53 protein-coding genes, 1 other RNA gene and 1 riboswitch (2 of these 55 running past the window's edge) are annotated in these 57245 nt (G+C 63.1%); of the genes, 19 read left to right on the forward strand and 35 right to left on the reverse strand.

Annotation, left to right across the window (positions count from 1 at the left end; all coding sequences use genetic code 11):
- The 5 genes from tpiA to rlmE all read right to left on the reverse strand — a co-directional run.
- Positions 1 to 208, reverse strand: partial view of a triose-phosphate isomerase gene (gene tpiA, locus SD196_RS23340; RefSeq protein WP_207882725.1) — the beginning only. 548 nt of this gene lie to the left of the window's left edge; the window shows 208 of its 756 coding nt (coding positions 1-208); it begins with the start codon at positions 206 to 208; the stop codon falls past the left edge of the window.
- A gap of 65 nt (positions 209 to 273) precedes the next feature.
- A complete protein-coding gene (gene glmM / locus SD196_RS23345; protein WP_275608714.1) occupies positions 274 to 1614 on the reverse strand; it encodes a phosphoglucosamine mutase in 1341 nt (446 codons plus the stop codon).
- Complete coding sequence (folP, locus tag SD196_RS23350; RefSeq protein ID WP_416310726.1) at positions 1611 to 2480, reverse strand: dihydropteroate synthase; 870 nt, start codon at positions 2478 to 2480, stop codon at positions 1611 to 1613. The genes glmM and folP overlap by 4 nt, the downstream gene beginning before the upstream one ends.
- 9 nt (positions 2481 to 2489) lie before the next feature.
- On the reverse strand, positions 2490 to 4406 hold the full coding sequence (ftsH, locus tag SD196_RS23355; protein WP_275608716.1) for an ATP-dependent zinc metalloprotease FtsH: 1917 nt from the start codon (positions 4404 to 4406) through the stop codon (positions 2490 to 2492).
- A 200-nt stretch (positions 4407 to 4606) separates the two neighbouring features.
- The gene (rlmE, locus tag SD196_RS23360) at positions 4607 to 5230 is read right to left on the reverse strand and encodes a 23S rRNA (uridine(2552)-2'-O)-methyltransferase RlmE (protein WP_275608717.1); all 624 of its coding nucleotides are present in this window, start codon (positions 5228 to 5230) and stop codon (positions 4607 to 4609) included.
- A 79-nt stretch (positions 5231 to 5309) separates the two neighbouring features.
- Here rlmE and SD196_RS23365 point away from each other — a divergent pair, with 79 nt between their 5' ends.
- Positions 5310 to 5624, forward strand: coding sequence for a YhbY family RNA-binding protein (locus SD196_RS23365; RefSeq protein WP_207882711.1), 315 nt, complete (start codon positions 5310 to 5312; stop codon positions 5622 to 5624).
- Positions 5625 to 5666: 42 nt separating this feature from the next.
- Here SD196_RS23365 and SD196_RS23370 read toward each other — a convergent pair whose 3' ends face one another.
- The 9 genes from SD196_RS23370 to grpE all read right to left on the reverse strand — a co-directional run bounded on the left by SD196_RS23370 (position 5667) and on the right by grpE (position 16649).
- Positions 5667 to 6101, reverse strand: a complete 435-nt coding sequence (locus SD196_RS23370) for a DUF4149 domain-containing protein (protein WP_370600073.1) — start codon at positions 6099 to 6101, stop codon at positions 5667 to 5669.
- Positions 6082 to 6558 (reverse strand): transcription elongation factor GreA, encoded by a 477-nt coding sequence (greA, locus tag SD196_RS23375; RefSeq protein ID WP_275608719.1) that lies wholly within the window; start codon positions 6556 to 6558, stop codon positions 6082 to 6084. Before greA ends, SD196_RS23370 begins: the two co-directional genes overlap by 20 nt.
- On the reverse strand, positions 6555 to 9776 hold the full coding sequence (gene carB / locus SD196_RS23380) for a carbamoyl-phosphate synthase large subunit (RefSeq protein WP_275608720.1): 3222 nt from the start codon (positions 9774 to 9776) through the stop codon (positions 6555 to 6557). Before carB ends, greA begins: the two co-directional genes overlap by 4 nt.
- 19 nt (positions 9777 to 9795) lie before the next feature.
- Positions 9796 to 10449 (reverse strand): leucine efflux protein LeuE, encoded by a 654-nt coding sequence (gene leuE / locus SD196_RS23385; RefSeq protein WP_026079047.1) that lies wholly within the window; start codon positions 10447 to 10449, stop codon positions 9796 to 9798.
- 43 nt (positions 10450 to 10492) lie between these two features.
- A complete protein-coding gene (carA, locus tag SD196_RS23390; protein WP_343577129.1) occupies positions 10493 to 11629 on the reverse strand; it encodes a glutamine-hydrolyzing carbamoyl-phosphate synthase small subunit in 1137 nt (378 codons plus the stop codon).
- A 331-nt stretch (positions 11630 to 11960) separates the two neighbouring features.
- Entirely contained in the window at positions 11961 to 12767 is an 807-nt protein-coding gene (gene dapB / locus SD196_RS23395; protein WP_275608722.1) for a 4-hydroxy-tetrahydrodipicolinate reductase, read from the reverse strand.
- Between the two features lie 58 nt (positions 12768 to 12825).
- Positions 12826 to 13956: a molecular chaperone DnaJ gene (dnaJ, locus tag SD196_RS23400; RefSeq protein WP_275608723.1), complete on the reverse strand. Its 1131-nt coding sequence runs from the start codon at positions 13954 to 13956 to the stop codon at positions 12826 to 12828.
- A 122-nt stretch (positions 13957 to 14078) separates the two neighbouring features.
- Entirely contained in the window at positions 14079 to 15995 is a 1917-nt protein-coding gene (dnaK, locus tag SD196_RS23405) for a molecular chaperone DnaK (protein ID WP_275608724.1), read from the reverse strand.
- A 90-nt stretch (positions 15996 to 16085) separates the two neighbouring features.
- Entirely contained in the window at positions 16086 to 16649 is a 564-nt protein-coding gene (gene grpE / locus SD196_RS23410) for a nucleotide exchange factor GrpE (RefSeq protein ID WP_275608725.1), read from the reverse strand.
- A 197-nt stretch (positions 16650 to 16846) separates the two neighbouring features.
- On the opposite strand from grpE, the gene recN reads away from it, so the two are divergent.
- Entirely contained in the window at positions 16847 to 18523 is a 1677-nt protein-coding gene (gene recN / locus SD196_RS23415; RefSeq protein ID WP_343577123.1) for a DNA repair protein RecN, read from the forward strand.
- A 221-nt stretch (positions 18524 to 18744) separates the two neighbouring features.
- Here the strand turns inward: recN and fur are convergent, their stop codons facing one another.
- Positions 18745 to 19149 carry a ferric iron uptake transcriptional regulator gene (fur, locus tag SD196_RS23420; protein ID WP_015478949.1) on the reverse strand — a complete coding sequence of 135 codons (405 nt, stop codon included), beginning with the start codon at positions 19147 to 19149 and terminating at the stop codon, positions 18745 to 18747.
- A 96-nt stretch (positions 19150 to 19245) separates the two neighbouring features.
- Here fur and SD196_RS23425 point away from each other — a divergent pair, with 96 nt between their 5' ends.
- Positions 19246 to 19782: an outer membrane protein assembly factor BamE gene (locus SD196_RS23425; protein WP_275608727.1), complete on the forward strand. Its 537-nt coding sequence runs from the start codon at positions 19246 to 19248 to the stop codon at positions 19780 to 19782.
- Between the two features lie 70 nt (positions 19783 to 19852).
- Here the strand turns inward: SD196_RS23425 and SD196_RS23430 are convergent, their stop codons facing one another.
- Both SD196_RS23430 and SD196_RS23435 read right to left on the reverse strand, forming a co-directional pair.
- Positions 19853 to 20161: an RnfH family protein gene (locus tag SD196_RS23430; protein WP_275608728.1), complete on the reverse strand. Its 309-nt coding sequence runs from the start codon at positions 20159 to 20161 to the stop codon at positions 19853 to 19855.
- Positions 20154 to 20588 (reverse strand): type II toxin-antitoxin system RatA family toxin, encoded by a 435-nt coding sequence (locus tag SD196_RS23435; RefSeq protein WP_275608729.1) that lies wholly within the window; start codon positions 20586 to 20588, stop codon positions 20154 to 20156. The genes SD196_RS23430 and SD196_RS23435 overlap by 8 nt, the downstream gene beginning before the upstream one ends.
- A 153-nt stretch (positions 20589 to 20741) precedes the next feature.
- Here SD196_RS23435 and smpB point away from each other — a divergent pair, with 153 nt between their 5' ends.
- Positions 20742 to 21221 carry an SsrA-binding protein SmpB gene (gene smpB, locus SD196_RS23440; RefSeq protein WP_275608730.1) on the forward strand — a complete coding sequence of 160 codons (480 nt, stop codon included), beginning with the start codon at positions 20742 to 20744 and terminating at the stop codon, positions 21219 to 21221.
- Between the two features lie 39 nt (positions 21222 to 21260).
- On the opposite strand, the gene SD196_RS23445 is transcribed toward smpB, so the two are convergent.
- A complete protein-coding gene (locus tag SD196_RS23445) occupies positions 21261 to 22037 on the reverse strand; it encodes an FCD domain-containing protein (protein ID WP_275608731.1) in 777 nt (258 codons plus the stop codon).
- Between the two features lie 330 nt (positions 22038 to 22367).
- Here SD196_RS23445 and SD196_RS23450 point away from each other — a divergent pair, with 330 nt between their 5' ends.
- From SD196_RS23450 to SD196_RS23500, 11 genes are all read left to right on the forward strand, one after another.
- Positions 22368 to 24044, forward strand: coding sequence for a lactate permease LctP family transporter (locus SD196_RS23450; RefSeq protein WP_331317449.1), 1677 nt, complete (start codon positions 22368 to 22370; stop codon positions 24042 to 24044).
- A gap of 123 nt (positions 24045 to 24167) precedes the next feature.
- Complete coding sequence (lldD, locus tag SD196_RS23455; protein WP_343577115.1) at positions 24168 to 25313, forward strand: FMN-dependent L-lactate dehydrogenase LldD; 1146 nt, start codon at positions 24168 to 24170, stop codon at positions 25311 to 25313.
- 109 nt (positions 25314 to 25422) lie between these two features.
- A complete protein-coding gene (locus SD196_RS23460) occupies positions 25423 to 28230 on the forward strand; it encodes an FAD-binding and (Fe-S)-binding domain-containing protein (protein WP_343577113.1) in 2808 nt (935 codons plus the stop codon).
- A 207-nt stretch (positions 28231 to 28437) separates the two neighbouring features.
- Positions 28438 to 29115 (forward strand): response regulator, encoded by a 678-nt coding sequence (locus SD196_RS23465; protein ID WP_275608735.1) that lies wholly within the window; start codon positions 28438 to 28440, stop codon positions 29113 to 29115.
- Positions 29112 to 30518, forward strand: a complete 1407-nt coding sequence (locus SD196_RS23470) for a sensor histidine kinase (protein WP_343577109.1) — start codon at positions 29112 to 29114, stop codon at positions 30516 to 30518. Before SD196_RS23465 ends, SD196_RS23470 begins: the two co-directional genes overlap by 4 nt.
- Positions 30519 to 30603: 85 nt before the next feature.
- Positions 30604 to 30855 carry a hypothetical protein gene (locus SD196_RS23475; RefSeq protein ID WP_275608737.1) on the forward strand — a complete coding sequence of 84 codons (252 nt, stop codon included), beginning with the start codon at positions 30604 to 30606 and terminating at the stop codon, positions 30853 to 30855.
- Positions 30856 to 31039: 184 nt separating this feature from the next.
- Positions 31040 to 34330, forward strand: a complete 3291-nt coding sequence (locus SD196_RS23480) for a carboxyl transferase domain-containing protein (RefSeq protein WP_416311769.1) — start codon at positions 31040 to 31042, stop codon at positions 34328 to 34330.
- Positions 34331 to 34367: 37 nt separating this feature from the next.
- Positions 34368 to 34586, forward strand: a riboswitch (yybP-ykoY riboswitch).
- Positions 34587 to 34651: 65 nt separating this feature from the next.
- Entirely contained in the window at positions 34652 to 35662 is a 1011-nt protein-coding gene (locus tag SD196_RS23485; protein WP_275608739.1) for a sodium:calcium antiporter, read from the forward strand.
- 88 nt (positions 35663 to 35750) lie between these two features.
- Entirely contained in the window at positions 35751 to 36428 is a 678-nt protein-coding gene (locus tag SD196_RS23490; RefSeq protein WP_275608740.1) for a type 1 glutamine amidotransferase domain-containing protein, read from the forward strand.
- A 74-nt stretch (positions 36429 to 36502) separates the two neighbouring features.
- Positions 36503 to 36860: a transfer-messenger RNA gene (ssrA, locus tag SD196_RS23495) on the forward strand.
- A gap of 129 nt (positions 36861 to 36989) precedes the next feature.
- Complete coding sequence (locus tag SD196_RS23500) at positions 36990 to 37415, forward strand: hypothetical protein (RefSeq protein ID WP_416310727.1); 426 nt, start codon at positions 36990 to 36992, stop codon at positions 37413 to 37415.
- On the opposite strand, the gene SD196_RS23505 is transcribed toward SD196_RS23500, so the two are convergent.
- From SD196_RS23505 to SD196_RS23525, 5 genes are all read right to left on the reverse strand, one after another.
- Positions 37379 to 38401, reverse strand: coding sequence for a tyrosine-type recombinase/integrase (locus SD196_RS23505; RefSeq protein ID WP_416310728.1), 1023 nt, complete (start codon positions 38399 to 38401; stop codon positions 37379 to 37381). The two genes, SD196_RS23500 and SD196_RS23505, sit on opposite strands and share 37 nt — an antisense overlap.
- Positions 38401 to 39693: a hypothetical protein gene (locus tag SD196_RS23510; RefSeq protein WP_416310729.1), complete on the reverse strand. Its 1293-nt coding sequence runs from the start codon at positions 39691 to 39693 to the stop codon at positions 38401 to 38403. The genes SD196_RS23505 and SD196_RS23510 overlap by 1 nt, the downstream gene beginning before the upstream one ends.
- Positions 39694 to 40327: 634 nt before the next feature.
- Positions 40328 to 40717, reverse strand: coding sequence for a hypothetical protein (locus SD196_RS23515; RefSeq protein WP_416310730.1), 390 nt, complete (start codon positions 40715 to 40717; stop codon positions 40328 to 40330).
- Positions 40710 to 40925, reverse strand: a complete 216-nt coding sequence (locus tag SD196_RS23520; protein WP_416310731.1) for a hypothetical protein — start codon at positions 40923 to 40925, stop codon at positions 40710 to 40712. Before SD196_RS23520 ends, SD196_RS23515 begins: the two co-directional genes overlap by 8 nt.
- Complete coding sequence (locus tag SD196_RS23525) at positions 40922 to 41146, reverse strand: DNA-binding protein (protein WP_171049567.1); 225 nt, start codon at positions 41144 to 41146, stop codon at positions 40922 to 40924. The genes SD196_RS23520 and SD196_RS23525 overlap by 4 nt, the downstream gene beginning before the upstream one ends.
- Positions 41147 to 41630: 484 nt before the next feature.
- Between SD196_RS23525 and SD196_RS23530 the strand changes: the two genes are divergently transcribed.
- Both SD196_RS23530 and SD196_RS23535 read left to right on the forward strand, forming a co-directional pair.
- Positions 41631 to 42872 (forward strand): AAA family ATPase, encoded by a 1242-nt coding sequence (locus tag SD196_RS23530; protein ID WP_243804587.1) that lies wholly within the window; start codon positions 41631 to 41633, stop codon positions 42870 to 42872.
- Positions 42865 to 43467 (forward strand): DUF4276 family protein, encoded by a 603-nt coding sequence (locus SD196_RS23535; protein WP_416310732.1) that lies wholly within the window; start codon positions 42865 to 42867, stop codon positions 43465 to 43467. Before SD196_RS23530 ends, SD196_RS23535 begins: the two co-directional genes overlap by 8 nt.
- A 653-nt stretch (positions 43468 to 44120) precedes the next feature.
- Here the strand turns inward: SD196_RS23535 and trbK are convergent.
- From trbK to SD196_RS23560, 5 genes are all read right to left on the reverse strand, one after another.
- Positions 44121 to 44333 (reverse strand): entry exclusion lipoprotein TrbK, encoded by a 213-nt coding sequence (gene trbK, locus SD196_RS23540; protein WP_331317460.1) that lies wholly within the window; start codon positions 44331 to 44333, stop codon positions 44121 to 44123.
- A 157-nt stretch (positions 44334 to 44490) separates the two neighbouring features.
- Positions 44491 to 44793 carry a hypothetical protein gene (locus tag SD196_RS23545; protein WP_343577102.1) on the reverse strand — a complete coding sequence of 101 codons (303 nt, stop codon included), beginning with the start codon at positions 44791 to 44793 and terminating at the stop codon, positions 44491 to 44493.
- A 113-nt stretch (positions 44794 to 44906) separates the two neighbouring features.
- Entirely contained in the window at positions 44907 to 45578 is a 672-nt protein-coding gene (locus SD196_RS23550; protein WP_343577100.1) for a YceH family protein, read from the reverse strand.
- Between the two features lie 61 nt (positions 45579 to 45639).
- On the reverse strand, positions 45640 to 46395 hold the full coding sequence (locus tag SD196_RS23555; RefSeq protein ID WP_275608743.1) for a cache domain-containing protein: 756 nt from the start codon (positions 46393 to 46395) through the stop codon (positions 45640 to 45642).
- 130 nt (positions 46396 to 46525) lie between these two features.
- Complete coding sequence (locus SD196_RS23560; protein ID WP_416310733.1) at positions 46526 to 47272, reverse strand: FadR/GntR family transcriptional regulator; 747 nt, start codon at positions 47270 to 47272, stop codon at positions 46526 to 46528.
- A gap of 295 nt (positions 47273 to 47567) precedes the next feature.
- On the opposite strand from SD196_RS23560, the gene SD196_RS23565 reads away from it, so the two are divergent.
- Together SD196_RS23565 and SD196_RS23570 are read left to right on the forward strand one after the other, a co-directional pair.
- Positions 47568 to 49061, forward strand: coding sequence for an aldehyde dehydrogenase (locus SD196_RS23565; protein WP_416310734.1), 1494 nt, complete (start codon positions 47568 to 47570; stop codon positions 49059 to 49061).
- Positions 49062 to 49178: 117 nt separating this feature from the next.
- Complete coding sequence (locus tag SD196_RS23570) at positions 49179 to 50663, forward strand: APC family permease (protein WP_275608746.1); 1485 nt, start codon at positions 49179 to 49181, stop codon at positions 50661 to 50663.
- A 65-nt stretch (positions 50664 to 50728) separates the two neighbouring features.
- Here the strand turns inward: SD196_RS23570 and cysC are convergent, their stop codons facing one another.
- The 7 genes from cysC to SD196_RS23605 form a co-directional block, all read right to left on the reverse strand.
- Positions 50729 to 51262 (reverse strand): adenylyl-sulfate kinase, encoded by a 534-nt coding sequence (gene cysC, locus SD196_RS23575; RefSeq protein WP_416311770.1) that lies wholly within the window; start codon positions 51260 to 51262, stop codon positions 50729 to 50731.
- A gap of 252 nt (positions 51263 to 51514) precedes the next feature.
- Positions 51515 to 52186 carry a flavin reductase family protein gene (locus tag SD196_RS23580; RefSeq protein ID WP_275608747.1) on the reverse strand — a complete coding sequence of 224 codons (672 nt, stop codon included), beginning with the start codon at positions 52184 to 52186 and terminating at the stop codon, positions 51515 to 51517.
- Between the two features lie 11 nt (positions 52187 to 52197).
- Complete coding sequence (locus SD196_RS23585) at positions 52198 to 53697, reverse strand: amidohydrolase family protein (protein ID WP_416310735.1); 1500 nt, start codon at positions 53695 to 53697, stop codon at positions 52198 to 52200.
- Complete coding sequence (locus SD196_RS23590) at positions 53694 to 54893, reverse strand: amidohydrolase family protein (RefSeq protein WP_275608749.1); 1200 nt, start codon at positions 54891 to 54893, stop codon at positions 53694 to 53696. Before SD196_RS23590 ends, SD196_RS23585 begins: the two co-directional genes overlap by 4 nt.
- Before the next feature lie 216 nt (positions 54894 to 55109).
- Entirely contained in the window at positions 55110 to 56162 is a 1053-nt protein-coding gene (locus tag SD196_RS23595; protein WP_275608750.1) for an extracellular solute-binding protein, read from the reverse strand.
- Positions 56163 to 56200: 38 nt separating this feature from the next.
- The gene (locus SD196_RS23600; protein WP_275608751.1) at positions 56201 to 56992 is read right to left on the reverse strand and encodes an ABC transporter permease; all 792 of its coding nucleotides are present in this window, start codon (positions 56990 to 56992) and stop codon (positions 56201 to 56203) included.
- Positions 56989 to 57245: the 3' portion of an ABC transporter permease gene (locus SD196_RS23605; RefSeq protein WP_370600093.1), read on the reverse strand. It continues 655 nt past the right edge of the window; the window shows 257 of its 912 coding nt (coding positions 656-912); its start codon lies off the right edge, out of view — the gene reads right to left on this strand; its stop codon occupies positions 56989 to 56991. Before SD196_RS23605 ends, SD196_RS23600 begins: the two co-directional genes overlap by 4 nt.

Consider the following 57245-nt stretch of genomic DNA (forward strand, 5'->3'; position numbering starts at 1 on the left):
TGGGTTCAACCGCGCAATTCTGCGCACCGACGGCAATCGCCTTACCTTCCAGACCATGCTTGACCTGGTTGATGTACAGACAGGGCGGAAACACCGCCACGTCGACACCCGTAGGAAGAGCCAGTTGCCGCAGGCCTTTGATCAGCTCCGTTACGCTGGAGCGGGTACCGTGCATTTTCCAATTACCGGCCACCAGGGGTCGACGCATGCTGTACCTCGCTGAGCAAAGTGGGCGCAGATATTACTCGACAGATTTAGAACTGACAAGAGAAATCAAGCACATACCTCGGTCACGACTTTCGCTAGCTGCTCGGCATAAGCTCGCACCCGAGTCTCTTCGTCACCCTCGACCATCACCCGAACCAACGGCTCGGTACCGGACTTGCGCAAAAGAACTCGGCCACGGCCCGCCATTTCATCGGTGACCTTGGCACAGGCCTCCTTGACTGCAGGGTGTTCCAGCGGGTCCACGTCACCGCCGGCAAAGCGCACGTTGATCAGCACCTGCGGACACTTGCGGATGCCCATGCGCGCCTCGGCCAGATTCTGCCCACGCGTTTTCAGCGCCATCAGCACCTGTAATGCCGCAATGATTGCATCACCGGTGGTCGTATGCTGGCAGCATACGACATGACCGGAGTTCTCGCCGCCCAACTGCCAGTTACGCGCCTGCAATTCGGACATCACATAACGGTCGCCGACCTTGGCGCGCACAAACGGGATGCTCAGGTCCTGCAATGCCAGCTCCAGACCCAGGTTGCTCATCAACGTCCCCACCACGCCGCCATGCAGCTTGCCGCGATCGAGCAGGTCGCGGGCGATGAGGAAGATAATCTCGTCACCATCGACCACCGCACCGGTGTGATCCACCATCATCACTCGGTCGCCATCGCCATCGAAGGCGATCCCTATGTCGGCTTGCTCGGCCAGCACGGCAGCCTGCAGCGCCTCCATATGGGTCGAGCCGCAGTTTTCATTGATGTTCAAGCCGTTCGGTTGCACGCCGATCACCGACACCTCGGCACCCAGCTCACGGAACACGCTCGGGGCGATCTTGTAGGTCGCCCCATGGGCACAATCGACCACGATACGCAGCCCGGCGAAGTCAGTGTTCGACGGCACACTGCTCTTGCAGAACTCGATGTAGCGGCCCGCCGCGTCGTTGATGCGCGACACTTTCCCCAAGCGGGCCGACTCAACCACGGTCATTGGGGTATCGAGCAGTTCCTCGATAACCAGTTCGACCTCATCGGGCAGCTTGGTGCCGTGACCGGAGAAGAACTTGATGCCGTTATCGTCATGCGGATTGTGCGAGGCACTGATGACGATACCGGCTTCGGCATGGAAGGTGCGAGTCAGATAAGCGATGCCCGGGGTTGGCATCGGGCCAAGCAACATCACATCGGCGCCAGCCGCGGACAGCCCCGCTTCCAGGGCGGATTCGAACATGTAACCGGAAATCCGGGTGTCCTTGCCCACCAGCACACGGCACTTGCCCTGCTGACGGAACGCCATGCCGACGGCCCAACCCAGCTTGAGCACGAAGTCCGGCGTGATCGGCGGCGTGCCTACACGGCCGCGAATACCATCGGTGCCGAAATACTTCCTGCTCATGCGGGCATCCCCTCTTCTCTAGCACTTTCTACTGCGTGAATCATCCGAACCACGTCCACGGTCTCGGCGACATCATGGACACGGATAATGCTGGCACCCCTGGCCACCGCCAGAGCTGCCAGCGCCAGGCTTCCATAGAGACGCCCATCGACCTCTCGACCCAGCGCGCGACCGACCATGCTCTTGCGGGATACCCCGACCAGCATTGGGCAGCCCAACTCCATCACTCGCTCCATCTGCCGGAACAGGCTGAGGTTGTGATTCTGAGTCTTGGCGAAACCGAAGCCGGGATCGACGATGATCCGTTCCCGGGCAATGCCCACCGCTTCGCACGCCGCGATACGCTCCTCGAGGAAGCCCAAAACCTCCTGAAGGATGTCCGGGTAGCGCGGATCGTCCTGCATATTCCCCGGCTCGCCGCGCATGTGCATCAGGCAGACCGGTAGACCGCTATCGACCGCGGCATCCAGCGCGCCATCGCGCTGCAGCGAACGCACGTCATTGATCAACCCAGCCCCCAGCCGCGCGGTTTCGCGCATCACCGCCGGGGTCGAAGTGTCCACTGAAATCACCACATCCAGCTCGCGAGCGATGGCCTCGACCACCGGCGCCACGCGCTCCAGCTCTTCGGTTGGCGAAACGACGCGCGCACCCGGCCGGGTCGATTCACCGCCGACATCGATCAGCGTGGCACCGGCCTCGACCATCTCAGCCGCATGGCGCAGCGCCACATCCAGCCGATTGAAACGGCCGCCGTCGGAGAAGGAATCAGGGGTGACGTTGAGGATGCCCATGACGTGCGGGCGACTTAAATCAAGAACCCGGTTGCCGCAAGGCAACCGGGTCGGGTGGTACAACGAACTCATTCAGTGCTCTCAGTGTTCGCCAGCGGGCCCGCCAATCGGGTTTTCCTGGCGTCCTTCGTCGCGCGGCGAAGCAGCATTGCCGGAGGAGCCGGAGTTGCCGCCCTGCCAATCGCGCGGCTCGCGCGGAGTGCGGCCGGCCATGATGTCGTCGATCTGATCGGCGTCGATGGTTTCATATTTCATCAGCGCGTCAGCCATCATGTCGAGCTTGTCGCGGTTCTCCTCCAGCAGACGCTTGGCGGTGCCGTAGCAGTCGTCGATGATGCGGCGCACTTCCTGGTCGATCATCTTGGCGGTCTCGCCGGAGACGTTGGCGTGCTGGCTACCGGCGCTGCGACCGAGGAAGACCTCACCCTCTTCTTCCGCGTACATCAGCGGACCGAGTTTTTCCGACAGGCCCCACTTGGTCACCATGTTCCGCGCCAGCTGGGTGGCCCGCATGATGTCGTTGGAGGCACCCGTGGTGACGCCTTCGAAGCCCAGGGTCATCTCTTCGGCGATACGGCCACCGAACAGCGAGCAGATCTGGCTTTCCAGGGCACGCTTGGACAGGCTGTAGCGATCCTCTTCCGGCAGGAACATGGTCACGCCCAGGGCCCGGCCGCGCGGGATGATGGAAACCTTGTAGACCGGATCGTGTTCCGGAACCAGGCGGCCGACGATAGCGTGGCCGGCTTCGTGGAACGCGGTGTTCTTCTTCTCCTTCTCGGACATGACCATGGTCTTGCGCTCAGCGCCCATCATGATCTTATCCTTGGCCAGCTCGAACTCGCGCATGTCGACGATGCGCTTGTTGGCGCGAGCGGCGAACAGCGAAGCCTCGTTGACCAGGTTGGCCAGGTCGGCACCGGAGAAGCCCGGGGTACCGCGCGCAATCACGGCCGGATCGACGTTGTCGCCCAGCGGGACCTTGCGCATGTGCACTTTCAGAATCTGCTCGCGACCACGGATGTCCGGCAGACCGACCACCACCTGGCGGTCGAAGCGGCCCGGACGCAGCAGCGCAGGGTCGAGTACGTCCGGACGGTTGGTCGCGGCGATGACGATGATGCCGTCATTCATCTCGAAGCCGTCCATCTCCACCAGCAACTGGTTGAGGGTCTGTTCGCGCTCGTCATGACCGCCGCCCAGGCCGGCGCCACGATGACGGCCGACGGCGTCGATCTCGTCGATGAAGATGATGCAGGGCGCGTGCTTCTTGGCCTGGTCGAACATGTCGCGAACGCGCGAGGCGCCCACGCCGACGAACATTTCCACGAAGTCCGAACCGGAAATGGTGAAGAACGGCACCTTGGCCTCGCCAGCGATCGCCTTGGCGAGCAGAGTCTTACCGGTGCCGGGCGGGCCGACCATCAGCACACCGCGCGGGATGCGGCCACCCAGGCGCTGGAACTTGCCCGGATCGCGAAGGAATTCCACCAGCTCGCTGACCTCTTCCTTGGCCTCGTCGCAACCGGCAACGTCAGCAAAGGTGGTCTTCACCTGGTCTTCCGACAGCAGGCGCGCCTTGCTCTTGCCGAAGCTCATCGGGCCGCCGCGGCCACCACCGCCGCCCTGCATCTGCCGCATGAAGAACATGAAGACGGCGATGATCACCAGGATCGGGAAGCTGGCGACCAGCAACTGGGTCCAGATGCTCTGCTGCTCGGGCTGCTTACCCTCGACAACCACGTTGTTGTTGACCAGGTCGCCGATCAGGCCGTTGTCCTGGATCGCCGGGCGGATGGTCTTGAAGGTGTCACCATCCTGGCGCTTGCCAGTGATGACGTAACCGTCGACGGTTACGCGCTCGACCTTGCCGTCCTTCACCTGTTGGATGAAGTCCGAGTAATTGAGCGTCTGCGGCTCGCTCGGGCTGGAGAAGTTGTTCATCACGGTGACGAGTACCGCCGCGATGATCAGCCACAGGATCAGGTTCTTTGCCATGTCGTTCAATTGACTACCCTCTGAAGCCGGCTCCGCCCTGGAAACCGCTTCGCACGACGGCCAGACTCCTTCCGGCCAAAATTACTACACAACTCCCACCCCAGGCAGGCGTCGTCTGTAACCCTTTATGAACCCCGGCTTACGCCGGCACAAGCAAAAGCTGCGGGCTATAGACCAATAGCCGGCACAATCATTCCAGTCTAGGCGCCGCGAAAGCCTCGTGCGAGCAGATACTGCTCCCGCGAACGATCGCGGGACGACAGTGGTTTACGCATCTGCACCTTCTCGAAGTTCTCGCGAACCTGCTTGTGGTAAGCGTCGAAACCCTCACCCTGGAAAATCTTGATCAGGAAATCGCCCCCCGGACGCAGCACACGAGTGCAGAGATCCAGGGCCAGCTCGCAGAGGAACATGGCGCGCGGCATGTCCACGGCGGGCAGTCCACTCATATTGGGGGCCATATCCGAAATCACAAGGTCTACCGGATTTTCCCCGATAGCCTGGAGCAAATTGGCAAAAACCTCGTCCTCGGTGAAGTCACCCTGGATGAAGGTGACATCCGGGATGCTGTCCATCGGCAGGATGTCCGAGGCGATCAGGATGCCCTTGTCGCCGATCACCCGGCTGGTGACCTGGGACCAGCCGCCTGGTGCCGCGCCGAGGTCGACCACGGTCATGCCTGGACGCAGGATGCGATCCTTCTCCTGGATTTCCAGCAGCTTGTAGCTGGCGCGCGAGCGATAACCGTCGCGCTGTGCCATCTTCACGTACGGATCGTCGAAATGTTCTTTCAGCCAGCGATGGCTAGTCTTGGAACGGGCCACGTATTACCTCGTCTGAGCGGCATCCCGGTATAACCGAAACTCGGGTAGAATATCCGCCTTTTTTCCCAGGGGTCAGATTATGGCGCTCTCTCAGGAGCAGAAAAAGCAGTTCAAATCTATCGGGCATCACCTGAAACCCGTATTGACCGTTGCTGAAAACGGTCTGTCGGAAGGCGTGATGGCCGAGCTTGAGCGTGCGCTCAACGATCATGAATTGATCAAGGTGCAGTTCCGCATCGCCGAACGCGACGACCGTCGCGCGCTGATCGACGAACTCTGCCAGAACGGCAGCTGCGAACTGATCCAGGTCATCGGCAAGATGGCGCTGATCTATCGCCGCAATCCCAAGCCGAACAAGAACCTGTCAAACATCAGCCGCTACAGCGGTCTCTGACAGTCAAGCCCGGCAGCGCGGAGCCGGCAAGGCTCCGCAGCGTCAACTCCGCTCGTCCCGCCCCGGCGCCGGCTGCAGCACCAGCAGCAACCCGCAGAGCGCCACCACCAGGTAGTTGAACAGCAGCCAGCGCTCAGCGTCAGGCGCAACCTGGCGCACTCCGAAATACACCACCGTCATCACCAGCACGCTGAGCAGCAACTGCCCACGCATCTCGCGCGTGAAGGCGGCGAATCCGCGCGCCTGCCAGAGCACCAGGGCCTGGAGCAGCGCGCAGAAACCGGCGAAACCCAGCAGCAACGGCTTCAGGGCCTGCGCCACCGCATCCACCAGCAGCGGCGCCAAGCCGATCTTGCCCAGCGCCGGCAGCATCACGAACTGAAGCAGCCAAAGGCCGCCGACCCAGAATGTCTGGGCCAGCAGCCAACTGATGGTGCCTGCGCTTGGACTTTGCCGATCAGGCGTGGCGGACTTCAACGATCTCGTACTCGACGTCGCCACCCGGAGTCTTCACCAGTACGGCGTCGCCTTCGGTCTTGCCGATCAGCGCACGGGCGATCGGCGAGTTGACCGAGATTTTGCTGTTCTTGATGTCAGCCTCGTCGTCGCCGACGATCTGGTAGGTCACCGTCTCATCGGTCTCGACGTTGGCGATATCCACGGTGGTACCGAAGATCACCTTGCCAGTGTGCGGAATGGTGGTCACGTCGATGATCTGCGCGTTGGATAGCTTGGCCTCGATGTCGCGGATGCGAGCCTCGGACATGCCCTGCTGTTCACGGGCGGCGTGGTACTCGGCGTTTTCCTTCAGGTCGCCCAGCTCACGCGCTTCGGCGATGGCCTGGGTGATCTGCGGGCGCAGAACGGTCTTCAGGTGTTTCAGTTCTTCTTCCAGGGCGCGAGCGCCCTGGACGGTCATTGGAAATTTGCTCATGCGTTGATTCCTGCATGGAGATCCTGCAGTCGGCGAACGGTCTTCTCGGGACCGAACTTGAGCGCCTCACAGATCGCCTGACCCGCCGCGATGGTGGTGGTGCAGTAGATCTTGTGCTGCAGGGCGTTACGACGGATGGAGTACGAGTCAGCGATGGACTGGCGACCTTCGGTGGTGTTGATGATCAGAGTGACTTCGTCATTCTTGATCATGTCGACCACGTGCGGACGGCCTTCGGTCACCTTGTTCACGCGGCGCACCGGCAGACCGGCGGCTTCGATGCCCTTGGCGGTACCGGCAGTCGCGACAACCTCGAAGCCCAGGGCAATCAGATCGCGAGCGACCTGGACGGCCTGCTGCTTGTCGTCATCGCGGACGCTGATGAAGGCACAACCGGCATTCGGCAGGATTTCGCTGGCACCCAGCTGGGCCTTGGCGAATGCCTCACCGAAGCTGTCGCCGACACCCATCACCTCGCCAGTGGATTTCATCTCTGGGCCGAGGATCGGGTCGACGCCGGGGAACTTGGCGAACGGGAACACCGCTTCCTTGACGCTATAGTACGGCGGGATCACCTCTTCGGTGAAGCCGACTTCGGCCAGGGACTTGCCAGCCATGACGCGGGCCGCGACCTTGGCCAGGGATTCGCCGATGCACTTGGAGACGAACGGCACGGTACGGGACGCGCGCGGGTTCACCTCGATCACGTAGATATCCTCGCCCTGTACGGCCATCTGCACGTTCATCAGACCGACCACGCCGAGTTCCAGGGCCATCTTCTTGACCTGCTCGCGGATCTCGTTCTGGATGTGCTCGGGCAGCGAGTACGGCGGCAGCGAGCAGGCGGAGTCACCGGAGTGCACGCCAGCCTGTTCGATATGCTGCATGATCGCGCCGATCACCACGGTCTCGCCGTCGCACACCGCATCGATGTCGACTTCGATGGCGCAGTTCAGGAAGCGATCCAGCAGCACCGGGCTGTCGTTGGAAACCTTCACGGCTTCGCGCATGTAGCGCTTGAGCTCTTCTTCCTGGTAGACGATTTCCATCGCGCGGCCGCCCAGCACGTAGGACGGGCGCACCACCATCGGGTAGCCGATGTTCTTCGACAGTTCCAGGGCCTGGTCTTCGCTGCGCGCGGTGGCGTTAGCCGGCTGGCGCAGGTTCAGGCGCTGGACCATCTGCTGGAAGCGCTCGCGGTCTTCAGCGCGGTCGATGGCGTCCGGGCTGGTGCCGATGATCGGCACACCGGCCTCTTCCAGGGCGCGGCAGAGTTTCAGCGGAGTCTGGCCGCCGTACTGCACGATGACACCCTTGGGCTGCTCGACGCGGACGATTTCCAGCACGTCTTCCAGGGTTACCGGCTCGAAGTACAGACGGTCGGACGTGTCGTAGTCGGTGGAGACGGTTTCCGGGTTGCAGTTGACCATGATGGTCTCGTAACCGTCTTCACGCATGGCCAGCGCGGCGTGTACGCAGCAGTAGTCGAACTCGATACCCTGGCCGATGCGGTTCGGACCGCCGCCCAGGATCATGATCTTGTCGCGAGTCGACGGATTGGCTTCGCACTCTTCCTCGTAGGTCGAGTACATGTAGGCGGTGTCGGTGGCAAATTCGGCGGCGCAGGTATCCACGCGTTTGTACACCGGCAGCACCTTGAGCTTCTGGCGATGGCTGCGCAGGTTCTTCTCGGTCACGCCGAGCAGCTTGGCCAGACGGGCGTCGGAGAAGCCCTTGCGCTTGAGCTTGTACATCAGGTCGCGGTCGATGGCGGACAGACCCAGGGTCTTCACGCGCTCTTCGTCCTTGACCAGGTCTTCGATCTGCACCAGGAACCACTCGTCGATGCGGGTCAGGTCGAAGACTTCGGCGATGCTCTTGCCGGCGCGGAAGGCGTCGGCGACGTACCAGATGCGGTCGGCGTTGGGCACGGTCAGCTCGCGCTTGAGGATGCTCTCAGCTTCCGGATCGTGCAGGTCCAGCTTCGGATCGAAGCCGGTGGCGCCGACTTCCAGGCCGCGCAGGGCTTTCTGCACGGATTCCTGGAAGGTGCGGCCGATGGCCATGACTTCACCCACGGACTTCATCTGGGTGGTCAGGCGGGCGTCGGCTTTCGGGAATTTCTCGAAGGCGAAACGCGGGATCTTGGTGACGACGTAGTCGATCGCCGGCTCGAAGGACGCCGGGGTGCGGCCGCCGGTGATGTCGTTCTGCAGCTCGTCAAGGGTGTAGCCGACGGCCAGCTTGGCGGCGATCTTGGCGATCGGGAAGCCAGTGGCCTTGGAAGCCAGCGCCGAGGAACGGGATACACGCGGGTTCATCTCGATCACGACCATGCGGCCGGTGTTCGGGCAGATGCCGAACTGCACGTTCGAGCCGCCGGTTTCCACGCCGATCTCACGCAGCACCGCCAGGGAGGCGTTGCGCATGATCTGGTATTCCTTGTCGGTCAGGGTCTGGGCCGGCGCCACGGTGATGGAGTCACCGGTGTGCACGCCCATCGGGTCGAAGTTCTCGATGGAGCAGACGATGATGCAGTTGTCCTTCTTGTCGCGGACAACCTCCATCTCGTATTCCTTCCAGCCGATCAGCGATTCGTCGATCAGCAGCTCATTGGTCGGCGACAGGTCCAGACCACGGGCGCAGATTTCTTCGAACTCTTCGCGGTTGTAGGCGATGCCGCCACCGGTGCCGCCCATGGTGAAGGACGGACGGATGATGCAGGGGAAGCCGACCTTCTCCAGCACGCCATAGGCTTCTTCCATGCTATGGGCGATGCCCGAGCGCGGGCAGGCCAGGCCGATGTCACGCATGGCCTTGTCGAAGCGCGAGCGGTCTTCGGCCTTGTCGATGGTGTCGGCGTTGGCGCCGATCATTTCCACGCCGAACTGCTCGAGCACGCCATGGCGCTCCAGGTCCAGGGCGCAGTTCAGAGCGGTCTGGCCGCCCATGGTCGGCAGCAGCGCGTCAGGGCGCTCCTTCTCGATGATCTTGGCGACGGTCTGCCACTTGATCGGCTCGATGTAGGTGGCGTCGGCCATGGCCGGATCGGTCATGATGGTGGCCGGGTTGGAGTTCACCAGGATGACACGGAAGCCTTCTTCCTTCAGGGCCTTGCAGGCCTGTGCGCCGGAGTAGTCGAACTCGCAGGCCTGGCCGATGACGATCGGGCCGGCGCCGAGGATCAGGATGCTCTTGATGTCTGTACGCTTGGGCATGGGACTCTCGTTGCAATATTCAGGAAAGGGTTGCGCTGGCCAGCTTCACGCCAAAGCCGACGAACAGGGCGCCGACGCCACTCGAGGCGCCGGCAGCCAACCGTTGCCGCCGACGGAACCAGGCCGCCAGACGCACACCGGAGAAAATCAGGAAACTCAGGTACAGGGCGCTGATGATCTCGAGGATCGTGCCCAGCACCAGGAACGACAGGCCGGGGTAGGCGTAACCCGGGTCGACGAACTGGATGAAGAAGGAGATGAAGAAAAGGATCGCCTTGGGGTTGGACAGGCTCAGCAGCAGCGCCTTGCGGAACGGCTGGTTGACGTCCACTTCCTTGGCCGGCGCGGCGGCCGCTTCCAGCGGGTGGCGCAGCTTCTGCCAGCCACCGCGGAGCATGCCGATCCCCAGGTAGAAGAGGTAGGCGGCGCCGACGTACTTCAGACCCAGAAACAGCATCGGCTCGGCCTTGAGCACCGAGGCGATACCCAGCGCCGACAGGAACATCAGGATCGCATCACCCAGGAACACCGCACTCGCCGCCCGATAGCCCGAGGCCACGCCGCGCTGGGCGGCGGTGGCGAGGACGAACAGCGAGTTCGGCCCCGGCAGCAGGACGATGAACAACGTACCCAGGACGTAGGTCCAGAGGTCGGTGATTCCCAGGGTCGGCATCATCTTCTTCTACCTCTTCCGTCTAGTTCGCACCAGGCCGGACTCAGCGGCGCTCGGCCATCGCCGCGATGAAGCGGTCGAACAGCGGAGCGACGTCGTGCGGACCAGGGCTGGCTTCCGGGTGACCCTGGAAGCTGAAGGCTACCTTGTCGGTGCGCTCGATACCCTGCAGGGTGCCGTCGAACAACGACTTGTGGGTAGCGCGCAGGTTGGCCGGCATGCTCGCCTCGTCCACGGCGAAACCGTGGTTCTGGCTGGTGATCATCACCACGCCCGAATCCAGGTCCTGCACCGGGTGGTTGGCACCGTGGTGGCCGTGGCCCATTTTCAGGGTCTTGGCGCCGGAAGCCAGGGCCAGCAGCTGGTGGCCGAGGCAGATGCCGAACACCGGGATCTCGGTGTCGAGGAACTCGCGGATAGCCTGGATGGCGTAATCGCACGGCTCGGGGTCGCCAGGACCGTTGGAGAGGAAGATGCCGTCCGGATTCAGGGCGAGCACTTCGCTGGCCGGGGTCTGTGCCGGCACGACGGTCAGGCGGCAGCCGCGGGCTACCAGCATGCGCAGGATGTTCAGCTTCACGCCGAAATCGTAGGCAACCACGTGGTACGGCAGGTCGGCAGCGGCGATTTCCGGATGGCTGTCGGTTTCCAGGTTCCACACGCTGGAACGCCACTCGTAGCGCTCGGTGGAGGAAACGACTTTCGCCAGGTCCATGCCTTTCAGGCCCGGGAAGCCCCGCGCCAGTTCGAGGGCTTTTTCCTCGGTGGCGTCGGGGCCTGCCAGGATGCAGCCGTTCTGCGAACCCTTCTCGCGCAGGATGCGGGTCAGGCGGCGGGTATCGATGCCGGCGATGGCAACGGTACCGCTCTCTTTCAGGTAGTCCGGCAGGGACTGCTTGTCGCGCCAGCTGCTGGAGAGCAGCGGCAGGTCGCGAATGATCAGGCCGGCGGCCCAGACCTTGTTCGACTCGGCGTCTTCCGGCGTGGTGCCGGTGTTGCCGATGTGCGGGTAGGTCAGGGTGACGATCTGTTGGGCGTAGGAAGGATCGGTGAGGATTTCCTGGTAGCCGGTCATGGCGGTGTTGAACACCACCTCTCCGACGGTCTGGCCGTCGGCGCCGATGGCTTCACCGCGAAAAACGCTGCCGTCGGCAAGTGCAAGTATGGCTGGCTTAGTCAAGAAGACCTCCCGTAGTTCAAGCCTGGCTGGGCGTGCGCAGATTGTAAAAAAGCGGGATGACATCAGAAGAAGTCATCCCGCTTTTTATGTGATCATGCTGCGCTGCTTTTAGTGGACACACTAAAGCTGTAGTTTACAGAAAAGCGACATCATGGTCCACCTTTTGCACGACGTACGGCTATGCCACCCAGCGTCAGCTTTCGATCTCGCGAGCTAGAGTCGGGCAAGGCGGATAGGAATCGAGGGCACGGAGTTTACACGTGCTAAATGAGCACCCGAGGCTCCTATCCAACGCCGCCCGGACGACGCGCAACAGATCGAAAGCGGGTGCTCAGCGAAGGCCAAGCACGTCCTGCATGTCGTACAGGCCATTGGCCTGCCCTTCCAGCCACTGCGCTGCACGCACAGCGCCACGAGCGAAAGTCATGCGGCTCGAGGCCTTGTGGGTGATTTCCACGCGCTCGCCGTCGGCGGCGAACAGCACGGTGTGATCGCCCACCACGTCGCCGGCACGCACGGTGGCGAAGCCGATGGTCTCGCGCGGACGAGCTCCGGTCTGACCTTCGCGACCATAGACGGCCACTTTTTCCAGATCACGCCCCAGCGCATTGGCGACCACTTCACCCATGCGCAGCGCAGTACCGGATGGCGCATCGACCTTGTGACGGTGGTGCGCCTCGATGATTTCGATGTCCACCTCATCACCCAGCACGCGAGCAGCGGTGTCGAGCAGCTTCAGGCAGAGATTCACCCCCACACTGTAGTTGGCGGCAAAGACGATCGGGATATCCTTGGCCGCATCACTCAGCAGCGCCTTCTCCTCGACGGTGAAGCCGGTGGTGCCGATAACCATGGCCTTGCCGGCCTTGCGGCAGACTTCCAGGTTCTTCAGGGTGACGGTCGGGTGGGTAAAGTCGATCAGTACGTCGAACTCGTCGACCACCTTGACCAGGTCGCCCGACAGCGGCACGCCAATGCGCCCCAGGCCCGCCAGCTCGCCCGCGTCAGCGCCCACCAGCGTGCTGTCCGGGCGGTCGACCGCCGCCGTCAGGCCGGCGCTGCCATTGGTCTGCTGCACCGCTTCGATCAGGGTCTTGCCCATGCGCCCGGCGGCGCCCATTACGGCTATACGTCGCATATAAAACTGCTCCAAAGCTAGAAAGCCCCGGACGATTCACATCGTCCAGGGCCTTGCATCATAGATCGTCGAAGAAGCGCTTCATGCCCTCGAACCAGCCACTGGCCTTGGGCGAATGGGAAGAGTTGCCCTGCAGGGTGCCGCGGAACTCTTCGAGCAACTCGCGCTGACGCTTGTCCAGGTTGACCGGGGTTTCCACGACGACGCGACACATCAGGTCGCCGGCACCGCCACCGCGCACCGGGGCAACACCCTTGCCGCGCAGGCGGAACAGCTTGCCGGTCTGGGTGCCTTCGGGAATCTTCAGCTTCACGCGACCATCCAGGGTCGGCACTTCCAGCTCGCCACCCAGGGCCGCGTCGGCGAAACTGATCGGCACTTCGCAGTACAGGTGCTTGCCGTCGCGCTGGAAGATGTCGTGCTCACGCACGTTCACCACCACGTACAGGTCGCCCGCCGGGCCACCATGGGCACCGGCCTCGCCTTCGCCGGTCAGACGGATGCGGTCACCGGTATCGACGCCGGCCGGCACTTTCACCGACAAGGTCTTGTGTTCTTCCACGCGCCCCTGGCCGTGGCAGGAGCCACAGGGGTCGGTGATCATCTTGCCGCTGCCGTGACAGCGCGGGCAGGTCTGCTGGACCGAGAAGAAGCCCTGCTGCATACGCACCTGGCCGATACCGCCGCAGGTGGTACAGGTGACCGGCGTGGTGCCGGGCTTGGCGCCGCTTCCGCTGCAGGTCTTGCAGCCGACCAGGGTGGGAACACGGATAGTCACGGTGGTACCGCGAACCGCGTCTTCCAGATCCAGGTCGAGGGTGTAGCGCAGGTCGGCGCCACGCGCCGGGCCGCCACGGGAGCCGCCACGACCGCCGCCACCGCCGAAGAAGTCGCTGAAGACATCACCGAAGATGTCCGAGAAGCTCGCACCACCGAAGCCGGCGCCACCGCCACCCATCTGCGGGTCGACGCCGGCATGGCCGTACTGATCGTAGGCCGCGCGCTTGCTGGCGTCGGACAGGACCTCGTACGCCTCGTTGGCCTCCTTGAATTTGTCCTCGGCTTCCTTGTCGCCGGGGTTGCGGTCCGGGTGGTACTTCATGGCAAGCCGACGATAGGCCTTCTTCAGGTCCGACTCGCTGGCGCCACGCTCGACACCCAGTACCTCGTAAAAATCACGTTTGGCCATAAATTCTTTGCACCTTGAAAACCTCTCCCCCAGACACGCCAACGCGGGAGCAAGCCCCCGCGTGACGTTTCATGCGCACCGACACGCTGGTCGGTGCGCCGGAGCGGAAGCAAGCACGCGGCTTACTTGTTCTCCTTGACCTCTTCGAACTCGGCATCGACGACATCGTCGCCAGCCTTGTCGTCAGCGGCCTCGCCCTGAGCGGCAGCGCCCGGCTGCGGCTGTTCGGCGTACATCTTCTGCGCCAGCGGGGTGGACGCCTGGGACAGCGCGTTCATCTTCGCTTCGATCTCGGCCTTGTCGTCGCCCTTCACGGCAACTTCCAGCTCGCCCAGCGCTTTCTCGATGGCAGCTTTCTCCTCGGCAGTGGCCTTGTCGCCAGCCTCGGTGACCATCTTGCGAGTCGCATGGACCAGCGCATCACCCTGGTTGCGGGCAGCGGCCAGCTCCTCGAACTTGCGGTCTTCCTCGGCGTTCGCCTCGGCGTCACGCACCATCTGCGCGATCTCGTCCTCGGACAGGCCGGAGGAAGCCTTGATCACGATGGACTGCTGCTTGCCGGTAGCCTTGTCTTTGGCGCCGACGTGCAGGATGCCGTTGGCGTCGATGTCGAAGGTCACTTCGATCTGCGGCACACCGCGCGGAGCCGGCGGAATGTCGGCCAGGTCGAACTTGCCCAGCGACTTGTTCTGCGCGGCTTGCTTGCGCTCGCCCTGCAGCACGTGGATGGTCACGGCGCCCTGGTTGTCATCGGCGGTGGAGAACACCTGCGACTTCTTGGTCGGGATGGTGGTGTTCTTGTCGATCAGCGCGGTCATCACGCCACCGAGGGTTTCGATACCCAGGGTCAGCGGGGTGACGTCGAGCAGCAGCACGTCCTTCACGTCGCCGGCCAGCACGGCACCCTGGATGGCAGCACCCATGGCAACGGCTTCGTCCGGATTGACGTCCTTGCGAGCTTCCTTGCCGAAGAACTCGGCAACGGTCTTCTGCACCAGCGGCATACGGGTCTGGCCGCCGACCAGGATCACTTCGTCGATCTTCGAGACGTCCAGGCCTGCGTCTTTCAGCGCAACACGGCACGGCTCGATGGTGCGGGTGACCAGGTCTTCCACCAGGGATTCCAGCTTGGCGCGGGAAACCTTGACATTCAGGTGTTTCGGGCCGCTGGCGTCAGCGGTGACGTACGGCAGGTTGACGTCGGTCTGCTGAGTCGAGGACAGCTCGATCTTGGCCTTCTCGGCAGCTTCCTTCAGGCGCTGCATGGCCAGCGGGTCGCCCTTCAGGTCCATGCCCGACTCTTTCTTGAACTCTTCAACGAGGTAGTCGATCAGGCGCAGGTCGAAGTCTTCACCGCCCAGGAAGGTGTCGCCGTTGGTGGCCAGCACTTCGAACTGGTGCTCGCCATCGACTTCGGCGATTTCGATCACGGAAACGTCGAAGGTACCGCCACCCAGGTCATACACGATGATGGTGTGGTCGCCCTTGGCCTTGTCCAGGCCGTAGGCCAGCGCAGCCGCGGTCGGCTCGTTGATGATGCGCTTGACGTCCAGACCGGCGATACGACCGGCGTCCTTGGTGGCCTGACGCTGGCTGTCGTTGAAGTAGGCCGGAACGGTGATGACCGCTTCGGTGACCGGCTCGCCCAGGTAATCCTCGGCGGTCTTCTTCATCTTCTTCAGGACTTCGGCGGAGACCTGCGGCGGAGCCATCTTCTGGCCCTTGGCCTCGACCCAGGCGTCGCCGTTGTCAGCCTTGACGATGGCGTAAGGCACCATCTTGATGTCTTTCTGTACGACGTCTTCTTCGAAGCGACGACCGATCAGGCGCTTCACCGCGTACAGGGTGTTCTTCGGGTTGGTCACGGCCTGGCGCTTGGCCGGCTGACCGACCAGAATTTCGCCGTCGTTGGCGTAACCGATGATCGACGGGGTGGTACGAGCGCCTTCGGCGTTCTCGATGACCTTGACGTTACCGTTCTCCAGGATGGACACACAGGAGTTGGTGGTCCCCAGGTCGATACCAATGATTTTGCCCATATTTCACTCTCCAGAAATTAGATTCCGCGCTGACCCTGTTGCGGGTCTTTGGCTCGGTTGATTACCCAGATGGGGACCGGGTGGTGGATTTCAAGCCTTCTCGTCGATCGAAGGCGGGGTTTGTTCGGGCGCCTTGCTGACCACGACCATCGCCGGACGCAGCAGGCGACCGTTGAGCAGGTAACCCTTCTGGAACACCTTGACCACGCTACCCGGCTCCAGACGCACGCTCTCTTCCATCGCCATGGCTTGGTGATGCTCGGGATTGAACGGCTCGCCGTGCGGATCGACCGGCTCGAGATTGAAGCGCTTCAGGGTGTCGTGGAACATCTTCAGCGTCAGCTCGATGCCTTCGCGCATCGGCTTGATCGCCTCGTCTTCCGGGTTCGACATCTCCAGCGCGCGCTCGAGGGTATCGACGATCGGCAGCAGGTCGCCGGCGAATTTCTCCAAGGCGAACTTGTGCGCTTTTTCCACGTCCTGCTCGGCGCGGCGGCGGACGTTCTGCAGTTCGGCGACGGCGCGCAGGCTCTGATCCTTGGCCGCGGCGAGCTGCTCTTCCAGCTCCAGCACGCGGGCGTTCAGGTCCTCGGCAGCACCGGTTTCCGGCTGCTCGTTGAACTGGGAATCCCGAGTCTGTTGTTCGTCAGACATGCCACTCTCCTAAAAAAGAAAATAAGCCTTTGAAAACAAAGCGAACCTATTGGTCCGCGGCTCTGCCGTCTATATGGGGCGGATTTTTTCGACTTCAAGGGCGCCGACCTCATGGGCACCCCAATGCGACAGGAGAGAATTGCCAGCGGCAAAAAATACTGTATAAATAACCAGACTTATTGATGGAGCCGCCGCCCATGCTGGTTCACCTGTCCGTGCACAACTACGCCATCGTCGAGCACCTCGATCTCGAGCTCGCCGCTGGCATGACCGTGATCACCGGCGAAACCGGCGCCGGCAAGTCGATCATGCTCGACGCCCTCGGCCTCGCCCTGGGCGACCGCGCCGACAGCGGCGTGGTGCGCCCCGGCGCCGACAAGACCGACATTCTCGCCAGCTTCGATGTCAGCGCGATTGCCGAAGCCCGCGATTGGCTGGCCGAGCGCGACCTGGAGCAGGACGGCCCGTGCATCCTGCGCCGGGTGATCACCGCCGAAGGCCGCTCCCGCGCCTATATCAACGGCACGCCCTGCCCTCTGGGCGACCTCAAGCACCTGGGCGAACTGCTCATCGACATCCACAGCCAGCACGAGCACCAGTCCCTGCTCAAGGCCGACACCCACCGCCGCCTGCTCGACGAATACGCCGGCAGCCAGGACCTGGCGCGCCAGGTGCACCTTGCCGCGCAGCGCTGGAAGCAGACCCGCCAGGAGCTGGACCGCCTGTCGCGCAATGGCGACGAGCAACGCGCTCGCCACCAGTTGCTCAGCTACCAGCTGGAAGAACTGGAAAACCTCGGCCTGGGTGATAACGAACTGGAGACGCTGGAAGCCGAACACAAGACCCTGAGCAACGCCGGCAGCCTGATCGCCGCGTGCCGGCAAGTAGTGGAAATGTGCAGCGAAAGCGATGCCGGCAACGTGCTTTCAGCCCTGACTTCGAGCCTCAATCGCCTCACTGCCTTCCCGAGCCAGCCGGTGGCGCTGGGCGAAGCGGTGAACCTGCTGTCCAGCGCGCAGATCCAGGTGGAAGAGGCAATTGGCGAGCTGAACCGCTTCGTCGACAACTTCGACGCCGATCCCATGCGCCTGCAACAACTGGAAGAACGCATGGACGCCATCTACAGCCTGGCCCGCAAGCATCGCGTACAACCCCACGAACTGCAGGACCTGCAGCAGCGCCTGCTGGATGAGCTGGAAGCGCTGAACGCCGATGATGAAGCCGTCGAGCGCCTGGGCGACGAACTGGCCGCCTATGCCCGTCATTACCAGGAGAAGGCCGAAGAACTCAGCCGCATCCGCCAAACCGCCGCGCCGCAGCTGGCCAAGGCGGTGGAAGTGGAAATGCAGCGCCTGGGCATGCCCGGTGGCCGCTTCGCCATCGACCTGCGCGAAGCCAACTCGGACGAACCCCAGGTGAACGGCCTGGAGCAGCTGGAGTTCCTGGTCAGCGCCAACCCCGGCCAGCCCATGAAGGGCCTGGCGAAAGTTGCCTCGGGCGGCGAGCTGTCGCGCATCAGCCTGGCGATCCAGGTGATCACCGCGCAGACCTCGCGCATCCCGACCCTGGTTTTCGACGAAGTGGACGTCGGCATCGGCGGCCCCACCGCCGAAGTCGTCGGCCAACTGCTGCGGCGTCTGGGCGATCGCGGCCAGGTACTGACCGTCACCCACCTGCCACAGGTGGCTGCACAGGGGCACCAGCACCTGTTCGTGCACAAGGACCGCGACACCAGCGAAACCCGCACCGCCGTGGCCAACCTGAAAAAGGCCGAACGCATCGAGGAAATCGCCCGCATGCTCGGCGGGGTCGACCTGACCAAGGAATCCCTGGCCCACGCACGCAAGATGGTGGACTCCGCCATACAGGGCTGACCCGTAGGGCGTACAACCGGTCGCGGTTGTACGTCGATACACCTACCGCATCGCTGACTTCGCGGCTGAGCTTGGCCAATCATTCCCAGGTCGAACCAGAGCGAAGCGGGACCATGGTCAATCGGCGTATAACGCGGAGCGTTATACGCCCTACGCCCGACGAACCGTGCCACAAACGAAAACGGCGACCCTAGGGTCGCCGTTTCTGCATCTGCGTGTGCTTACTTCTTTTTACGCACGTAGAGCACCAGATTGTGATCGACGAGCTCGAAGCCGCGCTCCCTGACGATCTCCTTCTGGCGTTTTTCGATTTCCGAGTCCATGAACTCGATGACTTCGCCGGTATCGACGCAGACCATGTGGTCATGGTGGCCACTGTCGGCCAGCTCGAAGACGGCATGGCCGCCATCGAAGTTGTGGCGCACCACCAAGCCCGCGGCCTCGAACTGGGTCAGCACGCGATAGACAGTGGCCAGACCTACGTCCTCACCCGCCTCCATCAGCGCTTTGTAGACATCCTCCGCGCTCATATGGCGTTGCTCGGCGGAATCGAGCATCTGGAGGATCTTGACGCGCGGCAGCGTGACCTTCAGTCCGGCTTTGCGCAGTTCGCTATTTTCAACCATGTGTGCTTTCTCGGCGCGGGATGCTTCGCAGCTTCCCTCAATGCAGGTATGATCGGGGTTTCGTCGCTCAGCCAAGATAGTGGAAGTCACCACCCGATGCAAAACGCCAAGCTCATGCTGACCAGTCTCGCCTTCGCGCTGGGACTCGCCGCACTCGCCGGTTGCTCTTTCCCGGGGGTTTACAAGATCGACATCCAGCAGGGCAACGTCGTAACACAAGACATGATAGACCAGTTGAAGCCTGGAATGACCCGGCGCCAAGTGCGGTTTATCATGGGTAACCCCTTGATCGTCGACACTTTCCATCCCAATCGCTGGGATTACCTGTACAGCATCCAGCCCGGTGGCGGTCAGCGCCAGCAGGAGCGCATGAGCCTGTACTTCAGCGACAGCGACCAGTTGATCGGCCTCAACGGCGACTTCATGCCCGGCGTAAGCCGCGACGAGTCGATCCTCGGCAAGGAAGGTGGCCCGACCACCACGCCGTCGGAACCGACCCAGCAGCAACCCGAACAGCCCAAGGAAGAACCGGCCAAGCCCGGCTCCGTGGAAGAGCAGATCCAGAAGGAAGTGGACCAGGTGGAAACCGTGCCGGTCCCGACCCCGGAACCGCTGGACAAGAACCCGCAATAAGGGTCTGCCCGACAAAAAAGCCCGGCCAATGCCGGGCTTTTTGTTGCCTGCTGTTTCAGGACCGGGGCATTCAGCCCCTGGCGGCCTTGGCCCGAGCCGCGCGCTGCTTGCGAACCTCTTTGGGATCGGCGATCAGCGGACGATAGATCTCCACCCGCTCCCCGTCTTCCAGCACGCGCTCATCGGGCTTGGCCACGGCCTTGCCGAAAATCCCCAGCGGGCAATTCTGCACATCCAGATCAGGAAACTGCGCAGCGATGCCCGACAGCAGCACCGCCTCGCGCACCCGGGTGCCGTAGGGCACGCTCAGACGCAGCAGGGCTTGCCGCTCGGGCAGTGCGTAGACCACCTCGATGGCGATGCTCGCCGCTTCAGCCATGGAGTTGCTTGGCGCGCTGGCAGAAGGCATCGACCATGGTGTTCGCCGCCTGGGTGAACAGCGGGCCGAGGGTGGCCTTCACCAGCGCGCCGGCGTAATCGAAGGTCAGGTCGAGGGAAATCTTGCAGGCCTTGTCGCCCAGGGCCTTGAAGGTCCAAACGCCGTGCAGCTGGGTGAAAGGGCCTTCCTCCAGGTTCATCTCGATGCTCTGGCCGGGCACCAGCGCATTACGCGTGGTGAAGCGTTGGGTGATGCTGCCTTTGGCCACGGTCAGCTCGGCGCGCATGGCCACCTCGCTTTCCTCCAGAACAGTGGAAGCCGAGCACCAGGGCAGGAACTCCGGGTAGCGCGCCACATCATTGACCAGGTCGTACAGCGCCTTCGCCGGGTAGGGCAGCAGCGCCGAACGCTGGATATGCGTGCTCATAGACGTCTCGCTTTGTTATGGGGCGATTACCCGCCCGCTGATCAAAAAAACAGCGCGCATTCTCCGAGATTAGCCACGCCCCCTCAAGCTTGCATGCCGGCATGCACCGTCCCGATAGCGGCGCGGCGAGCGACTCCCTATAATGCGCGGCCTATGGCTAAACAGAAGAAACACCCTTCGGGGACCATCGCGCAGAACAAGAAGGCTCTGCACGACTACTTCATCGAGCAGCGCTTCGAGGCGGGCGTCGCCCTGGCCGGCTGGGAAGTGAAAAGCCTGCGCGCCGGCAAGGCGCAGCTGGTGGACAGCTACGTGCTGCTCAAGGATGGCGAAGCCTGGCTGCTGGGCAGCCACATCACGCCGCTGACCACTGCCAGCACCCACGTCATCGCCGACCCGGTGCGCACGCGCAAGCTGCTGCTGCACAAGCGCGAGCTGGGCAAGCTGTTCGGTGCCGTGCAGCAGAAAGGCTACGCCTGCGTCGCGCTGTCGATGTACTGGAAGAAGCACCTGATCAAGTGCGAGATCGCACTGGCCAAGGGCAAGAAAGAGTACGACAAGCGCGATACGGCGAAGGAGCGCGACGCCAACCGCGAGGTCCAGCGCGCCATTCGCCACGGCAAGGACGACTGAGTCCTTCAGCGCCCTCCCTCAGCGAGGGCGCGTTGCCGGTCAGGCGTCCACTGCGCCCTGGCGCCGTTGCGCCCGCTGCAGGCGTACTTCCTGCGCCTGGGCTTCGGCCAGTACTTCCTGCACGTAATCGATGTGTCGCTGGGAAATCTCCCGCGCCGCCTCCGCATGCCCGCCGACAATCGCCTCGTAGAGCTCACGATGCTGACGCATCAGTTGCTCGCGGGTCTCGTCGCGCTGCGCATACATCCCGCCGATATTGGTCACCACGTTGCGCTTGAGCAGGTCGAACAGGCCGCGGATGGTGTGCAGCAATACGGCGTTGTGACTGGCCTCGGCGATGGCGAGGTGGAAGGCCGCGTCCGCCGCTCCCTCCTCCGCCCGGCTGACCTTGCCGTGCCCCTGGTAGCACTCCTGCAGCGTGTCGAAAGCCTGCTTCAGGCGCTGATGATCCACCTCGGTCGCACGCTGCGCGGCGTAGTACGCGCAGGAGCCTTCCAGGGTGTGACGGAACTCCAGCAGATCGCGCTGCGCTTCCGGATTGCTCTCCAGCAGATGCAACAGCGGATCGCTGAACATTGAGCCCAGCCCTTCGCTAACGTAATTGCCTCCCCCCTGGCGACTGACCAGCAAGCCCTTGGCCCCCAGCTTCTGGATCGCCTCGCGCAGTGACGGCCGCGACACGCCGAACTGCTCGGCCAGCACTCGCTCCGCCGGCAGGCGCTCGCCAGCCTTGAGGGTGCCTTCGAGAATCATCGCCTCCAGCCGCTCGACGATGTCATCCGACAGACGGCGCTGCTTGACCTGACCAAATCCCATCTTCGTGATCTCCCACGGCAAAACGCTCTGCGCCGCGACTTGCGCGCCGAGCGCGGCAGTCTGACCAACCCCGAAGCCGGCAACAAGACCACCCCGCCCACCCGGGCGTTATCGACAAAAGTTGAATCGCAGCAAATTGACACGCCGACAGCAGGGCTTTTACCCTGAGCGCTCGGCTTTGTAAATTGGTCTTACCAATTTACCGCAAAGTCGATTACACGACAACTACGCCGCGATCAGTCGACCGCCTGCCAGCGCGCCACAAGCGCAACGGAATCGCCCGACCGGCAACAAGGCCCTCCACCCAAAAACAATTAGGGAGCCAACCAGATGCAAACCTGGCAGCAGATCTATACCCCGCTCGGCAGCCTTGGCCTGTCCGCGCTGGTCGCCGTCATTCCGATCGTGTTCTTCTTCCTCGCCCTCGCCGTGTTCCGCCTCAAGGGCCACGTCGCCGGCAGCATCACCCTCGCCCTCTCGATCATCATCGCCATCGCCGCCTTCGGCATGCCCGCCGACATGGCCATCGCCGCCGCCGGTTATGGTTTCGCCTATGGCCTGTGGCCGATCGCCTGGATCATCGTCGCGGCGGTGTTCCTCTACAAACTCACGGTCAAGAGCGGCCAGTTCGAAGTGATCCGCAGCTCGGTGCTGTCGATCACCGGCGACCAGCGCCTGCAGGTGCTGCTGATCGGCTTCTCCTTCGGCGCCTTCCTCGAAGGCGCGGCGGGCTTCGGCGCGCCGGTGGCGATCACCGCCGCCCTGCTCGTCGGCCTGGGCTTCAATCCGCTGTATGCAGCCGGCCTGTGCCTGATCGCCAACACCGCGCCGGTGGCCTTCGGCGCCCTGGGCATCCCGATCATCGTCGCGGGCCAGGTCACCGGCATCGACGCCTTCAAGATCGGTGCCATGACCGGCCGCCAGTTGCCGTTCCTGTCGATCCTCGTGCCGTTCTGGCTGGTATTCATGATGGATGGCCTCAAGGGCGTGAAGGAAACCTGGCCCGCCGCGCTGGTCGCCGGCGGCAGCTTCGCCATCACCCAGTACTTCACCTCCAACTTCATCGGCCCGGAACTGCCGGACATCACTTCCGCCCTGGTCAGCCTGATTTCCCTGACCCTGTTCCTGAAGGTCTGGCAGCCGGCAGCCGAGCGTGAAGTGGTCGCCACCGCTGGCGGCGCAGCGGTCATGGGCGGCAACGGCTCCCGCGGCACCGAGCCCTCGCCCTACAGCTTCGGCGAAATCCTCAAGGCCTGGTCGCCCTTCCTGGTGCTGACCGTGCTGGTCACCATCTGGACCCTGAAGCCGTTCAAGGCCATGTTCGCGCCGGGCGGCACGCTCTACAGCCTGGTATTCAACTTCGCCATTCCGCACCTGGACCAGCTGGTCGTGAAGACCGCCCCCATCGTCGCCAACCCGACGCCGATCGCCGCCGTGTTCAAGCTGGACCCGGTCTCGGCCACCGGCACCGCAATCTTCCTGTCCGCCGTGGTCTCGATGTTCATCCTGCGCATCGGTGCGAAAACTGGTCTGACCACCTTCAAGGAGACCCTGATCGAGCTGAAATGGCCGATCCTCTCCATCGGCATGGTGCTGGCCTTCGCCTTCGTCACCAACTACTCGGGCATGTCCACCACCCTGGCGCTGGTCCTGGCCGGCACCGGCGCGGCCTTCCCGTTCTTCTCGCCGTTCCTCGGTTGGCTGGGCGTGTTCCTGACCGGTTCGGATACCTCGTCCAACGCGCTGTTCAGCTCGCTGCAGTCCACCACTGCGCACCAGATCGGGGTCAATGACACCCTGCTGGTGGCCGCCAACACCAGCGGCGGCGTGACCGGCAAGATGATTTCGCCGCAATCCATCGCCGTGGCCTGCGCCGCCACCGGCATGGTCGGCAAGGAATCGGACCTGTTCCGCTTCACCCTCAAGCACAGCCTGATGTTCGCCGCCATGGTGGGTTTGATCACCCTGGCCCAGGCGTACATCTTCACCGGCATGCTCGTGCATTAAGGGAAATGGCACTGGATCGTCATTCCCGCCTGTGGGAATCCGGATTGAGCAGCTAGTTTTCTCTGGGTCCCCGCCTTCGCGGGGACGACGCCCGCAACAAGACCACGATTGATGAGACGTCCAATGATCATCTCTGCCTCTACCGACTACCGCGCCGCCGCCCAACGCAAGCTGCCGCCGTTCCTCTTCCACTACGCCGACGGCGGCGCGTACGCCGAGCGCACGCTGCGCAACAACGTCGACGATCTGGCCGGCATCGCCCTGCGCCAGCGCGTGCTGAAGAACATGTCCGAGCTGAGCCTGGAGACGCGCCTGTTCAACGAGACGCTGAGCATGCCGGTGGCCTTGGCCCCGGTTGGCCTGACCGGCATGTACGCCCGGCGCGGCGAGGTACAGGCAGCCCGTGCGGCGACCGCGAAGGGCATTCCGTTCACCATGTCCACAGTGTCGGTCTGCCCCATCGAGGAAGTCGCCCCAGCCATCGACCGACCGATGTGGTTCCAGCTCTACGTGCTCAAAGACCGTGGCTTCATGCGCAACGCCCTGGAGCGTGCCAAGGCCGCCGGCGTCACCACCCTGGTGTTCACCGTCGACATGCCGGTGCCCGGCGCGCGCTACCGCGATGCCCACTCCGGCATGAGCGGCCCGAACGCGCCGCTGCGTCGTGTCTGGCAGGCCATGACTCACCCGGCCTGGGCGCTGGACGTCGGTCTGCTGGGCAAGCCGCACGATCTGGGCAACATCTCCAAGTACCGTGGCAACCCCACGGGGCTGGCCGACTACATCGGCTGGCTGGGCGCCAACTTCGATCCGTCGATCTCCTGGAAGGACCTGGAGTGGATCCGTGATTTCTGGGACGGCCCGATGGTGATCAAAGGCATCCTCGACCCCGAGGACGCCAAGGATGCAGTGAAATTCGGCGCCGACGGAATCGTCGTCTCCAACCACGGCGGCCGCCAGCTCGACGGCGTGCTATCCAGCGCCCGCGCCCTGCCGGCCATCGCCGACGCGGTGAAGGGCGACCTGAAGATTCTCGCCGACTCCGGCATCCGCAACGGTCTGGACGTGGTGCGCATGATCGCCCTGGGCGCGGACACCGTGCTCATCGGCCGCGCCTTCCTCTACGCTTTGGCGACCCACGGCGAAGCCGGCGTGAAGAACCTGCTGGACCTGTTCGAAAAGGAAATGCGCGTGGCCATGGTGCTCACTGGCGCCAAGTCCATCAGCGAGATCACCCGTGACTCGCTGGTGCGCGAACTGGGCGCGTAAACGCCCTCTTTTCGTAGGAGCGAGCCAGACCGTGCCTCGGCGCGTTCGATAGAAGAACACCGATGGACCGTCCAGCGGTCCACGCTCACCGATGATGACTGGAGCCGCCATGAGCCTCCCTGCCGCATTCTTCGACACGGTAGAACACCTGATCCCCCGCGAGCGTCGCTTCGACGATCCGCTGTCGACCCTGGCCTTCGGCACCGACGCCAGCTTCTATCGCCTGATCCCCAAGCTGGTGATCCGCGTCGAAAGCGAAGACGAAGTCGCCACCCTGCTCAAGTCCGCCCACGCCCACCAGGTCGCGGTGACCTTCCGCGCCGCCGGCACCAGCCTCTCCGGCCAGGCCGTGAGCGACTCGGTACTGCTGGTACTGGGGGACAACTGGAATGGCCGCGACATCCGCGACGGCGGTACGCAGATTCGCCTGCAGCCCGGCGTCATCGGCGCCCAGGCCAACGCCTGGCTGGCACCTTTCGGCCGCAAGATCGGCCCGGACCCGGCCTCGATCAACGCCTGCAAGATCGGCGGCATCGTCGCCAACAACGCCAGCGGCATGTGCTGCGGCACCGCGCAGAACAGCTACCACACCCTGGCCGGCATGCGCCTGCTGCTGGCCGACGGCACACTGCTGGACAGCGAGTTGCCCGACAGCGTCGCCGCCTTCCGCGACAGCCACGGCGCCCTGCTCGACCAGCTCGCCGAACTGGGCCGGCAGACCCGCGCCAACCCTTCGCTGGCCGCGAAGATCCGCCACAAGTACCGCCTGAAGAACACCACCGGCCTGTCGCTGAATGCGCTGGTTGATTACGACGAGCCGCTGGATATCCTCACCCACCTGATGGTCGGCTCCGAAGGCACCCTGGGCTTCATCAGCGCAGTGACCTACGACACCGTGCCGGACCACCCGCACAAGGCCAGCGCGCTGATCGTCTTCCCCGATGTGGAGACCTGCTGCAAGGCCGTGACCGTGCTCAAGCAGCAACCGGTCTCCGCCGTAGAGCTGCTGGACCGCCGCAGCCTGCGCTCGGTGGAGAACATGCAGGGCATGCCGGCGTGGGTGAAGAGCCTCTCCGAAGGCGCCTGCGCGCTGCTCATCGAATCCCGCGCCGCGACCCAGTCGCTGCTGCATGAACAACTCGCGCAGATCAACGCCTCCATCGCCGATTACCCGGTGGAGAAACAGGTCGACTTCAGCGAAGACCCGGTGGTCTACAACCAGCTCTGGCGCATCCGCAAGGACACCTTCCCGGCCGTCGGCGCGGTGCGCGAGACCGGCACCACGGTGATCATCGAGGACGTCACCTTCCCCGTCGAACAACTGGCCGAAGGCGTGAACCGCCTGATCGCGCTGTTCGACAAGCACGGCTACGACGAAGCCATACTGTTCGGCCACGCGCTGGAAGGGAACCTGCACTTCGTCTTCACCCAGGGCTTCGAAACGCCGGAGCAGATCGCCCGCTACTCGGCCTTCATGGACGACGTCGCGCACCTGGTCGCGGTGGAGTACGGTGGCTCGCTCAAGGCCGAGCACGGCACCGGGCGCAACATGGCGCCCTTCGTCGAGCTGGAATGGGGCCACGACGCCTACCAGCTTATGTGGCAGTTGAAGCGCCTGCTCGACCCCACCGGCATCCTCAACCCCGGCGTGGTGTTGACCGACGATCCGCAGCTGCACCTGAAGAACCTCAAACCACTGCCGGCCGCCGACGAGATCGTCGACAAGTGCATCGAATGCGGCTTCTGCGAACCGGTCTGCCCGTCCAAGGGGCTGACGCTCAGCCCGCGCCAGCGCATCGTCATGTGGCGTGATATCCAGGCCAAGCGCCGCGCCGGCATCGACACCACGCAGCTCGAGCGCGACTACCAGTACCAGGGCATCGACACCTGCGCCGCCACCGGCCTGTGTGCCCAGCGCTGCCCGGTGAACATCAACACCGGCGAGCTCATCAAAAAGCTGCGCGGCGGACAAGCGCACCACGCCGGCACCGCCACCTGGCTCGCCCGCAACTTCGCCACGGCGATGAAAGGTGCTCGCTTCATGCTGCATGCGGCCAATGGTGCACGCAGGGTGCTAGGGGCGCCGCGCCTGGCCAGCCTCAGCGCCTCCATCAGTAATGCGAGCAAGGGCCGCGTGCCACAGTGGACGCCAGCCATGCCGCAACCGGTTCGCCTCGCCACACCACCGCGCACGCTCGACGACAGCCGCCCGCGCGTGGTCTACCTGACCGCCTGCGTGTCCCGCGCCATGGGCCCGGCAGCGGCGGACGAAGAGCAGATGCCGCTGATCGACAAGACCCGCCAGTTGCTTGAAAAGGCCGGCTACCAGGTGGTCTTCCCCGACAACGCCGACAACCTCTGCTGCGGCCAGCCCTTCGCCTCAAAAGGCTACAAGGACCAGGCCGACGCCAAGCGCGACGAGCTGCTCGCCGAGCTGCTGCGCGCCAGCCGTGGCGGCCTCGATCCGATCTACTGCGACACCAGCCCCTGCACCCTGCGCCTGGTACAGGAGCTGGCGGACGACCGGCTGAAGATCTACGACCCGGTGAAGTTCATCCGCACCCATCTGGTGGAGCGCCTGGACTTCCAGCCGCAGGACAAGCCGGTGGCCGTGCACGTCACCTGCAGCACCCAGCACCTGGGCGAGAGCCAGGCGCTGATCGACCTGGTCAAGCGCTGCACCCGCGAAGTGGTGATCCCCGAAGGCATTCACTGCTGCGGCTTCGCCGGTGACAAGGGCTTCACCACACCGGAACTGAATGCGCACTCGCTGCGTACGCTCAGGGATGCCGTGCAGTACTGTGAGGAAGGCGTCTCCACCAGCCGCACCTGCGAGATCGGCCTGTCCGCCCACGGCGGCATCGATTATCGCGGCGTGGTCTACCTGGTGGATCGCGTCACCCGCGCAAGAACGTAGGATGCTTTTCGTAGGATCGAGGGGGGCGCCTAGCCCTTGCTCGCGAACCGCCCGACGCCGGCACGGCCGGCCGGTCCGTTCGCTAGCAAACTCACTCCCCTCTTAACGCCTCGTTAAGCCAGGGCTGCGACCCTCTGCCGCGAAACTGCCTCTGCGGCTATCCTGCTCGGGACAGTCGCGGCGGCGCCGTGCGATGAGGGGGCACCGATGAGAATCCTGCTGGCGGAAGATGACCAACTGCTGGGTGACGGCATTCGCGCCGGGCTCGGCCTGGAAGGCGACACCGTGGATTGGGTCCAGGACGGCCAGGCTGCCGACCAGGCGCTGCAGACCGACGAGTTCGACCTGCTGGTCCTCGACCTCGGCCTGCCGCGCAAGGACGGCCTGGAAGTACTGCGCAGCTTGCGCCGGCGCGGCGACCTGACACCGGTGCTGATTCTCACCGCCCGCGACAAGGTCGCCGACCGCGTGGCCGGCCTCGACGCCGGCGCCGATGATTACCTGACCAAACCCTTCGACCTCGACGAACTGCTCGCCCGCGTCCGCGCCCTCACCCGCCGCCGCACCGGCCGTGCCGCGCCGCTGCTGCAGCACGGCGAACTGATGCTGGACCCGGCTACCCACCAGGTCAGCCTCTGCGGCACGCCGGTGGAACTGGCCCCGCGCGAATACGCACTGTTGCGCCTGCTGCTGGAACAGCGCGGCAAGGTGCTGTCCCGCACCCGCCTGGTGGAAGCCCTGTACGGCTGGGACGGCGACCTGGAGAGCAACGCCATCGAAGTCCACATCCACCATCTGCGTCGCAAGCTCGGCAATGGCCTGATCCGCACCGTGCGGGGTATCGGCTACGGCATCGACCGCCCCGACAATCCGTCCTCGCCGTGAGTCCTGTCCCGCGCCGCGCCGGCTCGCTCAGCCGCCGCCTGTTGCTGCTGCTGATCGGCGGCATCTCGCTGTGCTGGCTGGTCGCCGGCTTCTTCACCTATCACCTGACCCGCCAGCAGGTGAACGGTCTCTACGACCAGGACATGATCGACTTCGGCCAGGCCGCCCTGAGCCTGGTGGATATCGCCGACTCCATCGATGCCCAGCCCACGCCTCCGGGCGACATCATCGCCCGCAGCCGCAAGGCCATCGAAGGCCTGCCGCTGATACGCCGGGAAGCCACGCTGGGCTACTCCATCTGGTACCAGGGCCAGCGCCTGCTCACCACCGACGAGCCGCCAGCGGGCGTCGAGCAGCAGCCCCTGGGCTTCTCCAGACTGGAACAGGGCGATGTGAGTTGGCGGGTGCTGCAGATTGCCTCGGCGGGCCCGGACGGTGTGCGGATCTGGGTATTCGAGGACCTGCATTACCGCTCCAAGACGCTGCGCCTGCTGCTGTTCAGCGCGCTGTTCCCACTGCTGCTGGCCTTGCCGCTGTTCCTCGTACTGGTCTGGCTCGGCGTTCGCCAGGGCCTGGCGCCACTGCGCAGCCTGATCGCCCAGGTCCACCAGCGTACCGCCCACAGCCTGCATCCGCTGTCGCTGAGCCGGGCGCCGGTGGAGGTGCACAGTCTGGTCAGAGAACTGAACCTGCTGCTGGAGCGCCTGCAGTCGGCCATGGAGGCCGAACGCCGCCTGACCAGCGACGCCGCCCACGAAATCCGCACACCGCTGGCCAGCCTACGCACCCACGCCCAGGTGGCGCTGCGCTCTTCCGACCCGGCAGCCCATGCCCATGGCCTGCAGCAGGTCAGCCGCAGCGTGGAGCGCATCAGCGCACTGATGGAGCAGATCCTGCTGCTGGCCCGGCTCGACGGCGAGGAACTGCACGAAACCTTCCGCCGCGTCGACCTCGGCCTGCTCGCCGAAGAAACCATCGCCGAGCTCGCTCCCCAGGCCATCGACAGGCGGATCGAACTCACCCTCGACACCCACCCGGGGACCACACTGATGGGGGTATCGGTCTGGCTTGGACTGATCCTCACCAACCTGGTCGGCAACGCCCTGCGCTACACCCCCGAAGGCGGCCGCGTAGCGGTGAGCCTGGAACGCACGGGCGACCAGTTGCTGCTCTGGGTGCGCGACAACGGCCCCGGCGTGGCGCAAGCCGAACAAGCGGCCATCTTCACCCGCTTCTACCGCAGCCCCAGCGTGGCCAGCAGCGCCGGCAGCGGGCTCGGCCTGCCCATCGTCAAGCGCATCGTGGAGATCCACCACGGCCGCATCAGCCTGCACGAAGGACTGGATGGCACCGGCCTGGGCGTGTGCGTCGAACTACCGGCAACCACTGGCGAAAAAGAGTGAACCTGGCGCGAAATCCGACCGTCCACCCTTTACGGTCCGCGTGAACGGTCCGCCACAATTCGGTCGATTTGCCAGGAGTACAGCCATGAAACGTACCGCCTTGCTCATTACCGCCGCCTTGCTGGCGTCGCCGGCCTTCGCCGCCGACCTGTGCAGCGACAATCTCCAGAAAATCGATGCTGCCGTGCAGTCCAATGCCGGCACCGCCCAGACCCAGGATCAAGCCATGCGCCTACAGGAAAAGGCTATCCAGTCCCAGCAGGCTGGTAATACCAAGGCTTGCATCGCCCAAACCGAAAAAGCCCTGAAGTTGCTAAAGCAGAGCGGTAAGTCCTGATCCCGCTCAGCGGCCGGCCGGAGTGGCCGGCCGCCTTGCTTCCCGGGTGCTACCAGCATCCGCGGGTTCCGTGCGCCCATAAACCCCACGAAGCGCACGCCATTCGCGAGAAAGCAGTTCATTCCCCCACCCGAGCACCTACCTAAGATGTAGCGATTGCCGACCGACAAGAATCACAACCGGAATCGCCATGCCCCTGACGCACCTGCTCATCGCCAACCGTGGCGAAATCGCCATCCGCATCGCCCGCGCCGCCGCCGAGCTGGGCATCCGCAGTCTCGCCGTCTACGCCGAAGACGATGCCGGCTCCCTGCACACCCGTCAGGCCGACCAGGCGCAGCCCCTGCGCGGACGCGGCGCCAGCGCCTACCTCGACCAGCAGCAACTGATCGACCTCGCCCTGGCCCAGGGCTGCGATGCCGTGCATCCCGGCTACGGCTTCCTCTCCGAGAACGCCGACTTCGCCCGCCGTTGCGAAGCCGCCGGACTGACCTTCGTCGGTCCCCCGGCGGATATCCTGGAATGCTTCGGCGACAAGGCCCGCGCCCGCGACCTGGCCAGCGCGCATGGCGTGGCGCTGGCCGCCGGCAGTAACCGCGCCACCTCGCAGGAAGACGCCGAACGCTTCTTCCGCGAGTTGCCCGGCGGCTCCGGGATGATGATCAAGGCCCTCGCCGGTGGCGGTGGGCGCGGCATGCGTGCGGTACGCACGGTGGCCGAGATCGCCGAGGCCTACGCACGCTGCCAGGCCGAAGCCCGCGCAGCCTTCGGCGATGATCGCCTGTACGTCGAACGCCTGATCCCGCGCGCCCGGCACATCGAAGTACAGGTGATCGGCGACGGCCGCAGCATCAGCCACCTGTGGGAACGCGACTGCACCCTGCAACGGCGCAACCAGAAGCTGCTGGAAATCGCCCCCAGCCCCACCCTGCATCCGCGCCTGCGCGGCGCCATCCTCGCTGCCGCCGTGCGCCTGGCCGAAGCGGTGAACTATCGCGGCCTGGGCACCTTCGAATTCCTGCTGGACGAGGACAGCGGCGACTTCGTGTTCATGGAAGCCAACCCGCGCCTGCAGGTAGAGCACACCATCACCGAAGCGGTGACCGGCATCGACCTCGTGCAAGCGCAACTGCGCATCGCCGCCGGCGCCAGCCTGGCCGAACTGGGCCTGACCCAGGCCGAGATTCCCGCGCCGCGCGGCCATGCCCTGCAACTGCGGATCAACCTGGAAAGCCTCGCCAGCGACGGCACCCCGCAACTCGCCTGCGGCCAGATCAGCGCCTACGAACCACCCAGCGGGCCCGGCCTGCGTGTGGATGGTTATGGCTACGCCGGCTACCGCAACAGCGCCGGCTATGACTCGCTGCTGGCCAAGCTGATCGTCCACGGCAACGCCGGTTTTCCGCAGCTGGTGCAGCGCGCCTATCGTGCTCTCTGCGAGTTCCGCCTGGAGGGTGTGGCGAGCAACATTCCGCTGCTGCTCAACCTGCTGCGCCAGCCGGAAGTCGCCGAGAATCTTGTGACCATCCGCTATATCGAAGAGCACCTACCCAGTCTGCTCGGCGCGCAGGAACACGCACATCCCCACCGCTTCTTCAGCCACGCCGGCCACGCGCAAGTCGAGCAGCGCGCGAGCGAAGCACCCGCCGGCTGCATCCCGCTGACCACGCCCAGCACCGGCGTGCTGGTCAGCCTCCAGGTGATGCCCGGAGACGCCGTCGCCCAAGGCCAGACCATCGCCGTGATCGAAGCCATGAAGATGGAATTCGAGGTCAAGGCCAGCGCCAGCGGCATCGTCCACAGCCTGGCCGCCACGCCGGGCGACAGCCTGGGCGAAGGCGATGCACTGCTGTTCGTGGAACCGGCGGACATCGCGGCGCAGGGCAGCCAGGACGCCGCCGCCATCGACCTCGACGCGATCCGCGCCGACCTCGCCGAAGTCATCGAGCGCCATGCCATCGGCCTCGACGAGCGCCGTCCGGATGCTGTTGCCAAGCGCCACAAGACTGGCAAGCGCACCACCCGCGAGAACCTCGCCGATCTGCTCGACGAAGGTAGTTTCATTGAGTACGGCGCCCTGGCCATCGCCGCCCAGCGCCGGCGCCGCAGCGTCGAGGAACTGATCGCCAGCAGCCCGGCCGACGGTCTGGTCAGCGGCCTGGGCAGCATCAACGCTGCGCAGTTCGGCGACGAGAAGGCGCGCTGCCTGGTGCTGGCCTACGACTACACGGTGTTCGCCGGCACCCAGGGCGTGATGAACCACAAGAAGACCGACCGCATGCTGCACCTCGCCGAGCAGTGGCGCATCCCGCTGGTGCTCTACGCCGAAGGCGGCGGCGGGCGGCCGGGTGACACCGATTTCGTTGGCGTCGCCGGCCTGGACAACATGAGCTTCGTCGGCCTGGCGCGGCTCTCCGGACTGGTGCCGCTGGTGGGCGTGGTCTCCGGTCGCTGCTTCGCCGGCAACGCCGCATTGCTGGGCTGCTGCGACGTGATCATCGCCACCCGCGATACCAGCCTGGGCATGGCGGGACCGGCGATGATCGAGGGTGGCGGGCTGGGTAAATTCGCTCCGGAGGAAGTCGGCCCCAGCGACGTGCAGAGCGCCAACGGCGTGATCGACGTGCTGGTGGAAGACGAGGCCGAAGCCACTCACATTGCCCGCCAATACCTCGCCTACTTCCAGGGCGACACCACCGACTGGGAATGCGCCGACCAGCGCCTGCTGCGCCACGCGGTGCCGGAGAACCGCCTGCGCGTCTACGACATCCGCCAGGTCATCGAACAACTGGCCGACAGCGGATCGTTGCTGGAACTGCGCCGTGGCTTCGCCGCGGGGATGATCACCGCGCTGGTGCGCATCGAGGGCAAACCCTTCGGCCTGATCGCCAACAACCCCATGCACCTCGGCGGCGCCATCGACGCCGAAGCCGGCGACAAGGCCGCGCGCTTCATGCAGCTGTGCGACGCGTTCGACCTGCCGATCATTTCCCTGTGCGACACCCCCGGCTTCATGGTCGGCCCGGAGGCGGAAAAGACCGCCACCGTGCGCCACGTGTCGCGCATGTTCGTCACCGCCGCCAGCCTGACCGTGCCCTTCTTCACCGTGGTGCTGCGCAAGGGCTATGGCCTGGGTGCGCAGGCGATGGCGGCCGGCAGCTTCCACGCGGCGCTGTTCACGGTGGCCTGGCCCAGCGGCGAGTTCGGCGCGATGGGGCTGGAAGGCGCGATCCGCCTCGGCTACGCCAAGGAACTGGCCGCAGTGGAAGATGCGCAGGAGCGGCAAAGGCTGTTCGACAAGCTGGTCGCCGCGGCCTACCGCAATGGCAAGGGACTGAACATGGCGAGCTACCTGGAAATCGACGACGTGATCGACCCGGCCGATACCCGCCGCTGGCTGCTGCGTGGCCTCGCCTCGGTGCCGCGCCCGGCGCCTCGCCAGGGGAAGAAGCGCCCACTGATCGACACCTGGTGACCGGTCGGGTTGAGCTAAGCTTGTGATCGGCTAGAATGCGCGCGTCATTGGGGAGTAGCCGACCGCTCGTGCGAGCGGGGGCGACGTCAACACACTTGGCCCAAATCCGTTGACGATCTCGCGAGCTAGAGCAGAACTGGGCGCAGCAGATCGTAGACAGATTTCAGGCCATGGCGTCGCTAGCGATACGTTGCCCGGCAAGACCTTTGACCACGCAGCCTCCAAACAGCCGGGGAGCGCGTGGTCATGGGTATCGAACCGGCCGGGAGTTTTCACCGTGATGCACTATCCCGCACCTCGCTCCATCCTGGAGCCCCACGCATGCTGACCTTCATCCTCGAACTGCTCGGCATGCTGCTGGTGATCCTGATTGCCGCCGAAGTCTTCACCAACGCGCTGGAGCATCTCGGCGAGCGCCTGGGCATTTCCGAAGGCGTTACCGGCTCGCTGTTCGCCGCCATCGGCACCGCCCTGCCGGAGACCCTGATCCCTCTGCTGGCCCTGTTCGCCGGCACCAGTAACGCCAACCTCAACCAGGAAGTCGGCGTCGGCGCCATCCTCGGCGCGCCGTTGATGCTCTCAACCTTGTCCACCTGCCTGATGGCCTGCTTCGTCCTGCGCGCACGCGGCCTGACCGGACGCGTACGCCCCGAGCGCACCGGCCTGCAGCGCGACTTGAACTTCTTCCTGATCGCCTTCAGCCTCGCCACCGTCGCCATGTTCGTGCCGACGCAATACCTGACGGTGCGCCTTGGCTTGAGCCTGCTGCTGGTGCTCACCTACGTCGCCTACATCACCCTCACGCTGCGTGCCTCGCAGGAACTGGTGGAGAACGGCCACGGCACCGAGGCCGACCACCACATGTACCTGTCTCGCATCGGCTTGCCGACCAACCTGGGAACCATCCTGCTGCAATTGCTGCTAGGCCTGGCTCTGCTGGTGCTGGGCGCCAAGGGCTTCATCCACGGCGTCGAGGGGCTGTCGCACCTGCTGGGAGTTTCCGCGCTGCTGCTGTCGCTGCTGATCATCCCGATCGCCACCGAATTGCCGGAAAAGATCAACAGCATCCTCTGGGTCCGTCGCGGCAAGGACACCCTGGCCTTCGGCAACATCAGCGGCGCCATGGTCTTCCAGGGCACCCTGCTGCCCGCCATCGGCATCCTGCTCACCCCCTGGCAACCGCGCACCGAAGTCCTCACCGGCGTGCTGATCACCCTTGGCGCCGCTCTCTGGCTTCGCCTCAATGCCCAGCGCGACGGGTTCCCGGTCTGGGTGCTGCTGCTCAACGGCGTGCTATACGCCGCCTATCTGGGCATCACCCTGTCACGCTGACGAGTACGGCGTACCGCCTACACTGACCAGTCTGGGCTGCCGTTGCTGCGGCAGCCGCTCGTCACAGCGATACGCCGAAGGAGTGAGCATGAAAATCCTGGTAGTCCTGACCTCCCACGACCAGCTCGGCAGCACCGGCAAGAAAACCGGCTTCTGGCTCGAGGAGTTCGCCGCGCCCTACTACGTGTTCAAGGATGCCGGCGCCACCCTGACCCTGGCCTCGCCCAAAGGCGGCCAGCCACCGCTCGACCCCAAGAGCGATGAGGAAGACGCCCAGACCCCGGCCACCCGCCGCTTCCGCCAGGACAGCGAAGCGCAGGCCGCGCTGGCCAATACCGTGAAACTGACCGAGGTACACGCCGACGACTACGACGCCATCTTCTACCCCGGTGGCCATGGCCCGCTCTGGGACCTGGCCGAGGACAGAACCTCGGTGGCGCTGATCGAAGCCTTCCACTCCAGCGGCAAACCCGTCTCCGCCGTCTGCCACGCCCCCGCCGTATTCCGCCACCCGCGCGGGCTGGATGGCCGACCGCTGGTGCAAGGCCGACACGTCACCGGCTTCACCAACAGCGAAGAGGAAGCCGTGGGCCTCACCGACGTGGTGCCCTTCCTCGTCCAGGACATGCTCAAGGCCAACGGCGCCCGCTACAGCAAAGGCCCCGACTGGCAGAGCCATGTAGAGGTCGACCGGGGCCTGATCACCGGCCAGAACCCCGCCTCCTCCGAAGCGGTGGCTGAGGCCGTGCTGAAATTCCTAACCTGACAATGACTTGCGCCGCCCCGGTTGGACCTTGGGGCGGCTTTCCCGTAGAATGGTCGACGACCTTCAAAGGTTTTGGGGCCGATTAGGATTCGACGCCGGTAACAAAACTCGAGGGGCATGCCGAGTAGGTGACAGTTCTCGTAAATCAGCTGCCACAACTTTATAGTTGCCAACGACGACAACTACGCCCTAGCAGCCTAAGTGCCGCTAGCAGACCCTAGGGGATGCCTGTAAACCCGACGATTAGGTCTGTCATATAGAACAGGATCGCCGCCAAGTTCGCTGTAGGCGTAACGGCTAAAACTTATACAGCTCGCTCCAAGCACCCTGCCACTCGGGCGGCGCGGAGTTAACTCAGTAGAGATGGCTAAGCATGTAGAACCGACAGCGGAGAACTGGCGGACGGGGGTTCAAATCCCCCCGGCTCCACCAAACGCAAACGATAAGCCCCTGATTTTCCTAGTGAATTTCAGGGGCTTTTTCGTTTCTAGCGCCAACTGTCGAAAAAGAGTCGAAGACTCGAAGTGACTTCAAGGAGATCGAGGAATGGAGAATCCACCCATGCTGACCGCCGAGCAGATCGCTCAGCACGTACACGCGAAAATCGACGGCTACAAAGGGCTCAGCCTACTAGAACAATTCGCGATGTTTATGGGGAAGGCCCAAATTCTTGAGTTCGGGCTGAAAAACCTGCTTGGCCGGCGCTTCAATGTCCCTACAGAGAAAATGGAAAGATGGACGTTGGGGATGACCAAGAACGAGCTCAAGAACAGAGGCATTCGCCCAGACTTCATCGCCTTGCTCGATAATCTCGTCGACCAGCGCAACTACATCGCGCATGAATTTCTTCTCGACCACTCCATAACGAACTCCCTTGACGGCTTAAGTGAACGCAAACTGACGGGGATTCTTTTTCGAGCCACCTACGAGCTAGAGCAAATCATTCTGCTTCATGACTGGTGTGAAGAGCACAACGGCTGGACCTGATTAATTAGCGAAAGCGGCCCAAACCGCAGCGCATCCTGGAGATGATCAGGCGAAAGATGTGCGTATCGCATGGTCATCGTCAGGGTCGAATGCCCCAGTATTTTCTGGAGCGTAAGGATGTTGCCCCCATTCATCATGAAATGACTCGCGAAGGTATGCCGGAGAGCGTGGCTAGCCTGACCTTGCGGCAGTTGAATTGTCGTTCGCTCCAGAGCACGGCGGAAGGATGTTATGCAGGAAGTGAACGGGCCATGCATCCGCCAGTGTTCTCTCACCCGGTCAGCCAACTCTGGTGGAATCGGGACGTGCCGCACCTTCCCTGACTTGGTTCCGGCATAGGTTACGACGTTACCCTGAAGCCGTTGCGTGGGGAGCTTTTCCGCCTCAGACCATCGAGCGCCGGTAGCTAGGCATAGCAGTGTCACCAACTCCGTATGTGGGTTGTCGCAACGGTTGCGAATGGAGTCGAGAAGCTCGCCGATCTGCTCGGTTGTCAGCCACGACAGTTCCCGCTCTTGCAGCTTGAGCAGCTTTACCCCCGCCAGCGGGTTGCCGTAGTCGATCTGCTTCAAGTCCTTCAGCTCATTGAACACCGCGCGGATGTAGCCCAGCTCGTTGTTCAGGGTCTTCCCGGATATCCCCTCCTCCAGCCGCCTCCGGCGCAAGCTCGCATACGAAGAAGCATCCAGGGCCGTTGCAACCGGATCACCCAATCGCGCAGCCAATTGCAGCAGCTTCGAGAGTCGCCGGGGCGCGTCGCGCAGTGAGTGGCCATGCAGGTCGTACCAGAGTTGCACCAGCTCGGAGAGCCTGCGGCGATCCTTAGGCTTGATACTCCACGCAGGATTCTCGATGCACTTCTGCCGAACCGTGGTTTCGAAGCGTTGAGCCTCGCCCTTGGTCTTGAACCGTCTGCGAAAGCGCTTGCCCTTGATGGGCTCGATATCAGCCAGCCAGCGTCCGTCCTCCAGCTTCGTGATTGCCATCAGACGGCATATCCTCTTCGCAAATAGCGGTCTGAGATCAAGTTCTTGATGTGTTTTTCGAGGTCCCTCCGAGTCCAACCCTTCGCTAAATAGTGGTCTTCGATCACGTGCCAGAACTCGAGGCTGTAGGCGGACTCAATCGCCTTTTTTGCGGGGATACGCTCGCGTGCAATCAGGCTGATGAACTGGCCCAGGAACATCTCACAGTTCTTGCCGGAGAAGCCCATGGCCGTCTTGCGATAGCGCCGATACTCGACACGCTCGATGAGCGGATCGGCCTCTACCTGGACCTTCACGTCTTGCATGATCAGCGTCCAGAACGGGTCATGTTGGGTGCGCAGACCAAGCAGCCTGTAGGCCTCGCAGCCGTACACCCAGAGGTGATCGAGGTGCTGGGAGATACCCTCATAGGTCCGGGTGCCGATCACGCCGCCAGAGGCCTTTACGGAGCCCTGAGCGAATTGATTGATGATGGTGTGGTGGTAGCGAAACTCGATACGCCAGACCGGCTCCATGGGGTTGTAGGCTGCGTCGCTGTCACCAAACGGATTGCCGTTGTGGGTGGACCAGACTGCGTTCCAATAATCGAGCTTGTCGGTAGCGCGGGCCTGTAGCGACTTGTTGTAGACAGCCAACTGAATCCCTGTTGGCGAGCCGAACATATAGGTTTCACCGCGTCCGTAAACCGAGGCGTTGCCGTTGAACTCGATTCGGTCGATGCCGCTGATCTGGCGTACCCGATTAGATCGGCAGTACATGCGATCTACGATGTTTTCTTTCGGTGCCCAGCCTTGTACATCCAGAGCGATGTGAACGGCACATTGGTTGGGCTCGCAGTGCGTCATCACCGCCGCGGCGAGTGAATCCATGAGTCCCTGGAGCGCTTTCGGAGCCACACCATCAATCGCGTGTGGCGAAACCTCGATCTTGAGGTGTGCCCCGATGGTTTCCAGCTTCATGTTGTGATTCTTGATCAGCAGGATCAGGCCGAGGTCTGCGTTCTGCAGACGGAACTGATACCCGGAGTCGCGCCCAATACGCCCCTTGGACCACTCATAGCCGGCGAACTCGACAATCGGTTCCTGGGAGTCGAACAGCGCGATGACTTCGGGGCGAATCAGCCCGTTGTACAACTGGCGGACCGTATCCACACCGCAGCGCAATACGCGCACTCCGGATAGGTCGGTCATTTTCGCCGTGTAGCAGTCGATGAAGAGGCGGCCACGCGGTGAGTCGATGATTTGACCGTCCGGTTGTACTAGCAGTCGACGTTGATCACTGAACTTTGCCATCTGAATTCTCCAACGTTATCCATTAATGTCCAATTCGCTACGTGTGTTGTTAGACGTGTTACAGGGACGTCGCCGCGCCTTCGGCCTACCGCTCATGCCTTGCGCTCCCGGCCGGCGTCGCGGCGAACGTCCAGCACTCCAGTTGCACCGGACTGAGCCAACAGGATGGGATGGTGGGTTGATTGAACTGAGCGCCGCCGCCCAGGAGGTAGGCCATCAGCACGAGAGCAACAACGTTGATCAGTCCCTCTAGGCTCATCGCGTTTTCCTCGTTTGCATTTCCTGGGCATGAGGGTGCCCGTCGCTGGAATGCAGGCGCTCGCGCCAGTGATTCAGCGTTCGGAAATGGTGAAGGTGAAAGGCTTTGGAACGGGGCTCTGGGGCGCGCCGCTGTGGTTATCTCACCACAAAATCAGGTGCTGAAGCGGGGGTATGCCGAAGGGGAATGCGACCGGAAACGTAGTCCAACGTTCTCCAATTAAGTCCATTCACCCCGATCCGATATGCGTAACCGGCATCGCCCAACACCAAGGGCTCTGCCCTTGTCATCCCGCTCTTGCCGCCGAGGGCTCGGGAGCGCGGGGCGAAGAAGCTGCCCCACGCTCACCGGCCAAGGCTGGTGGCGGGCATGCGTTCAAGGGTTCGCTACGCCCGTGCTTCCGTTCGCCGGAACGGTAGGGCTGTTCCGACGAGCCGGGAGCGCGGCCCTTGAGCGCGGATCGTTAGGGTGGGCGATGCGGTCCAGTACGTTGCCGGAACCATGCCGGTCGCGGTGCCGCATCACCCGGATCGTGCGAATGTCGGACCAGAACATTTCGTTTGGGTAGTCACGCTCGCTATTGGCGTCGATGACGAGGAAATAGGGATCGCTGTAGACCCCTTCGAGCGCTAGGACAACACCCACGATATGCAGGAGGCACCAGAGCGGCTCGGGGTCTTGTTCCCAGACCAGTTCGACCAGAACGGTTTTGCCCAGATAGGTCAGGGCGCTTTCGGTATCCAGGGCGACGCGGCTGCTAGTCATCGTTGTAATCCCCCGCTTCGAAATTCTCTTTGCCGCTGAGCAGATCGGCGCGGAAGCGCACCATGTTCACCACCTGCATTTCCCCCATGGTGGTGCTAGGGATGGTGCCGTTACGTACCCATTCCTCAGCTTCTTCAACACTCACACCACACATCTTGGCGAAGGCCGGGATGGTGTAAATGTCTGGGCTCGATTGATGTTCGTTCATAGGGGCATCTCCTTTTCCATAAGCTGGCTGGTGAACAACGCGACGTTGACTAACACGTGCTTGCCGACCTTCTCGTGGGGGATGTAGCCGTTGCGAATCCAACCCCAGACGACGTCATGGCGGTCACCCATGCGAATCCAGTCGGCGAACTCTCTCCAGGGCATCACCGGAGGCGGGCTAGAAAGGTCTCGTTGAGACAGGTTGATTCCTTCCACATTCATGGCCTTTGCTGCACTATGCTGGTCAATAGAGGACTATGGCCTTGGACTATGTTCAAGACCTAGCCAAACAATAGCCATGAACTATGTGCATGTACATAGTTCAACAATGATAATTTTCTATTAGATGAGAATTACTGAGAGAGCACTTCTATTAATAGGCCGCAGCAACCTTAGTGTGCTGACTCGGGCTGGTGAAACTGACTACAACCGATGGGTCAGCATCAAACGAGGGCGTGCCCGAGTGGGAGCCGAAGAGATCGAAATCCTCGGAATGGTCTACCCCCAATACCGATGGTGGCTTTCGACCGGTGAAGTTATGCCCGAAATTGGGCAAACGAGCCCTGACTACGACGAGGCCAATCGAAACTTGACAGGTCAGAACGCGGGATAGCGATCACAAAGGAAGTAACTAGGCGTTGGTATGCCCGTAATCAGGACAGGAAAGCTTAGAGGTCTAAGTGCTTAAATATCTGGAGCAATGTTAATGGCGACAAGAAGTCCTACGAGTATTCCCCGTATCGAATCACTGCGGGTTGAAAACTATCGCGCATTGCGAAAGGTAATCTTAGACGATTTAACACCACTTACTGTTTTGCTGGGACCAAATGGCAGCGGCAAATCCACAGTTTTTGATATTTTCAACTTCCTTTCCGAGTGTTTCCAGTTTGGCTTGCGCTACGCATGGGATAGGAGAGGTAGAGGAAAGGAGCTTAAGACCAGAGGAGCGTCTGGCCCAATTGTCTTTGACTTAAAATATCGCGAAAGCCCCAAAGCTCCTCTTATTACTTATCACCTTGCTATTGATGAAGGCGTACGCGGCCCTGAAGTTGTTGAGGAGTGGTTGCAATGGCGGCGCGGCCAATCGGGCAAACCATTTCGCTTTTTAAATTTTGCGCGTGGTGTTGGTGAAGCCGCTAGCGGTGACGCACCCGATGAGACAGATAAAAGGGTGCAAACTAACCTGCGATCAGCAGACCTGATCGCAGTAAACACTCTAGGACAATTCTCAGAACACCCTCGTGTCGCTGCTTTACGAGAATTCATAACAGACTGGTACGTTTCCTATCTTTCAATTGATCAGACCAGAAACCAACCAGAGGCCGGCCCACAGGAAAGATTAAGCAAGGGCGGAGAAAATCTTCCAAATGTTGTTCAGTATCTTAAAGAGCAACATCCGAAGCGTTTGGAGGAAATATTTTCTGTATTACAAAAGAGAATCCCTCGACTAGAACGGGTTGAAGCAGACCCCATGCCGGATGGCCGCTTGCTTCTTCAAATTAAAGATGCACCATTCGACAGGCCGGTTCTTTCGAAGTACGCATCAGATGGAACACTTAAGATGCTTGCTTATTTGACGGTTCTTTATGATCCAGAACCGCCAAAATTTATAGGAATTGAAGAGCCGGAGAACTTTCTTCATCCGAGATTACTTCCTGAGCTAGCGGAGGAATGCCGAGCTTCTGCGGAGCGGTCTCAGCTTTTAATAACCACGCACTCGCCATTCCTTTTGAATGCAATGAGACCAGAAGAAGTTAGGATTCTCTATCGTGATGAAGAGGGCTTCACTCAAGCAGTCCGGGCTAGCGACATCCAGGGTGTAAAAGAATCTTTAAAGAACGGCGCGTCTCTAGGTTACTTGTGGATCGAGGGTTCCTTTGGAATGGGAGACCCTCTAACTAATCATGGCGCCCCAAAACCTCCTCGAAAAAGGAAAAATAATGATTGAGAAGATTATTTTTCTTATCGAGGAGTACTCGATGGAAGTCACACTAACGGAATTACTCCCCAAAGTTATCACAGATATCGACTTCGAGATAATAAGATTTCAATGCAAAGATGACTTATTAAAGCAACTACAGGGAAGACTAAGAGCTTATGCGTCTTGGATACCAGACAACTGGAGAATTGTCGTACTTGTTGATCGCGATGACGACAACTGTATTAGACTGAAGCAGCAGCTTGAGAATATTTCCGCTCAAGCCGGCCTAGTGTCCAAGACAGCAGCAGCGCCAAACGCACCATTTAAGATTGTAAACAGAATCGCCATCGAGGAGCTGGAGGCATGGTTCTTCGGGGATTGGCAAGCAGTAAAAGCTGCCTACCCAAAAGTTTCTGTTGACATCCCAAAAAGAGCAGGATTCCGAGACCCAGATGCAATCAAAGGAGGAACTTGGGAAGCGATGGAGCGCGTACTAAAGGGAGTCGGTTATTTTAAGACAGGACTCAGGAAGGCGGAGTTCGCCAGAGAAGTCTCTGCAAAAATGGACCCCCAACTAAATACCTCTAAAAGTTTTCAAGTTTTTCTCGAAGCATTAGTTTGAAATATGGGCGGCCTGAGGTTTCGGAGGCCGCCCCAGAAAAATCAACTAGTGTGACAGGAATAGCTGCAATAATAACAGCCATTGATTCTTGCCTGAGGCCATCTAACCTTCGCAGATGCTACCGCTTCATGGCAGCTTGAAAAGGTTCCCAAGAAAATACAGTTTTCCTGCTTTGGCATATAGGTACACCCTGTGGTGGTATTGTGAACCTCATGATCGCCATTAGCTTGGGGGTTTTGATTAACAATAAAGTTAGGCATATCAATTCCTTGATATCGAAAGGCTGCTTTTTTTTTGCACCGCCAGTGCCGACTCTTCCTTCTGTACCTTCCTGGCACAATCCGGATGCACCATTAATGTGCCACCATTCATTCGCCTTCGCCAGCCACTGTCGAAAAAGTGTCGAAATCACTTACCGATACTTGCCACCAATGCCCAGGATGGCCCAGCTGAACTCCCCGGCTTCAGTGGTATTAGCCAAAAATGACCATCAATGACCGTGCCCTAAAACGGGTTCAAATCCCCCCGGCTCCACCAAACGCAAACGATAAACCCCTGATTTTCCTAGTGAATTTCAGGGGCTTTTTCTTTTGCCATCGAAATCCATCAAATCGGCTTGCCGGGCACAAACAGATCAGATGGTGTGAGCACCGTTACCAGGTCTTCGGCTCGGATTTCTGGTAGGAGCCACGGGTCATGCATTTCTCGACCAGATCCTCTCGAGCCTTGTCATCTGGCAAGGTCTTCCAGTAATCGGTGGTGCAGTGCTCATCGGAGACGGTGTACTTGTCAGCCTCTTCGGCGTCCGCTTTGCAGCCGGCCAGCGCGATGAAAGCGGCAATCAATACCCAGGACTTGTTTGGCATTACTCTACGATCCTTGTAGCGAGAGGGGCAGGCTTTTTAGCAAACCTATCGCCAGCCTTCAATCAAGGAGATATCGAGCATGCCACTACATCTGAACCACGAAGCAAAAAGGCGCTGAGCCTCAAGCCCAGCGCCTTTTTTCTTGCCCGCGATTTGCTTAGAGCGTCAGGAGCCCCAGCCGTGGCATTAGCAGTTCGGCGTGTTCCTCCACGACCGTCTCCACACAAGGCTTGCGCAGACGCAGCCGTTCGGCATTGCAGAGCAGCGGGCCGTCGTCGTCTTCGGCGCCGAATGGATCATCGATCAGCACGCCGCTGATCAGCCCCTGGCGGAACAGTTCACGAATGGCCAACAGATTCCGCTCACGATTGCCGCTCAGGTCGTTCACGGTCTTCAAGTCGGTTTCCGAAAGCTGGCTGAGCACGGCGGTCAGCTGGGCCTGGGAGAATTGGCGACTCATGGTGACTCCGGGTTGAAGCGGGTAATGCGGTGACTATCGACGGCGAATGTTAACGCTTGATTAGTGGAAGGGCAGGCCAACCAAAGTCGATCGGCCAGTGGGAAATAGCTGATTCAGTCCCGCGAGACGCCCAGTTCCAGCAAGGCGAGGCGCTCTTCCAGGGCGGCGATGCGGGCTTCGAGCTCGACCAGGCGGCCTTCGTCGTGCCCACCGCCATCGTTGCGTTCGCTGGAAGCGCGGCTGCCGCTGGCGATTATGGCGGCCTGGCGGTCTTCCTCCGTGCCCAGCAGGTGCATGTAGCGGTCTTCGCGCTGGCCGCTCTGGCGTTCCAGTTGCACAGCCATACCGCGGCTGGCGAGGCGTTCGAGTTGGTGGCGGACTTCTTCGGTGTCGTCGAAGTCGTGCATGCGCTGGCTACGGGTGAGCAGTTCGTTGAGGGTTTGCGGGCCGCGCAGGAACAGCAGGCCAAGCAGGATGACCTGCGGCTTGACCAGCTCCAGCGCCTTGTCCAGCCGCTGCTCCCAGCGGTCGGCGCGGCTGCCCATGACCAGGCGGGTCATCTCGCGGCCTTCGAGGTGGCGCAGGGATTGGCCGACCTGGCCGGGGGTGAGGTTCATCACCGGGTCGCGGCTGGTCTTCTGGTTGCAGGCGGTGACCAGGGCGTTGAGGGTGAGCGGGTAGGCTTCGGGCGTGGTGAGCTGCTTTTCGATCAGGCACCCGAGAACGCGGGCATCCACTGCACTAAAGGGTTCGAAGTCGGAGAGGGTGTCGAGCGACTGGCTCATGGCGGCATCCGTCGATGAGGGAACCGCCCTAGCCTAGCCGTTTACGCGGCGTTTGGCAGCCTCAGGCGGCACCGGCCAGGCGGCGGTTCAGCGGTCGCTCAATGACTGCCCAGTGCGAGAAGGACTCGGCCAGCTCCTGCTCGCGGCCCTGTGCATTGCGGCCCAGTGTGCGTCGGGCAAGGTCGCCGGTGAACCAGTTGGCCGTGTTGGCGGCCACCACGCGGCCCTCGCCGTTGACCACCAGGGCTTCGTGGCCCATCTGCATCAGGCTGCCCAGCAGCACGCCTTCGAATTCGTGCAGGGCGATGTCGGCGGCGGCGACGCCAATGAAGCGGCCGTCCACCTGGATCGGCACGGAGAAGGCGAGGATGTACAGATCGGTGCCGTAGAGATCGACGAAGGGCCCGACCACCGAGGGCTGGCCGCTGGCGCGCGGGCGCGAGAACCAGGGCATGTTGAGGTAGTTGTAGAAGCTCTCGCTGCGCCGGTTGAAGTTCAGGCTCATGGGCACGACTTTGTCGCCACGGCCGTGGTACCACCACTCCAGGTACATGTCCTGGTCGGCCAGTTCGCCCGGTTCGATCACCACGCCGGTGCCGTGCAGGCGTGTGCCGTCATCGGTGAGGTCGTGCTGGATGCGCGGACGCAATGCGCCCAGGTCCCGGGAAGACGGCCGCTTGCCGTCTCGGGCCAGCTCGCGCCAGATTGCCACGACCTCGCCGGCCAGCTCGTCGAGGCGCTGGAAAACGTTACGGATGGAAGCGTCGATGCGCTGGGCACAGCGCTGGAGTTCATCCGTGGGTTGCTCGCTGGACATGGCCGGGGCCTCGCTGTTCTTGTCGTTGTTCTGGTTCAGGGGCGGGCCAGAGAGGCCCGCAAAATCGGTTCGGTGAGTCGTTGCGCGCGCCCGTCCGGGCGCGTCGGGAAAGCAGCAAGCGCTGTGCCAGTCAGCCGTCGTCGGCCAGCAGGCTCAGCCGCAGGTTGATCAGCCGCTTGATGCCGCGGGTGACGTGGGCTTCGGCCAACGCGCCGGCCAGGTTCGAGTCGCCGGCGCTGATCGCTTCGAGAATGGCGCGGTGCTCCTGCTCGATGGCCGCCGTACCGGGGAAGCCTTCCACCGGCAGCCACAGCCATTCGCCGATTTCCGCCTGCAGGCGCGTCTCCGCATGGGTCAGGCGCACGGACTGGGCGGCGACGGCGATCTCGATGTGGAAACGCGCATCGGCACGGCGTTGCTCCTGTCGCGTGGTGGCGCTGGCGAGGGCATCGAGGTATTGGGCGATGCGCGCCTGCTCATCCGACGTAGAGCGCTGGGCGGCCAGGCGCGCGGCGGCACCGGCGATGGCCACATGCTCGTCCCCCAGGTCGCGTAGCTCCAGCGCACTCATCTGGCGCAGCTGGCCGAGCAGAGCATCCTCGGAGGTGTGCTGCGGCGAGCAGACGAAACTGCCGCCATTGCGCCCGCGCCGTGTCTCGATCACGCCGCGTTCCCGCAGCTCCGCCAGGGCGTCGCGCAATGTCACGGTGGCAACGCCGAATTGCATGGCCAGCTCGCTTTCGCTGGGCAGTTGCTCGCCTTCGGCGTACAGGCCGAGATCGACCATTTCCACCAGCCGGCGCGCGACTTCCTCGGTGCGCCCTTCCTGGCGCAGGCGCATGAAAGTGGCGGGGCGGACTTTCCTGAATTCGTTCATAGGCAGCAGTGCGAGGGGCGCGGACGCTTCCTGCGCGAAATTTCCTGTTCCGGCGTTGGTGACGAAGTCTACCTGCTAGCTGAGCAGCGGCTTCGCGCAAAACTATGTCTCCATATTTTTAAATCGATTCACGGGCTTACAGCAAGGGATTTCCGCACGAAAACCCCTTTCAATCGCTCATTTTTCGCCCCGTATTGGCAACCGGCAATTCATAAGATATGGTTTTAAATGTATTAGCCAGAGACGACCTGCCGGCCGTCCCCGCCAACAACAGCAAGAACGAGGAGCGATACGCATGAGCCAGCCAACCCGCGCCGAATGGGAAGCCCGCGCCAAGGCCCTGAAGATCGAGGGCCGCGCCTTCATCCAGGGCGAGTACCTTGCCGCCGCCTCCGGCGAGACCTTCGATTGCATCAGCCCGGTGGACGGCCGCCTGCTGGCCAAGGTCGCCAATTGCGACGCCGCTGACGCCGAACGCGCCGTACAAAGCGCCCGCGCCACCTTCAACTCCGGCGTCTGGTCGCGGGAAGCACCGGCTGCCCGCAAGGCCGTGATGATCCGCTTCGCCCAGTTGCTGGAAGAGCACGCCGAGGAGTTGGCGCTGCTGGAAACCCTGGACATGGGCAAGCCCATCGGCGATGCGCTGAACGTCGACCTGCCGGGCGCCGCCGACTCGCTGCGCTGGAGTGGCGAGGCCATCGACAAGGTCTACGACGAAGTGGCCGCCACCTCCCATGACCAGCTCGGCCTGGTCACCCGCGAGCCGGTGGGCGTGGTCGCCGCCATCGTGCCGTGGAACTTCCCGCTGATGATGGCCGCCTGGAAACTCGGCCCGGCCCTGGCCACCGGCAACTCGGTGATCCTCAAGCCGTCGGAGCGCTCGCCGCTGACCGCCATCCGTATCGCCCAACTGGCCATCGACGCGGGCTTGCCGGCCGGCGTACTGAACGTGCTGCCGGGCTACGGCCACACCGTCGGCAAGGCCCTGTCCCTGCACATGGATGTGGATACCGTGGTCTTCACCGGCTCCACCAAGATCGCCAAGCAGCTGATGGTCTATGCCGGCGAATCGAACATGAAGCGCGTCTGGCTGGAAGCCGGCGGCAAGAGCCCGAACATCGTCTTCGAGGATGCGCCGGACCTGCAGGCCGCCGCCGAAGCCGCTGCCGCCGCCATTGCCTTCAACCAGGGCGAAGTGTGCACCGCCGGCTCGCGTCTGCTGGTGCAGAAGTCGATCAAGGCGAAGTTCCTTCCGCTGGTGGTCGAGGCGCTCAAAGGCTGGAAAGCGGGCCACCCGCTGGACCCGGAAACCAACGTCGGCGCGCTGGTCGATGGCCGCCAGCTGGAGCAGGTGCTGGGCTACATCCAAGCCGGCCAGGACGAAGGCGCGAAGATTCTCACCGGCGGCAAGCGCGTACTGGAGGAAACCGGCGGCACCTACGTCGAGCCGACCCTGTTCGATGGCGTGAGCAACGCGATGAAGATCGCCCGCGAGGAAATCTTCGGCCCGGTGCTTTCGGTCATCGAATTCGAAGACGCCGAGGAAGCGATCCGCATCGCCAACGACACCCCGTACGGCCTGGCGGCGGCGGTCTGGACCCGCGATATCTCCAAGGCCCACCTCACCGCCCGCGCCCTGCGTGCCGGCAGCGTGTGGGTGAACATGTACGACGGCGGCGACATGACCGCGCCCTTCGGCGGTTTCAAGCAGTCGGGTAACGGCCGCGACAAGTCGCTGCACGCCTTCGACAAGTACACCGAGCTGAAAGCCACCTGGATCAAGCTGTAACAACCAGGGCCTGAGGTTTGAAGGAAGACGGCGCGCGGCACGGTCCGCGCGCCGAACAATAACAACAACGCTTTCCGTTGCACTGCCGACGCGAAAACCTCAAACAGGACAACCACGATGAACAGTCCGATCCAGCCAGGCATTGCCCTGGACCGAGACGCGGAGCAGCTCCGCGCGCTGGGATACACCTCCAATTTCGAACGAAGCATGACCCTGTGGCAGAACTTCGCCCTGGGCTTCACCTACCTCTCGCCGGTGGTCGGCGTGTACACCCTGTTCGGCCTGTGCCTGGCCGCCGGCGGCCCGCCGATGTTCTGGTCCTACCTGCTGGTGGGCATCGGCCAGATGCTGGTGTGCCTGATCTTCTGCGAAGTGGTCTCGCAGTTCCCGATTTCCGGCGGCGTCTATCCCTGGGCACGACGCCTGGTGGGCAAGCGCTGGGCGTGGATGGTCGGCTGGATCTATTCGATCTCCCTTTGCGTGACCATCGCGGCCGTGGCGCTGGGTGCGGGCCCCTACATCGCCACCCTGCTCGGCTTTGAATCCAGCCCGGTCACCAACACGATGGTCGCGCTGGCACTGACCCTGATCGCCACCCTGCTCAACCTCAGCGGCACCAAGCTGCTCGCCCGGGTGGCCATGTTCGGCTTCCTCTGCGAACTGATCGGCGCGCTGGTGATCGGCGGCTACCTGCTGATCTTCGAGCGCCACCAACCGCTGTCGGTGCTGTTCAACACCTTCGACATCCGCATCGATGGCAACTACTGGCCGGCCTTCCTCACCGCCTCGCTGGCGGGCATGTTCCTCTACTACGGCTTCGAGGCCTGCGGTGACGTCGCCGAGGAAACCCCGAATCCCAGTCGGCGCATTCCCAAGGCCATGCGCATGACCATCTGGATCGGCGGCGGCGCCTCGATGTTCGCGGCCCTGGCACTGATCCTCGCGGTACCGGACATGCAAGCCGTGATCTCCGGCACCGACAAGGACCCGATGACCACCATCCTCGACAACGCCTTCGGCGTGACCGGTGCGCGCCTGGTGATGGCGGTGATCATCGTCTCGTTCGTCTCCTGCGTGCTCAGCCTGCAGGCCGCCGCCAGCCGCCTGCTGTACTCCTACGCCCGCGACGAGATGGTAATGGGTAGCGGCCTGCTCAAGCGCCTGTCGCCCAACACCCACGTACCGACTGCCGCGCTGATCGTCTGCGGGGTGATCCCCAGCATGATCGTCTGCGCCGGCTTCTACCTGCAGAACGCCATCGCCATGGTGGTGAGCTTTGCGGCCATCGGCATCTACCTGTCGTTCCAGATGATCGTCGGCGCCGCCCTGTTCGCCCGCGTACGCGGCTGGAAGCCCAGCGGTGCCTTCACCCTGGGCAAATGGGGCTGGCCGGTAAACATCGCTGCCCAGATCTATGGCGTCCTCGCGATCGTCAACATGTCCTGGCCGCGCACGCCCGATGCGCCCTGGTACCTGAACTACGGGATCATCCTGGTGGGCGGTATCGTGATCGCGCTGGGCCTGGCCTACATGACGCTGTTCCGCCCCTACGACAAGGGCACCGCACCCCATGGGGATGCGTGGAAGCTGCACAAGCAATAAGCGCTTGAGCGAAATGAAAACGCCCGGCAGATGCCGGGCGTTTTCATTGTGACGAGCCTGTGCCTTCATGCACACCGCTCAAGCAGGCGTCGGATGGAAATGTCCAATGGCTCGACGCCAGTATCGATCATCAGGTCCGGTGCGAGCGGTGGCTCATAGGGCGAGTCGATGCCGGTGAAGTCGCGGATCAGTCCCTGACGCGCCTTCCCATAGAGCCCTTTGGGGTCGCGTTGTTCGCAAAGCGCCAAGGGCGTGGCAACGTGGACTTCGACGAACCGCCCCGGCTCGAACAGTTCGCGCAAGCACTGGCGGTCGCTCCGATAAGGCGAGATGAATGCGCAGAGCACGATCAATCCTGCGTCCACCATGAGCCTGGCGACTTCCCCCGCCCGGCGGATATTTTCCGTCCGGTCCGCCTCGCCCATGCCAAGGTCTCGACAGAGCCCGTGGCGCACATTGTCACCATCGAGCAGATAGGTTTTTCTGCCGGCGGCATGCAAGGCCAGGTCCAGCGCATTGGCCAGCGTCGACTTCCCCGCGCCGGAAAGTCCGGTAAACCAGATGCAGGCGCCGCGCTGCCGCATCGTCTCGGCACGCATCTGCGTGGTCACTTTCTGTTCGTGCCAGCGCACGTCGCAGTTCGATTCCTTTGTCACGGCACTCAGCTCCCCCGGGAAAATGGGGAAGGCTGACGATGTCGCGTGGCCGCTCCAATTGGAAGGCTCGGCAATTCCAGGCAGAAGCTTCTGAAATTCAGCCCCGAATGGCCGGCAGACCACTTGATGCGCAGGAGCAAACCTTATCCGCACTCGCGGATATCGCTCGCCCCTAGCGGGAAAGGTTCGAGCAGCTCAGGCCAGCTCTTCTGACTGCGCCCAGAGCCGCTCTCCGGCACCCGGTGCTTCAGTCCACTGCTTCAGCGAACGCGTCGGCAGGTCGAAATACTCCCGTGTGCGCGCATAGCCATGGCCGCCCATGCGCCCGATGGCGTCGAGGCCGAGTTGGTCGATGTACAGCGTGGCCGGGTCGATCAGGTCGTCGCGCACGTGGGCCATCAGCACTTCACCGAGGATGATTTCCCGCGACTGGCCGATGGACAGCGCCATCATCCGCCGGCACTCCAGCGCCACCGGCGCCTCGCCGATGCGCGGGCAGCCGACGCGGGTGCCGGGGATGGCGGTGAGGCCGGCGGCCACCAGCTCGTCGAAGCCCGGTTCGAAGGGCACGGCGCAGACGTTCATCGCCTCCACCAGTGCATCGGAGACGATGTTCACGGTGAACTCCTGGTTGTGGCGGATGTTCAGCGTGGTGTCCTTGGGGCTCAGGTCGCTGTAGTTCTCCACGCCCAGGGCGAGGATCGGCGGGTCGGCAGAGAGCGCGTTGAAGAAGCTGAAAGGCGCGGCGTTGGCACGACCCTGCGGGTCGATCGTCGTGACCAGCGCGATGGGCCGGGGCACCACGCTGCCGATGAGGATCTTGTATTTCTCGCGGGCGGACAGCTGCTGGAAGTCGAAGCTGAGCATGGGGTGATCCTTCAGTGGGCAGACTGTGCGGGCGCGTCGAGCAGCGGTGCGGCGGCGCTGTAAGGGTCGGCAAAGGGGATCGCGGAATGGAACAGCGTGCGCCACGGCGGGTTGCCGAAGGCGCGGTCCGCGTGGTGCTGCATCTGTTTCTGGAACAGCGCATCGGCGCGGCGTTGCAGGTCGGTGTAATCGACACCGATCACCCGTCCGTCCTGCATCACACTGCGGCCGTCGATGAAGCTGGCGATGCAGTCGTCGCCGCGCCCGGCGGTGAACAGGTTCTTCAGCGGGTCGAAGAACGGGCCCTGGTGGAAGTCGCCGAGGCGGAACACGGTGATGTCCGCGCGAGCGCCCGGAGCCAGGCGGCCGAGGTCATCGCGGCCCAGTGCCTGGGCGCCACCGAGAGTCGCCGCGTTGTACAGGTCAAGCATGCGCGTGTGCTCGGCATCGCCCTCCTTCACTCGCGCGATGTTCAGGCCCTGGCGCAGGTTGTCGAACATGTCCGCCGGGAAAGTGTCGGTACCCATGGCGAGGTTGATGCCCCGTGCGCGGTAACGGCCGAACGAGTCCAGCGCGTCGCCTTCACGGGCGAACACCACCGGGCAATGCACCAGGCTCGCGCCCGTGTCGGCGAGGCGCTGCAGTTCGTGCTCGCCACTGTGCAGGATGCCGTGGGGCAGCACGCTGCGCGGGTTGAGCAGGCCGTAGCTGTCCAGCCATTGCAGCGACGAGGTATCGCGCAGACGGCGCACCAGTTCCACTTCGTAGCGCGACTGGCAGCAATGCAGGCGCAGCGGCGCATTGAGTTCGCGCTGTACGGCGGCGGTGCGTTCCAGTAACGCGGGCGTGCAGGTCTCGATGCGGTCGGGCAACAGCGCGCCGCGTACCAGTCCGTTGTGCGCACCGTCGAAGTCGCGGAAGAAGCGTTCGGCTTCGCGCAAACCGGCGAGGCCGGCAGCCTCGTCCCAATGCTGCGCGGGGCTGCCATCGGCGCGGGCATAGGTCATGCCGCTCATGTAGCAGGGGCCGAGGTAGGTGCGCAGGCCGAGTTCGGCGGAGAGCGCGGCGACCCCGGCGAATCCGTCGTAATGCTCGGCCCAGCGCCGGTAGTACATGGAGGTGATCGGCATGGCGGTGGTGATGCCGTTGCGGATCAGCTGGGTGAAGGCGTAGCGGTACTTGAACAGCTCCTCGTCCGGGCTGTAGCACTCGGTCGGCCCGGCGCACAGGTAGTCTTCGGACCAGACGCGGCCCATGTTCCACTCGGCGCCGTTGTCCAGGGTGAGCACGGTGGAGTCGAGGTCACCGAGGGCGTCGAGGTCGATGAAGCCAGGGCCTATCAGCGCGTGGCCGTAGTCGATCCACTGACTGACTTCGCCGGGGAAACCGCGCCCGACGAAGACGATCTTTCCACCCTCGAACACCACTTCACCGTGGCGCCAGAGCACATGTTGGCGACCATCGAAGCCGACGACGAAGCTGGCTTTCAAGCCGATACGCGGAGCACTCACAGACGCGACTCCAGCAGCTTGCCATTCTCGGCAATCAGCTTGCCGGCCTTGAACACCTGGCGCTGCGCCGGGCGTGCGACCACGGCTTCACCCAGGGTTTCTACCGGCAGCAGGAGGAAGTCCGCCGCCGCACCGACCTCGATACGCGCCGGCTCGCGACCCAGCGCGCGGGCACCGTTGGCGGTGGCAGCGCCAAAGGCGGCGGCGAGGTCGTCGTCCTTGCACAGGTCGAAGCGGAAGGCGAGCAGCATGGCGCGTTCGAGCATGTCGCCATTGCCCATGGGCGACCAGGCATCGCGGATGCCGTCGCTGCCCAGGCACAGGTTCACGCCCGCCTCGCGCAGCGCGAGGAACGGCGGCACCGGAGTATCGGCCGGCGCGGAACTCATCAGGGAAATCTTCAGCGCGGCGAGTCGCCTGGCCAGCGGCTCGACCCGCTCCCAGGGCGCCATGCCCAGGCAATAGGCGTGGCTGATCATGACCTTGCCCTGCAGTCCGTGGCGCTCGGTGTAATCGGCGATGCGGGCGATCTGCCAGAGACCCAACTCGCCCTTGTCGTGCAGGTGGATGTCCACGCCACGGCCGAATTCCACGGCGAGGCCGAAGACGATATCGAGCTGCGCGATGGGGTCGTCGTCGATGCCGCAAGGGTCAAGGCCACCGACGTTTTCCACGCCCATCTGCAGGGCTTCGCGCATGAGCTCGGCGGTGCCGGGGCGACTGACCAGGCCGGTCTGCGGGAAGACCACGAATTCCATGTCGATCAGGTCGGCGTAGCTCTCGCGTAGCGCCATCATGGCTTCGACGTGGCGCAGGCCCAGCTCGGGGTCGATGTCCACGTGGCAGCGGAAGGTCAGCGAACCGCGTGCGATGCACTGCTCCAGCAGCGCGCCGGCGCGGGCGGCGATGGGGGCTTGGATTTCGCGCAGCACGCGGCGCTCGTTGGCGATGTAGTCCTTGAGCGTCGGGCCGGCGCTGTTGGGGCGCCAGGGTTGACCCCAGAGCGTCTTGTCCAGGTGGCAGTGGCTTTCCACCAGCGGCGGCAACAGGAGCTGGCCGGCGCCGTCGATATCGCCGGATTGCAGCACGGCGTTGCTGGCGGGACGGCGCTCGGCGATGCGGCCGTCACGGATGAGAAAGTCTTCCGCAGGGTTGCCCAGCGGGCGGATGTTGCGCAGCCAGTAGCTGTCGGTCATGGGGACCTCGATCTTGTGAAAACGTAGGGCGAATAACCGCTTGCGGTTATCCGCCGAGGAACTCGCCGGCGGATGAAGCGCTCGCCCTGCTGGAAACCTGTAAGAGCGAGCTTGCTCGCGACCGGAGTCCGGCTCAGCACCGGCGTTGAGCGGTTCGCGAGCAAGCTCGCTCCTACGAAGAGCAGTTCCGAGCCTGAATCGGGCTCGGCCAACACATCAGCCCTTGAGCTTGGACCAGATGCGATCCTGCAGCTCGCGGGACTTGTTGCTGCATTCCTTTTCCAGGCGCAGGCGCTCGGCGTACTCCGGCGGCATGTTGATGGCGTCCATCACCTTCCACTTGGCGTCGAGCAGCTTGTCGGTCTCGATGCCGTTGGAATAGGCGATGGCGTTGGTCACCGCGGCGGCGTTCTCCGGTTTCATCATCCAGTTGATGAAGACTTTGGCGTTCTCTGGGTGCGGGGCGCTTTTCGGCACGGCGAAGTTGTCCTGGAAGGACGCCACACCCTCACGCGGGTAGACGTACTTGATGGTGCTCTTCTGCAGGGTGGCGCGAGCAGTGGAGCCGTTCCAGTTCTGCATCAGCACCACTTCGCCGGAGGCCATGCGGTCCACGGTGTTGTCCGAGCTGTACATCTTCAGGAAGGGCTTCTGCTTCTGCAGCAGCTCGAGGATTTTCTTGGCGTCCTGCGGGCTCTCGGTGCACTCGTCGACGTTCAGGTAGTGCGCGGCGGCGTTGATCAGGCTGCTCGGGGTATCCAGCGCGGCGACCTGGCCTTGCAGCTCCGGACGCGGCTCGAAGAACTCCTTCCACGAGTCATCCAGCTTGCCGCCCGGCACTCGCGCGCTGTCGTAGGAGAAGCCGGTGGAGCCCCACAGGTAGGGCGCCGAATACTTGCGGCCCGGGTCGAAGGCCGGGTCGCGGAAGGCCGGCTTCACGTACTGGAAGTTGACGAGCTTGGGCGTGTCGATTTCCAGCAGCAGGTTCTGGTTGATCAGCGTCTGCATGATCGAGTGCGACGGCACGATCACGTCGTACGCGGCGCCGCCGGCCTGCAGCTTGGCCAGCAGGGTTTCGTTGCTGTCGTAGCCGTCCATGGTGACCTTGATACCGGTCTCCTTCTCGAACTTGGCCAACAGTTCCACCGGGTAGTAGTCGGTCCAGTTGTAGAAGAACAGCTGCTTGGGCTCCTCGGCCTGGGCGACGCCGGCGGCCAGCAGAGTGAGGGACAAACCGGCAAGGCCGTGACGCAGGGCATTCAACTTCATCGTTTTCTCCAGAAAGAGCGAAAGGTCGGCAGTCTTGATCAGGCGTCCGGTTTGCCGCGCTGGCCAAGCCAGTACGACAGCACCACGAGGACGATGGAAATCACCAGCATGAGCGTCGAGATCGCATTGATCTCGGGTGTTACCCCGGCCTTGATGGCCGAGAAGATGTAGACCGGCAGCGTCGTCGAACCGGGTCCTGCGACGAAGAAGGTCATGATGAAGTCGTCGAGGCTGACTACGAACGCCAGCACCGCGCCGGACAGCACCGCCGGCCACAGCAGCGGCAGGGTCACCCGGCGGAACACCTGGTAGGGGCTGGCGTAGAGGTCGCCGGCGGCTTCCAGCAGGCTCTTGTCCAGGTCGTTCAGGCGCGCGCGGATCGGCAGGTAGGCGAAGGGAATGCAGAAGCCGACATGGGCGACGATCACCGTCATCAGGCCCAGCTTGATCCCCAGCGACATGAACAGCAGCAAGGTAGCCACTGCGATGACGATCTCCGGCAGGATCAGCGGCAGGTTGATGCCGCCCTCCACCACCCGACGTCCGTAGAACGGCCGCGAGGTCGCCAGCGCCGCCGCCAGGGCGATCGCGGTGGACAGCACGGTGGCGAAGCCCGCCACCACCAGCGAGTTGAACGCGGCGGCCTGGATCGAGGGGTTGGCGACGATCTTGCCGTACCAGGCGAAGGAAAATTCGGTCCACACCGTGGCCGAACGGTTGGCGTTGAAGCTGTAGGCGATCAACACGAAGATCGGCAGGTACAGGTAGGCCAGCACCAGCAGGCTGGTCTCGCGGGTGCCGGGGAGTTTCTTCAGGTGCTGGGCGATCATGCGCTGGCTCCTCCCAGGTGAACGGCCTTGGCGGCGCGGCGGCTATACAGGGCGAACGCGATCAGCGCGAGCAGCATGATCGCCAGCAGCAGGAACGACAGCGAGCCGCCCAGCGGCCAGTTGCGCGCAGTGCCGAACTGTTGCTGGATCAGGTTGCCGATCATCAGCGTCTTGCCGCCACCGAGGATGGCGGGGGTGATGAAGGCGCCCAGGCTCGGTACGAACACCAGCAGGGAGCCGGCGATCACGCCGG

Origin of the sequence: Pseudomonas macauensis (assembly GCF_047902425.1) — a bacterium.
Lineage (GTDB): Bacteria > Pseudomonadota > Gammaproteobacteria > Pseudomonadales > Pseudomonadaceae > Pseudomonas.

Coding starts and splice junctions, on each gene's coding strand:
- glmM (WP_275608714.1), bottom strand. CDS start 1,614: ATGAGCAGGAAGTATTTCGGCACCGATGGTATTCGCGGCCGTGTAGGC.
- folP (WP_416310726.1), bottom strand. CDS start 2,480: ATGAGTTCGTTGTACCACCCGACCCGGTTGCCTTGCGGCAACCGGGTT.
- ftsH (WP_275608716.1), bottom strand. CDS start 4,406: ATGGCAAAGAACCTGATCCTGTGGCTGATCATCGCGGCGGTACTCGTC.
- SD196_RS23365 (WP_207882711.1), top strand. CDS start 5,310: ATGGCGCTCTCTCAGGAGCAGAAAAAGCAGTTCAAATCTATCGGGCAT.
- greA (WP_275608719.1), bottom strand. CDS start 6,558: ATGAGCAAATTTCCAATGACCGTCCAGGGCGCTCGCGCCCTGGAAGAA.
- carB (WP_275608720.1), bottom strand. CDS start 9,776: ATGCCCAAGCGTACAGACATCAAGAGCATCCTGATCCTCGGCGCCGGC.
- leuE (WP_026079047.1), bottom strand. CDS start 10,449: ATGCCGACCCTGGGAATCACCGACCTCTGGACCTACGTCCTGGGTACG.
- dapB (WP_275608722.1), bottom strand. CDS start 12,767: ATGCGACGTATAGCCGTAATGGGCGCCGCCGGGCGCATGGGCAAGACC.
- dnaJ (WP_275608723.1), bottom strand. CDS start 13,956: ATGGCCAAACGTGATTTTTACGAGGTACTGGGTGTCGAGCGTGGCGCC.
- dnaK (WP_275608724.1), bottom strand. CDS start 15,995: ATGGGCAAAATCATTGGTATCGACCTGGGGACCACCAACTCCTGTGTG.
- grpE (WP_275608725.1), bottom strand. CDS start 16,649: ATGTCTGACGAACAACAGACTCGGGATTCCCAGTTCAACGAGCAGCCG.
- recN (WP_343577123.1), top strand. CDS start 16,847: ATGCTGGTTCACCTGTCCGTGCACAACTACGCCATCGTCGAGCACCTC.
- fur (WP_015478949.1), bottom strand. CDS start 19,149: ATGGTTGAAAATAGCGAACTGCGCAAAGCCGGACTGAAGGTCACGCTG.
- SD196_RS23425 (WP_275608727.1), top strand. CDS start 19,246: ATGCAAAACGCCAAGCTCATGCTGACCAGTCTCGCCTTCGCGCTGGGA.
- SD196_RS23430 (WP_275608728.1), bottom strand. CDS start 20,161: ATGGCTGAAGCGGCGAGCATCGCCATCGAGGTGGTCTACGCACTGCCC.
- SD196_RS23435 (WP_275608729.1), bottom strand. CDS start 20,588: ATGAGCACGCATATCCAGCGTTCGGCGCTGCTGCCCTACCCGGCGAAG.
- smpB (WP_275608730.1), top strand. CDS start 20,742: ATGGCTAAACAGAAGAAACACCCTTCGGGGACCATCGCGCAGAACAAG.
- SD196_RS23445 (WP_275608731.1), bottom strand. CDS start 22,037: ATGGGATTTGGTCAGGTCAAGCAGCGCCGTCTGTCGGATGACATCGTC.
- SD196_RS23450 (WP_331317449.1), top strand. CDS start 22,368: ATGCAAACCTGGCAGCAGATCTATACCCCGCTCGGCAGCCTTGGCCTG.
- lldD (WP_343577115.1), top strand. CDS start 24,168: ATGATCATCTCTGCCTCTACCGACTACCGCGCCGCCGCCCAACGCAAG.
- SD196_RS23460 (WP_343577113.1), top strand. CDS start 25,423: ATGAGCCTCCCTGCCGCATTCTTCGACACGGTAGAACACCTGATCCCC.
- SD196_RS23465 (WP_275608735.1), top strand. CDS start 28,438: ATGAGAATCCTGCTGGCGGAAGATGACCAACTGCTGGGTGACGGCATT.
- SD196_RS23475 (WP_275608737.1), top strand. CDS start 30,604: ATGAAACGTACCGCCTTGCTCATTACCGCCGCCTTGCTGGCGTCGCCG.
- SD196_RS23485 (WP_275608739.1), top strand. CDS start 34,652: ATGCTGACCTTCATCCTCGAACTGCTCGGCATGCTGCTGGTGATCCTG.
- SD196_RS23490 (WP_275608740.1), top strand. CDS start 35,751: ATGAAAATCCTGGTAGTCCTGACCTCCCACGACCAGCTCGGCAGCACC.
- SD196_RS23500 (WP_416310727.1), top strand. CDS start 36,990: ATGCTGACCGCCGAGCAGATCGCTCAGCACGTACACGCGAAAATCGAC.
- SD196_RS23505 (WP_416310728.1), bottom strand. CDS start 38,401: ATGGCAATCACGAAGCTGGAGGACGGACGCTGGCTGGCTGATATCGAG.
- SD196_RS23510 (WP_416310729.1), bottom strand. CDS start 39,693: ATGGCAAAGTTCAGTGATCAACGTCGACTGCTAGTACAACCGGACGGT.
- SD196_RS23515 (WP_416310730.1), bottom strand. CDS start 40,717: ATGACTAGCAGCCGCGTCGCCCTGGATACCGAAAGCGCCCTGACCTAT.
- SD196_RS23520 (WP_416310731.1), bottom strand. CDS start 40,925: ATGAACGAACATCAATCGAGCCCAGACATTTACACCATCCCGGCCTTC.
- SD196_RS23525 (WP_171049567.1), bottom strand. CDS start 41,146: ATGAATGTGGAAGGAATCAACCTGTCTCAACGAGACCTTTCTAGCCCG.
- SD196_RS23530 (WP_243804587.1), top strand. CDS start 41,631: ATGGCGACAAGAAGTCCTACGAGTATTCCCCGTATCGAATCACTGCGG.
- SD196_RS23535 (WP_416310732.1), top strand. CDS start 42,865: ATGATTGAGAAGATTATTTTTCTTATCGAGGAGTACTCGATGGAAGTC.
- trbK (WP_331317460.1), bottom strand. CDS start 44,333: ATGCCAAACAAGTCCTGGGTATTGATTGCCGCTTTCATCGCGCTGGCC.
- SD196_RS23545 (WP_343577102.1), bottom strand. CDS start 44,793: ATGAGTCGCCAATTCTCCCAGGCCCAGCTGACCGCCGTGCTCAGCCAG.
- SD196_RS23550 (WP_343577100.1), bottom strand. CDS start 45,578: ATGAGCCAGTCGCTCGACACCCTCTCCGACTTCGAACCCTTTAGTGCA.
- SD196_RS23555 (WP_275608743.1), bottom strand. CDS start 46,395: ATGTCCAGCGAGCAACCCACGGATGAACTCCAGCGCTGTGCCCAGCGC.
- SD196_RS23560 (WP_416310733.1), bottom strand. CDS start 47,272: ATGAACGAATTCAGGAAAGTCCGCCCCGCCACTTTCATGCGCCTGCGC.
- SD196_RS23565 (WP_416310734.1), top strand. CDS start 47,568: ATGAGCCAGCCAACCCGCGCCGAATGGGAAGCCCGCGCCAAGGCCCTG.
- SD196_RS23570 (WP_275608746.1), top strand. CDS start 49,179: ATGAACAGTCCGATCCAGCCAGGCATTGCCCTGGACCGAGACGCGGAG.
- cysC (WP_416311770.1), bottom strand. CDS start 51,262: ATGCGTGCCGAGACGATGCGGCAGCGCGGCGCCTGCATCTGGTTTACC.
- SD196_RS23580 (WP_275608747.1), bottom strand. CDS start 52,186: ATGCTCAGCTTCGACTTCCAGCAGCTGTCCGCCCGCGAGAAATACAAG.
- SD196_RS23590 (WP_275608749.1), bottom strand. CDS start 54,893: ATGACCGACAGCTACTGGCTGCGCAACATCCGCCCGCTGGGCAACCCT.
- SD196_RS23595 (WP_275608750.1), bottom strand. CDS start 56,162: ATGAAGTTGAATGCCCTGCGTCACGGCCTTGCCGGTTTGTCCCTCACT.
- SD196_RS23600 (WP_275608751.1), bottom strand. CDS start 56,992: ATGATCGCCCAGCACCTGAAGAAACTCCCCGGCACCCGCGAGACCAGC.